Origin of the sequence: Loigolactobacillus jiayinensis (genome assembly GCF_003946445.1) — a bacterium.
GTDB classification, from domain to species: domain Bacteria; phylum Bacillota; class Bacilli; order Lactobacillales; family Lactobacillaceae; genus Loigolactobacillus; species Loigolactobacillus jiayinensis.
Map to the genome: position 1 here is coordinate 1 of NZ_RHOF01000018.1, position 57,671 is coordinate 57,671.

The window sequence follows — 57,671 nt, forward strand, 5'->3', positions numbered from 1 at the left end:
AATAGATTACCACTTTGAGCAATCTATCAACAGGATAAAGTATAGAGCCAAAAGTGCTTAACAGCGACTAATTAAAGTCGTTGCTAAGCACTTTTTTGTTAAAGCTAAGTTAGTGCGTGCCAACCAATGTCTGGTCGATAAGTAAACGCAGCTAGTGGCAATTGCGCCAAAACAGCATTGACTGTTTGTTGCGCCGTAGCCACGTCGTAAGCGCGGGTAGCTAAAAGAAAAACACGCCCGCCAGCACTGACTAACTGGCCCTGCTGCAGCGCCACCCCAGCATAATAAGGCCTAATAGCGGCTGGTAACTGGCTTAGCTCGGGCAAGGCTGACCCCTGCTGATAAGCACCGGGATAACCGGCTGCCGCCACGACGACGCCTAAGTAAATTTGCTGATGCTGCCAAGTTGGTTGCACCGTTTTACCAGCCAGCATGTCCTGCAATAATTGATAAAAATCACTGGTCAATTGCGGCAACACGACCTGCGTTTCCGGATCACCAAAGCGCATGTTGAACTCGATCACTTTGATTCCCGTCGCCGTTAAAATCAAGCCAGCGTACAAAATACCGTTAAAACTGCGCTGCTGTTGTTGCATCCCAGCAACGATCGGCTGTAATACCTGCGCTAAAGCTTGCTGCGCAAGGTCAGCCGGCAAGTGCGGCAACGGGCTATACGCACCCATGCCCCCAGTGTTGGGCCCACTATCGCCGGCACCAAGCGCCTTATGATCTTGAGCCAGTGGCATTGGCACAATTTGGTCGCCAGCGACAAAGGCCATGCAAGAAAATTCCTCACCAACTAAAAATTCCTCAATGATCACGCTGGTGGTATCAAATTGATGCGCCTGTAGCAAGTCCTGCAACACCGTTTGCCCTTGCTCTAAGGTTGTGACAATGGTGACCCCTTTACCAGCCGCCAAGCCATTTGCTTTGATCACTTGCGGCAAGGCTTGTTGCTGCAAATACGCCCAAGCTAACGCGTAATCACTAAACTCGCAGTACGCCGCGGTGGCCACGTGTTGCTTTGCCAGTAACGCTTTGGCAAAACTTTTTGAACTCTCTAGCTCAGCGGCGGCTTGCGTCGGGCCAAAAATCGGCAATTGACGGGCTTGAAAATAATCAACGAGCCCCTGCTGCAACGGAATTTCTGGTCCAACAAAGGTAAGGTCGATCTGCTGCTGTTGGGCAAAAGCCGCTAAGTCCGCAAACGCGGTTAAGGCTACCAATTGAACGCCATCGCCGGCCATACCTGCATTACCCGGCGCACAATAAACCTGCTGCACCTGCGGACTCAACAAAAACTGCCGACACAAGGCGTGTTCGCGGCCGCCACTACCAATCACTAAAACTTTAGCCATAATTTCCTCCTAAATTAATGCCGGAAATGCCGCCGACCACTGAAGACCATCGCCACGCCTAATTTATCGGCCATGGCGATCGAGTCTTTATCCTTAATACTGCCACCAGGTTGCACAATTGCGGTGATACCGTGCTTAGCCGCATAGGCCACTGAATCGTCCATGGGGAAAAAGGCGTCCGACGCCAAAATTGCCGTAGCGTATTCTGGCTTTGATTCGGCTGCTTGAATCGCAATTTCCGCAGAGCCGATGCGATTCATTTGCCCAGCGCCGATGCCCAAAGTTTGTTGGGCTGTGGCCACGACGATCGCGTTACTTTTAACGTGCTTAGCAATAATTTGGCCGAATTCAAGCGCCTTTAATTGCGCTGCGGTTGGTTGCTTTTTAGTGACAACTTCAAAGTCCGCCGCGGTTTCATGAACTTGATCAGCTTCTTGCCGCAAAACGCCGCCGAGTACCGAAACGGTTTCTAACTCAGTTTGTTCTGGTGCGTTTAGATCAAGGGTCAGCAAGCGCAAGTTTTTCTTCTTAGCTAAAATCGCAAACGCATCTGGCGCAAAGCTAGGCGCAATAATGATTTCCAAAAATAATTGGTGCATTTTTGTTGCGGTTGCAGCATCAACTTCACGGTTCAAAACAATGATGCCGCCAAAAATTGAGGTAGAATCAGCGGCAAAAGCACGATCCCACGCCGTTTCGATCTCATCAGCCAAGCCAACGCCACACGGATTCATATGCTTAACCGCCACAACGGCTGGCTGGCTAAATTCACGACTAATACGTAAGGCCGCATCGCAATCTTTAATGTTGTTGTAAGATAGTGCCTTACCGTGCAACTGCTGCGCTTGGGCAATGGAAAATGGCTCTGGAATCGCGGTTTGATAAAAGGCCGCTTTTTGATGGGAATTTTCGCCATAACGTAATTCCTGCTTCTTTTCAAAGGCCAAAGGTAACGTGGCGGGGAATTCTTCGCTGGTCAAATAAGCAGCGATCAACGCATCATAGCTGGCCGTATGCTGGAAAACTTTGGCCGCTAATTGGCGCCGGAACGTCAGATCAACCTTGCCGGCCGCCAACGCCTTAAGCACTGGCTGATAATCAGCAGGATCAACAACTGGTAAAACTGCCGCAAAATTTTTCGCAGCGGAACGCAGCATGCTTGGCCCACCAATGTCGATTTGTTCAACCGCCGCCGCTTCCGTAACTGCAGGCTGCATGATCGTTTGCTTGAATGGGTACAAATTCACGCAGACTAAATCGATGGGGTCAATTTTTTGCTGCGCCAAGGTCGCCATATGTTCCGGGTTGTCCCGTTTAGCTAATAATGCGGCGTGGATCGCGGGGTGCAGTGTTTTAACTCGGCCATCCAACATTTCGGGAAAATGAGTGACCGCCTCAACTGGCGTTACCGCGACATCAGCTGCCGCTAGCACTTTTTGTGTGCCCCCAGTTGATAAAATACGGTAGCCTTGAGCAATTAAACCTTGGGCAAAAGCAACTAAACCTGTTTTATCCGATACACTGAGCAATGCTGTTTTCATTCAATATGCGCCTCTTATTTTTAAATTTAATTACTGATTCGCTAATAATTTTACCAGACTGGCGAGATAAAGCCGATGCTCAGTTTGATGAATGCGTTGGCTCAAGCTAGCCAAGTCGTCGCTGGGCTTAATGGGGACCGTTTGTTGCGCAATAATTGGCCCACTATCAATGCCGGCATCAACGTAATGGATCGTGACGCCAGTTTCTGTGACCCCAGCGGCAAAAGCGTCCTCAATGCCATGGCGCCCAGGAAAATTAGGCAGCAAGGCAGGATGAATATTGATCAGCCGCTGTGGGTAAGCTTGCAAGAGCGTTGGCCCGATAATACGCATATAACCGGCCAATAAAATCAGCTCCACCCCGCGCTGCTGCAATTCAGACAAAATGGCAGTTTCAAATGCCGCTTTATCGCTAAATTGGTTAAACGCTGCCGTCCACACTGGAATAGCTAGCTGCTGCGCGCGCTGCAACACATAAGCTTGCGGCTGATCACACACTAACAACACCACTTGAGCCGCAACCTGTTGCTGCTTGATGCCTTCAACCAAGGCCTGAAAGTTACTGCCGTTGCCGGAAGCAAAAATTGCAATTTTTTTCATCAGCCAGCCTCCACTAGATCAACGGTAGCTGGGCCGGGTTTAATAACGCCGATCCGATAGAAATCCTGTTGCTGCGCCGCTAACTGTTGCTGCGCTGCTTTTAGATCAGCGGGGTGGAGCGCCAGCACCATCCCAAGCCCCATATTAAAGGTGGTATACGCTTCCGTTGTGCTCAAGTGGCCAAGGTCGCACAGCCAGTCAAAAATGGGCTGCTGCGGCCAACTGCCTAAATTGATTTGCGCCTGCAAACCAGCCGGCAACATCCGTGGCACATTTTCCAGCAGGCCGCCACCAGTAATATGGGCGGCGCCGGCGACTAATTTTTGCTGCAATAACGGCAATAACGCTTGTACATAAATTTGCGTCGGCGTCAGCAACGTGTCCAACAAGTTGGCACCGGCTAACGCTGCAGGGTTATCGCTAAACTGATAAGCGTGTTCTTTAAACAATAACTGGCGAACCAAGGAAAAACCGTTGCTGTGTAGCCCACTGGACGGCAAACCAAGCAACACATCCCCCGCTTGAACCCGCTGCGGCCGCAACAACGCGCTTTGCTCGGCCACGCCTAAGGCAAAGCCGGCTAGATCATAATGGCCGGCGGCGTACATATCCGGCATTTCCGCCGTTTCACCGCCAAGTAACGCCATACCACTTTGCTGACAACCAGCGACGATACCTTGCATTAACTCCGCAACCTGGTCTGGCTGCGTTTGCGCCACCGCTAAATAATCTAAGAAGAATAGTGGTTGGGCGCCTTGAGCCACCACATCGTTGACGCACATTGCCACCAAGTCTTGCCCAACCGTCGTCCGTTGCCCACTTTGAATAGCTAACAACAATTTCGTGCCCACGCCATCAGTCCCAGCAACTAAAACTGGCTGCTGCTGCGCTGGTAATTTGTATAAGCCGGCAAAAGCGCCTAGCCCACCGAGGACGTTGCTGCCATTTAACTGCTGTAATTGGGCCTGCAAATTTTTGACCACCGTATCACCAGCGGCAATGTTCACGCCGGCTTTTTCATAAGCATTCATCGGTTTTCTCCTTTTCGTTAAAGTCGTGCCAAAACCCGTGGTGGTTCAAAACTAGCGGCATAATCGTATAGCGGCGTTGGATAATCGCCATTGAAGTAGGCCACACACAAGCCAGAATAAGGCGCCTGACTTTTCAACCCAATCGCCGCAATCAAGCCATCCACGCTTAGGAAGCCTAATGAATCAGCGCCAATTTTGGTTTGCATTTGTGCTAGGGTCAAATTAGCGGCCATTAATTCGCGCGTGTTTTCAATATCGATTCCGTAAAAGCACGGATAACGTAGTGGCGGCGACGCAATTAGCAAATGGACTGCCGTTGCGCCGGCCTCCTTCAATAAGCGGACAATATAATTACTGGTCGTGCCGCGAACTAAGGAATCGTCCACCAGCGCTACTTTTTTGCCCTTGACCACTGCCGCAACCGCGGAAAGCTTCATCCGCACCCCTTGCTCGCGTAGACGCTGGGTTGGCTGAATGAAGGTTCGTTGGCTATATTGATTCTTGATCAAGCCCATTTCATAAGGAATGCCGCTGGCCGCCGCGTACCCATTAGCCGCCGATAACGACGAATTAGGCACCCCGACAACAATATCGGCGTCAACTGGCTGTTCTTGGGCCAAGCGCTGGCCCATCCGTTCGCGCGCCTGATGCACATTGACGCCGTAGATCGTTGAATCAGGCCGAGCGAAGTAGATAAATTCCATGGAACAAACGGCTAATTGCGTCGCCGTGGTGTATTTTTCAACCGCGTAGCCTTGATCGTCAATTTTGATCAGTTCACCTGGTTGGACGTCACGGATAAATTTGGCGTTAACGGTGTCCAAAGCACACGTTTCGCTGGCAACCACGTAAGCGCCCGTGGCCAATTGACCTAACGCCAACGGCCGAAAACCGTTGGAATCTAGCGCGGCGTATAAGGCATCGTTGGTCATGACTAAGTAAGCAAAGCCACCTTTGATCTCGCGCAAGCTGGCCATTAAGCGCTGTTTAAAGGTGGGCGCGCTTTGCCGCTGAATCAGATGCATCAGAACTTCAGTATCTGAATTCGCGTGAAAAATTGCGCCCTGCGCCTCTAATTTAGCCTTCAAGCTCACCGCATTGGTCAAATTGCCATTGTGCGCCAATGCAACTTGTTGCTGGTTAAAGTTGAACAACAGTGGCTGAATATTTTCGATGCCGGCACTACCAGCCGTGGCGTAGCGCACATGGCCAATTGCGGCCGTGCCCGTTAAATGGGCCAATTTTTCCGGTTGATCGAAAACTTCCGTCAATAAGCCTAAGCCTTTTTCACCACTTAAATGGCCAGCTTCATTGGCGACGATCCCAGCACCTTCTTGACCGCGATGCTGCAGGGCGTGCAAACCAAAGTAAGTCAGTTCAGCCGCTTGTGGGTCGCCCCAAACGCCGAAAACACCGCATTCTTCATTGAGACTTTTGACCTCACTTACCATGCTAAAGCTCCTTCCCATTGTTGCTTACTGGCGCGTACAGCTAGCGTTAACGACTCAGTTGTCGTGTTGATCTGCAAGCTCGGAGCAGCAGTTACCACCCCGATCTGTTCAGCCTGCTGCCCAGCCATTTTGGCAAAAGCAGCTGCTTGCGTTGCGGCAACGGTCACGATAAAGCGTGATTGCGTTTCGGCAAATAACCAACTAGCCGGTAGTGCAACGGTTACGTTGGCGCCTAATTCGTTGGCAAAGCAACTTTCCGCCAAACCAACCGCTAAGCCACCTTCCGCCAGATCATGGGCACTACTGAGTAAGCCAGCCCGAATTGCTTGTTGAATCAATTTTTGATTGGCCATTTCGGTGGTCAGATCAAAATCAAAAAGTGCGCCACTAATTTCACCAGTCAATAATTTCTGCACTTCACTACCATTAAAATCAGCACCAGTTTGGCCAACTAAGAAGATCACGTCGCCGGCCTGTTTAAAGCCTTGGGTGGTGATCAAATCAAGGTCTTCAATCAAGCCAACCATGCCCACCATCGGCGTTGGGTAAATCGCCGTACCGTTAGATTCATTGTACAACGAGACATTACCAGAGATCACCGGCGTTGCCAGCGCCTGACACGCTGCGCTCATACCCTTAGTTGCCTGCGCTAATTCGTAAAAACTTTCTGGCTCCTCAGGACTGCCAAAGTTCAAACAATCCGTGATGCCTAATGGTACGCCACCGCTGGCCACAATATTACGCGCCGCCTCACAGACCGCAATTTGACCGCCAATTTCTGGATTTAAATATAAATATCGTCCGTTACCGTCTGTTGTCATCGCTAGGGCTTTACGGCCACCACGAATACGTAAAACCGCGGCATCTGAACCAGGCGCCACAACAGTGTTGGTTTTAACTTGGGTATCGTAATTGCGATAAATAGCTTGCTTTGAGGCAATCGTTGGTTGCTGCAGCAACTGCGCGAACACGGTTTGCGCACTGGCAAAGGTTGGTTGGTACTGTTGCGGCGCGGCAGTCAATAGCCGCAGTGGCGTTTTTTGTGGCCGCTGATAAACAGGTGCCGCATCAACTAACGCAGTGATCGGCACATCCGCAACTTTTTCGCCATGAGCGTACAGTTGATATTGTTTGGCGGTGGTCACTTCACCGATTTGTACGGCATCTAGCTCGTAGCGGGCAAATAATTGTTCCACTACAGCAGCTTGATCCTTGGCCACACACAGCAACATCCGTTCTTGCGACTCAGATAGCATCAATTCATAAGGAATCATACCCGCTTCACGTTGCGGCACTTGATCCAGATCCAGCACCATACCGTAGCCAGCTTTGGCGCCCATTTCAGCTGAAGAAGACACTAGGCCGGCAGCGCCCATATCTTGAATACCAACAACCGCTGCTGGATGCTCGCGAATTAATTCCAAGCAAGCGTCCATTAATTGTTTTTCCATAAAGGGATCGCCGACTTGCACCGCGGAACGATCAGCCTCAACGGCATCATTAAACTCAGCTGAAGCAAAAATTGCGCCTTGAATGCCATCGCGGCCCGTTTTAGCACCAACGTAATAAATCAAGTTACCGGCGCCAGCAGCTTGGCCTTTTTGTTGCATGCTTGTATCCAGCAACCCCACGCACATGGCGTTCATCACCGGATTAGCCGTATAGGCATTGTCAAAGGCCAATTCGCCGCCAACGGTTGGAATTCCGATACAATTCCCGTAACCGGCGATCCCCGCCACGGTTTCCTTTAGCAAAAAGCGGGTATGGGCATCAGTTAACTCACCAAACCGTAAACTATCTAACATGGCGATCGGCTGGGCACCCATGGAGAAAATATCGCGGATAATGCCACCGACGCCAGTTGCAGCACCTTGATAGGGTTCAACCGCCGTTGGGTGATTATGACTTTCCGCCTTAAAAACCACCGCTTGCCCATCGCCAATATCAATGATCCCAGCACCTTCACCGGGGCCTTGCAGAATTCGTTGGCCACTTGTGGGAAATTGTTTTAACAGTGGCTTAGAACTTTTATACGCACAATGCTCACTCCACATTGCCGCAAATAAGCCAGTTTCAGTGAAATTTGGTAGCCGGCCGATCAACTGTTGAATCTGCTCATATTCGGCGGTAGTTAAACCCCATTTTTCGTATAAGGCGCTGGTTTTAATTGCCGTTGCTGTTTGCTCGATCATGCCGTAACCACCTTTTTCGTTAACGTTTGTAACATACTCTGGAAAACACCACCGCCATCGGTACTCCCTAATAACGCCTCCACTGCCCGTTCTGGATGGGGCATCATGCCGAGGACGTTGCCAGCACGATTGGTGATACCGGCGATATTGGCCACACTGCCATTCGGATTATCTTGATAGGTAAAGACGATCTGCTGCTGTGCTTGCAACTCAGCTAAAGTAGCGGCGTCACAGTAATAATTGCCTTCACCATGAGCGATTGGTAACGTAATGCGCTGGTTGGGGGCGTAAGCGTTCGTGAAACTTGTTTGCGCGTTGACCACCGTTAACGCCGCTGGTTGACAGATAAAACTAGCGCTTTTATTTTGTTGCAACACACCAGGCAACAAGCCAGCTTCGGTTAAAATTTGGAACCCATTGCAAATGCCAATAACCAAGCCACCAGCAGCCGCAAAGCGCCGTACCGCCGCCATGATCGGTGCAAAACGTGCAATCGCGCCACCGCGCAAGTAATCGCCGTACGAAAAGCCACCTGGCAGCAACACCGCCGCAAAGGCTGATAAGTCAGTTGCCCGATAATTGATCAATTCTACCTGCTGCTGAAACACATCGCGTAAGGCCGCCACTAGGTCTTGATCGCAATTGGAACCAGGAAATTGTAGCACTGCAAATTTCATCATCGTTTCCCCCCCTTTCTAAGCCGCTATTAATTCGTAACGGTAGCTTTCCATATTAACGTTAGCAAGTAGCTTCTGACACATTTGCTCCACCGCAAGCGCGGCTTTTTCTCTAGTGGTATCCAACACTAATTCAAAATACTTACCACACGTTAATTGGGTCAACTCCGGAAAATCCAGTTGATGCAAGGCTGTCGTAATAGCTTCTGCCTGTGGATCGAGAATCGAATCTTTATAGGTTACATAAACTTTAGCGCGATACATGAGCCACCTCCGAATTTTGTAAACGAGTAAGTACTTCCTGATAAACAGTGGTTAAATCACCGGTCTGCTTGCGGAAAACGTCCTTATCGAGTGATGCCTGCGTTGTTTGATCAACTAAGCGACAAGAATCAGGTGAGATCTCATCAGCCAGCACCAACTGACCAGCTAGATAACCGACTTCAATTTTAAAATCAACTAACGTCAAGTTGGCTTGGGCAAAGCGACTTTGCAGCAATTGATTGATTTTTAAGGCCAATTGCTTAATGGCAGCCAGCTCAGCAGCACTTGCCAGACCTAAAACTTCTACCTGATCATCATTGATAAAGGGGTCGTCAAGTGCATCTGACTTATAAAAAAGCTCAACGATCGGCCGGCTAAGTGGTTGCAAGTAAGTAGTGGCAAACTTACGTTGAAAACTACCAGAAGCCAAGTTACGCACCACGACTTCCAGCGGGATCATTTTTACCGGATGGATCAATTGTTCCGTAGCTGAGACCTGGCGAATAAAATCAGTAGCGATCCCATTTTGAATTAAATAGTTAAACAGCAAACAGTCGATTTGATTATTTAACGCGCCTTTACTGGCAATTTTTTCCTTGCGTTTGCCGTTAAGCGCCGTGGCCTGATCTAAGTATTCGACCCACAAAACCGTGGCATCATCCGTGTTATAAAGCCGTTTTGCCTTGCCTGTTTTCAATTCTTCAAGTTTACGCATTATTGATCCTCCCAAATTTTTTCAGCTTGTAACTGTGCCTGTGTTTGCACTGGGTCATCCGTTAAAATCGTGATGTGACCCATTTTTCGTTGGTAGCGGCTTTCTGCTTTGCCATAATCATGTAAATACCAATCAGGCCGCTGCAACCACCGCGTCCGTGCTGGCTGCAAATGTTGACCTAATAAGTTGACCATCACCGCCGGCCGCACTTGCGTGATCACAGGAATCGGTAAGCCACAAATACTGCGAATATGAGCGGCAAATTGCGAGAGATTGCAGGCCTCGATACTGTAATGGCCCGAATTATGCGGCCGCGGTGCCAACTCATTGACTAACAGGCGCCCATCAGGTAATAAGAAAAATTCGATCCCCAGCACGCCATACAACTGCAAGCCTTGCGCGATTTTAGTCGCAATTTGAACCACTTCAGCCTTCACCGCCGCTGCAACTGTGGCTGGAGCAATGGTTTCATGTAAAATATGCTGATGATGTTTATTTTCGACAACTGGAAAAGTGCGCACATGCTCATTACGATCACGGGTCACCATGATCGCCAATTCCTTAGTAAAAGGTTGGCGCCGCTCTAAAATGCACGCACCAGGCAACAAGTCAGTCGTCAAGTCAGCCAGCGTATTCACGTCGTGTTGCCCGTGACCGTCGTAACCACCAGTCGCCGTTTTTAAAATGCTAGGAACGCCTACTGTGGCACAAGCGGCCTTCAATTCAGCTTGCGTTGTTACCGCCGCAAATTCAGTCACCGGTACGCCAAGGGATTTGAGGAAGTTTTTTTCAGTTAAGCGATTGCGGGTCACCGCCAATAAATGCGTGCCTTGGGGTAAGGCTGCGTACTGGCTGGCTGCTTCTAAGCTAGCCAAATCAACATTTTCAAATTCATAGGTCAAGACATCAGCACGTTGGGCTAATTCAAGCATTGCCTGTTGATCACGATATTCAGCTTGAACTTGAAAATCAGCTACTTGCGCCGCCGGACAATCTGGCGTGGGATCTAATACGCCCACTTTGTAACCCATGCTTTTAGCCGCCAGGGCCATCATTTGGCCTAACTGACCGCCGCCAACAATACCGATCGTGGCGGGTGGCAATAATTGCTTAATCAAGTTGCGCCTCACTTTCGCTGGCTTGCTGCGTCTGGGCAGCCCGATAAGCCACTAACCGCTGCTGGAGCCCAGCATCCTGTAACGCTAAAATACTAGCCGCTTGTAAAGCCGCATTTTTCGCACCAGCGACACCAATCGCCATGGTCGCTACTGGCACCCCTGCTGGCATTTGCACGATCGACAATAAGGAATCCATGCCGTGTAACGCATGACTTTCGATGGGTACACCGATCACCGGCCGCACCGTATTAGCCGCCAACATCCCCGGTAAATGGGCCGCGCCACCGGCACCAGCAATGATCACATCGATTTGTTGAGCCACCGCCTGCTGCGCAAACTGCTGCAGCGTTGCCGGCATCCGGTGCGCTGAAATCACGCGTTTTATAAATGGAATCTGTAACTCAGTCAAAATTGCGGCACTAGCTTGCATCGTTGGCCAATCGGAAACTGAACCCATCACAATTGCAACTTGCATCACGAAGATTACCTCCTTGGATTAAAACGTACATTAATTGTAACAGCAACCACAATCGTTCGTCAATACAGTAAACGCACAATTTAAAATAATCATTCGAAATAGTTCGTCTTTTTAAGATAAATAATTATATCTGTTACTGATTGGTTATAACTTATCGTTAAAAATCAAACAATAACAAAAAGCCTAACCACAATTGCGGTTAGGCCTTAGTTACTACTTATTTTAATGACAATTTTATTGTTTGGGCAACAGTGTTAGAAACCCCGATATCACGTAATTCTGGAATTGTGGCGGCTTTCAACTTTTTCAATGAGCCGAATTGGCGCAACAATTTTGTTCGTGTTTTTGGTCCAACGCCAGGAATCTGATCTAGCTGCGAACTTAACGAATGCTTACCCCGTAATTGGCGGTGGAAGGTAATAGCAAAACGATGGACTTCATCCTGAATCCGTTGTAGCAAATAAAAACCTTCACTTTTCGGATCTAGATCCAACTTTTTATCCTCAGGACCAAACATTAAATCGGCGGTTTTATGGTGATTATTTTTAACCATCCCCGCCACCGGAATGTTCAAACCTAATTCGTCCTCTAACACTTCCTTAGCGGCATGTACTTGAATTTCGCCACCATCCATCAAAATCAGATCCGGCAGTGCTTGTTGCTCCTTTAACAGCCGAATATAGCGGCGGCGGATCACTTCTTGGGTATTAGCCGCTTCATTAGCGCCATCGCCAGATTTAATTTTATATTTCCGATAGTCATTTTTAGCTGGTTCACCGTCAATATAACAAACCATGGCGGAAACTGGGTCTGTCCCTTGAATATTAGAATGATCGAAAGCTTCGATGCGGTGCGCCGAGGTGATGCCCAGCACATCAACTAACTCCTGCACTGCGCCAACAGTGTGCGAATTATCCAGCTCCATCAAACGGAATTTTTCTTCCAGCACCAAGCGACTATTTTTATTGGCCATCAGCATCAGCGCCCGCTTTTCCCCGCGCTGAGGTGTTCGAATCGGCACTTGTAAAATATCCATCAAAACCTGCTGATTGATCCCTTTTGGCACTAAAATTTCCCGCGGCAGCACATTATTTTTACGTTTATAAAACTGGAGAATAAAACTTTCCAACTCTTCTTCTGGCGTATTAACACAAGGAAAAAGCCGCTTCTCGCGTTTGATCAACCGTGCTTGGCGGATAAAGAAGATCTGTACCGATAACCAGCCTTTATCCATATAGTAGCCAAAAATATCCCGCGGTGTGTGATCGTTGGAAATGATTTTCTGTTTCTCCACAGTCGCTTCAATATAGCGTAATTGATCACGTAATTCAGCCGCCCGTTCAAACTGCAGATCAGCCGCTGCTGTTTGCATTTTTGCGCGCAGCTCACGCTTAACATCGCTAACCTGGCCGTTTAAGAAGCGCTTGATTTTAACGATCTGCGCGTCGTATTCACTTTTAGGCACCTCGCGGAAGCACGCGCCCAGACACTGACCCATATGGTAGTATAAACACGGCCGCTTTTGTCGCCCGTTACAACGCCGCAGCGGATAGACTTTCTGCAAAAAATGCAACGTCTCCTCCGCCGCATATACATTAGGGTACGGGCCAAAATAATAGCCGCCATCTTTTTTAACATCGCCGGTGATCAGCATGCGTGGATCACGTTCGTTGGTAATTTTAATATATGGATAGCCGGTGCCTTTTTTTAACTTAATATTGAAATGCGGTTGGTGCTTCTGGATCAACGTGATCTCTAGTAAAAAAGCTTCCTTATCCGTGGACGTAATAATCGTTTCAAAATCACAAATTTCGGACACTAACCGCGCTGTTTTGCCTTCATGGCTACTTTTAAAATACGAGCGCACACGATTTTTTAAATTTTTCGCCTTACCCACATAGATGATCTTGCCGTCACGATTTTTCATCAAATAACAGCCCGGCAGCGGTGGTAACAAGGCTAATTTATGTTCAATATGTTCTGTTGCCACAACTCAACAGCCTTTCTTTTTTAAACTTATTTTCAGCACAATAACAGACGGCTGACGCACGCCTGTTCGCTGTTATATTTTAACGCGTCCCGTAAAAAAAGCAACTACTTAGCTTAGCGCTGGTTACTGAGGTTTGGCTGCTCTCTTAGCACGTAGGCTGAGTTAGTTTGGCGGTGCCAACGAAAAAAAGCTGACCGCAGTCAGCTTTAATTACTATTTCAATTAGGCTTCCAAAATTTTGGCTAAGAAGTCTTGTGTCCGTTCATTTTGTGGATGTTCGAAAATTTGATCTGGGGTTCCTTTTTCAGCGAAGACACCACCATCCATGAACCACACTTCATCAGCAACGTTTTTAGCGAAGCCCATTTCGTGCGTGACCACCACCATGGTCATGCCTTGATTAGCCAGATCCTGCATAACTTTCAGCACTTCACCGACCATTTCTGGATCCAAGGCACTGGTTGGTTCATCAAAAAGCATCACATCTGGGTTCATCGCCAAGGCACGGGCAATCGCTACCCGCTGCTGTTGACCACCAGATAAGCTGGCCGGATACTGATCAGCTTTATCGGCCAAACCGACTTGATCCAGTAATTTAACGGCTAATTTTTGTGCATCATCATTAGCCATTTTTTTAACTTTAATTGGCGCTAACTTCACATTTTCAACCACCGTCATATTCGAGAATAAATTAAAGCTCTGAAACACCATACCCATTTTTTCCCGTAACTGGTTAATTTGGCTTTCATTTAATGCCGTTAATTCAGTTCCTTCAAACGAAATCTTGCCACTAGTTGGTTTTTCCAATAAGTTGAGGCAACGTAGGAACGTACTTTTACCGCCACCAGAAGGGCCAATCACGCAAATAACTTGGCCTTTTTCAACTTTACCGTTTAAATCTTTTAAAACCTCGGTGTCACCGAATTTTTTATTAATATTTTCAACCGCAATCATTTCAGGCATCGTGCTTCATCTTCCTCTCATAGTGATTCAATACTTTCGACAAGCTAAAGGTCAAAACAAAGTAAATGATCATGGCAACGATAATCGGGATAACCCCTTTGTACGTTGCTGTTTGAACGGCCTTTAATTGATAGATCAGATCTGTGACCCCAATAATCGAAACAATTGAACTTTCCTTGATCAACGAAACAAATTCATTACCCAATGCTGGCCAAATATTCTTCAATGCTTGGGGGAAGACAACGCTGACGAATGTTTGTTGTTGGCTCAAACCTAGGCTCCGCGCCGCCTCAGTTTGGCCCTTAGCTACAGAATTGATCCCACCACGAATAATTTCCGCAACATAGGCTGCCGAGTTCAAGGAAACGGCAATAATACCAGCAATCAACGCAGGAATATTAATGAATAAGCCGATCCCAAAGTAAACGAACATGACTTGGATCATTAGTGGCGTGCCCCGAACAAACTCAATGTAGGCAACACCTAAGCCATGGATCAACTTCATCTTGCTTAAACGCATCAAGGCAAAAAGAATCCCCAATAAAATACCGAAGAATACACTGACCACTGTGATCAATAACGTATATTCCACACCTTTAACGAAGTAACCCGCATAATGCCACATACTTGTATTCTTCGTATTTGTTTTCATGAAGGTCCCAGCATGTTTCAAATAAGACTTGGTTAGATTCTTCTGGTTAATTTCATCAACTGATTTATTGACCGCGTTAACCAATGAAGTCGAGCCTTTTTGGAACCCAATGGCCGTGTTATTTTCACCACTACTTAAGCTAAATTTACCATTGATCATGGCTAGATCAGGATCATTGTCCACATAAGCTTGGGCGGATGGTTCTTCCATGATCACCCCTTCAACCTTGTGACTCTTTAAGGCGAGGATCAGATCGCTGATTTTAGCCAACCCTTTAACGGTCGACCCTTTGATTTGATTTTTACCTAAATTATACTGGATACTCCCAGTTTGTGCGCCAACTGCTTTGTTTTGGAAAGAGTTTTTGTTCTTGTATATGCCTTTATCAGCCTTATTGATGATGATCGACTGACCACCTTTATAGTAGACCTTCGAAAAATCAATACTCTTTTTCCGGGCCGCTGTTGGTGACATCCCCGAAATAACCATATCAACTTTATTCGTTTCCAAAGCCACCAACAATGAATCAAAGTCCATTTGCTTGATCACTAATTTAACGCCGAGGTCTTTGGCAATTTTCTTCGCGATATCAACATCCATGCCGACAACACGTTCTTTACCACCACGGTTAACTAGAAATTCATATGGTGGGTAGTCAGGGCTAGTCCCCATCACCAAGGTGCCCTTTTCTTTGACCCGCGCCAGCGAATCATCAGTGACCGCTGTTGCTGCGTAGGTCGGCTGCGCGAAGACGCCTAACAGCGCCACGCTGACCGTGACCACTAACATTAACCAACTCATTAATTTTTTCATGCTCTGCCTGCCTCTATCTACTATAATTTTTGCACCAAACGCTGCCCTAAATACCCCTTAGTTAAACGTCGGCAATATATTCAATAGCTCGATTATACCTGCCACTGATTTTTTATGCAAGTATTTTCGATAAATAAGCAATTATATGCACAAATTAATTTAACTATGCATTTTAAATTTACGTGACTAATCTGAGCAAAAATTGACTATTTCTGCTAAAATAGGAACCAAGCAAGAAAGGATGATGACCATGGGACTTACTATGAAGCAAGATAACACGCTGAACGAATTATTTGATAAATTCGCTTTAGATCCAAAAAAGTCAGTTGAAAAACCTGTTGCGAAGAAACCTAAGGAAACTAAAGTCGAAAAAAAAGATGACCCTAAAAAATAAATGCAGTCAGACTCAAGTCAATTGGCTTGAGTTTTTTTCTGCCAAAATTGCTCATGAGTAATAGAGTTTGTTATACTTAATGCTGCAAGTCTGACAAGTATGCCCTATTTAGCAATTTTAATGGTTCATGCTTGTCAGTGGTGGTTCGTGACTATCCCACCGTAATAAAAAACTAGGAGACGATCTATCATGGAAAAAACACGGCTCAAAACCAGCGCGCTCACTAAAATTGGTGTGATCGCAGCACTGTATATCGTGATCACGTTGCTGGTGGCTCCGTGGAGTTTTGGCGCAGTCCAATTACGCTTTGGCGAGATGCTGAACCATTTAGCAGTTTTCAATAAGCGCTACATTTGGGCGTTAACGATCGGTTGCGCCATTGTTAATTTATTTTCACCGCTAGGAATCATTGATATTATCTTTGGTACCTTGGGCACACTTGTGATGACGACGCTTAGTTACTATTTAAGTCGACGGTTAAAAAGCGTCACCGCTAAACTAGCGACGAGCACGCTCATTTGCACTGTCGCTATGTGGAGTGTTGCCTTAGAATTACATCTAATTAGTAAAGTGCCATTTTGGCCCACCTACCTTAGCGTTGCCCTCGGTGAATTACTATCTTTGGTCATCGGCGCCATTTTATTTTATGTTTTGGCCAAACGAATCGATTTAACTGCTTAAGTATTTAATCTATCTATAAAATAGGAGTGTTTTAATATGTCTTTTAACGAAATTCTACCTTTACTAGCTGCAGGCAAAAAAGTAATTCGCGCCGGCTGGGAAGGCAGCGAGGAATATATTTTCTTAGTTAACGATGCCACTTATCAAGGCGAAGCCGTTAATCCTTATTTCTTGATCAAAACCGACGAAACACCAAGTCTGTCAATGTTCCAACCAACTAGCTGCGACTTATTGGCGACTGATTGGCAGTTAGTCGACTAATGGCAACTTATCCTGAACTAGCTGAGCAGCACGCCCTGATCACCGGGGTGGCCTCAGGAATCGGTTACGCCCAAGCTGCGGCATTTCTGGCCCAAGGCACAACTGTGTTTGGGGTCGACCGCAAACACAACACCAAGGTCGAGCAATTACTGCAGCAGTACTCAAACCAATTTTATTTTGAACAAGTTGATGTGCGTGACCCAGCAGCAATTCAGACTTGCGTCGATCACGCCTTGAGCCATGCTAAGTTTGAATTACTATTGAACACGGCAGGCATTTTAGATGCCTATGCCCCGCTGCTTAAAACCGACCTGGCTAGCTGGCAAAATATTTTGGCCACCAACCTTACCAGCCAATTTTTATTTACCCAAGCACTATTACCGCAAATGCTCAACCAGCAACACGGCGTTATCATCAATATGGCGTCAATTGCTGGTTTAGTCGCTGGCGGCGGTGGTGTTGCCTATACAGCTGCTAAACACGCCATCATCGGCCTCACTAAGCAAATCGATTACGATTACGCGGCGGTTGGCATTCGAGCCAACTGTATCGCACCTGGCGCCATTGATACGCCGATGAACGCGGCGGATTTTCGCGACGGTGCACAAATGGCCCAACAAGTTGCCCAGCAGACGCCTGCACAACGCTGGGCCCAACCAGAAGAAGTTGCGGCGCTCAGCCTATTTTTAGCCAGCCCTGCCGCCGACTACATCCATGGTAGCGTCATCCCCATTGATGGCGGTTGGCTGGAAAAATGAGCCTAAAAAATACGACCCCAGTTGGAGTCGTATTTTTTAAGCTTTTTTTTCGTCGTGTTGTTTGCCGTAGCGCGCATTTAACTTAGTAATATTTTGTTGGGCCACTTCCTCAAAAGGAATATCCGCCCATTCCGCGATCTGGGATAAATACCACATAACATCGCCCATCTCTTTAACCAATTCGGCACGATTCAAATCTTCACCGTTAAACGTATACTTCTTGATCAAATCAATGACCTCGCCGCTTTCGCTGGCTAGGCCCAATGCACAATTGGTTAATACCTGCTCATTGCCTAACAACGTTCGGTTAGCTAACTTTTGATAATCATTAAATTCCACGTGCACGCCTACTTTCTAAAATGGTCAACAACCTTGAACCCAATCACGTTTCACTAATCAGCAAGATGTTCGCTGACCCACTGCCAAATTTGATCGCCACCAAGCCCTGATTGGCTAGAAAAAATGATCAGATCATCAGTTTGATTAAGCTGCAATGCTTTTCTTAACTTGCTTTCGCGTTGATTCCACTTACCTCGTGGTATCTTATCACCTTTAGTTGCCACCACTAACACTGGCATCCCAAAAAACTTAAGGTAATTATACATCGCTAGATCCTCTTTAGTTGGCTCATGGCGGACATCGATCAATGAGATCACGCCACGTAGCGTTTGCCGCTCCTGTAAATAAGTTTCGATCATCTGGCTGAACTTTTCCCGATCCGTCTTAGAGACCTTGGCATAGCCATAACCAGGGACATCAACAAAATAAAAAGCATCATTAAGTTTATAAAAGTTCAGCGTTTGCGTTTTCCCAGGCGTACTTGAAGTCCGCGCCATTTTTTTTCGTTGAATTAATTTATTGATCATCGATGACTTGCCCACATTTGAACGGCCAGTCAGCGCAATCTCAGGTAAACCATCAGTGGGGTATTGCATCGGTGCCACCGCACTGATCACCAGTTCCACGTCCTGAATCTGCATTTATCTTTCCTCCACTTCTGAATCAGAATAAGCTTCTGAATCACTGCTTTCTATTTTAGCATACCTCTAACCAAAAAAGAGAACGACATAAGACGTTTAGTTTCTGAGCGTTAGCCTACTACTCCGCAACTGTAGGCTATGCTGGATACTACGGACGAAACCCCATTTTTGTGGCAAAAACCTTACCGCAAGAAACATGGCAGCTCGCTGAATAAGCCATTTTTGGCGGTCGTAGCCACGCTGAGGAACTAGCTTATGCCCCTTATTAATCGGCAATAAAAACGAGAGTGCGACATAATTTTTATATGTCACACTCTCGCATTATTTCAGTTTAGTTGAAATTTATGATGCTTTCTGATCGTCAGCTAAAACTAATTTCGGTTCACCGCTACCATCAACGGTGTTTTCGGTGATGATCGCCTTAGCAACATCATCACGGCTTGGTAAATCAAACATAATGTCCATCATTACTTCTTCAATGATTGAACGCAAGCCCCGCGCACCAGTGTTACGCTCAATTGCTTCATGGGCAATTGCATGTAACGCACCAGGTTCAAATTCAAGTTCAACATTATCCAAGCTTAATAACTTAGTATATTGCTTAACTAAAGCATTCTTCGGTTCAGTCAAGATCCGTACCAAATCATCCTCAGTTAATTTCTCTAAGGCTGCCATGATCGGAATCCGACCAATAAATTCAGGAATCAAGCCGAATTTCATTAAATCTTCAGGAATGACTTGTTGCATCAAACTCTTCGATTCATCAACCGCCTTCACGTCAGTACCACCAAAGCCGATGACTTTATCGCCTAAACGTTCCTTAACAATGTTTTCGATCCCATCAAAGGCACCACCAACAATGAATAAGATATTCGTCGTATCGATCTGAATGAATTCTTGTTGCGGATGCTTCCGGCCACCCTGCGGCGGAACGTTAGCAATCGTGCCTTCCAAAATCTTCAGTAAGGCTTGTTGTACCCCTTCGCCAGAAACATCACGGGTGATTGAAACATTTTCACTCTTCTTGGCGATTTTATCGATTTCATCGATGTAGATAATGCCTTTTTGGGCCTTTTCTACATCATAATCAGCATTTTGCAATAACTTCAATAGAATGTTTTCAACGTCTTCACCAACGTAGCCAGCTTCGGTTAACGTGGTAGCATCAGCGATGGCAAAAGGAACGTTTAAGATCCGTGCCAAAGTTTGTGCTAAGAACGTTTTACCGGAACCAGTTGGTCCAATTAGCGAAATATTACTCTTTTGTAATTCAGTGTCATTTTCAGTTTGAACTTCCATCTGGTTAACGCGCTTGTAATGATTATAAACGGCAACCGACAAAGCACGTTTGGCTTCGTCTTGACCAATGACATATTGATTTAAAATGTTTAAAATCTCAATTGGTTTTGGCACTTCAAGTAAATCACTGTATGCTTCATCCTGGAATTCTTCATCAATGATTTCTTTACATAAGTCAATGCATTCATTACAGATGTAGACACCTGGACCAGCGACGATTTTTTTCACTTGATCTTGTGACTTTCCGCAAAATGAGCAATTGACAGGGCCCTCAGTTTCCGTATTGTCGAACAATATATCAACCCCTATTAATTTCTTAGTTCAATCTTACCTTAAAACTTCACACTTGCCAACGGATATGCCGATTTCTTTGAACACTGAAAACTGTAGCATACCCAATCAAGAAGGTAAAGCAAACTGATTCTGTCCTCGCTGAATAGACGTCGTTTTAATGCCACAAAAAATGCGGTGTAACAGCCATTGCTTTTAGCTAACCACCTACACTTAATTAGTGCATCCAGTCGTTAATTCTAAAAGTAATCAGACTCTTACCCCGCATTTAATTGCGCGTTAATTATTTAGCGTCATCTTTAGCTGCTGCATCGTCAGTATCAGCTGCTGCAGGCTTAACTTCGGCTGATTCAACTGCTGAATCGGCAACGACTTCAATGGCTTGTTTAACCCCAATATCGTGGCTCAACATATCGTCACTTAAAGCATTACGAACTGCCTTAACTTCCATACCATATTCATCAGCTAAATCTTTAACTTCTTGTTCGATTTGGTCGTCAGATGGTTTGATGTCTTCGGCAGCAACAATTGCTTCCAAGACCAAGTTCGTTTTAACACGTGTTTCAGCGTCACCAGCGAACTGTTTACGTAAATCATCTTCAGATGTACCAGTCAATTGATAATACATCTTAGGGTCGATACCTTGGTTTTGCATGTTACCTAAGTATTGATCCATTTGGCGTTGGACTTCTTCATCGATCATTGCTTGAGGAACGTCTTGAACTGTTGCATTTTCAACGGCAGCTTGGATAGCAGCGTCTTGAATAGCTTCAGTGGCAGCGTCATCCTTACTTTGTTGCAAGTCTTTACGAACCTTTTCCTTCAATTCAGCTAATGTATCAACGTTTTCGTCGATATCTTTAGCAAATTCGTCGTCAAGGTCTGGTAATTCCTTTGACTTAACTTCATGAAGTTTAGTGGTAAAAATAGCATCTTTACCAGCTAAGTCTTTAGCTTGATAATCTTCAGGGAAGGTTACCTTAACTTCAACGTCTTCATCAGCTTTATGACCGATCAATTGGTCTTCGAAGCCAGGAATAAATGAGTTTGAGCCTAAAACTAATGAGTAGTTATCAGCTGAGCCGCCTTCAAAGGCTTCACCATCAACAGTACCTTTGTAGTCGATAACAACTGTGTCGCCAGATTCAGCAGCACCGTCTTCTTTAAGGACTAATTCAGCTTGTTGTTGGCGTTTGCTTTCAAGATCAGCATCAACGTCTTCATCAGTTACAGTACGGTCTTGAACAGGTACTTTCATACCCTTATAGTCGCCTAAAGTAACTTCAGGCTTAACCGTTACTTTAGCCACAATAACCCAAGGTTGATCCTTTTCCATACTATCAACATCGATATGTGGTTGATCAACTGGTTCAATTTTAGTTTCTTCAATTGCTTTTTGATAAGCATCTGGTAAAAGAATGTTCAACGCATCTTCGTACAATGAAGCTTCACCATACATATTGTTAAATACTTGTCGTGAAACTTTACCTTTACGGAAGCCTGGTACATTAAGATTCTTTTTAACGCGGGTAAACGCTTGGTCTAAACCTTTTTTGATTTGTTCTTGTTCAATTTCAAAGGTTAATTCGCCATCAGTAGCGCCTTTTTTTTCCCATTTTGCTGCCATTACTTTCCCTCCGGAATCATAATTTTTCTTAGTTTAATTATCGCATACTTTGTTATTCTAACGTAGTTCAGCGGTCTTGTAAATCAATTCTCACTAAAAAACGTCGTTGTTCCTGCTTTTTGGTATAAAAAAACTCGGAGACAAGCTCCGAGTTTAAAGACAAGTTAAAATTATTCGTCGATTTCGGTTACGACACCGGCACCAACTGTACGGCCGCCTTCACGAACCGTAAACTTAGTTCCTTTTTCGATCGCAACTGGTTCGATCAAATCAACAGAGAATTCAACGTTATCGCCTGGCATAACCATTTCAACGTTTTCTGGTAATTGGATAACACCAGTAACGTCGGTTGTATGGAAGTAGAACTGAGGACGATAGTTAGAGAAGAATGGTGTATGACGGCCACCTTCATCCTTGCTCAAGATATAAACTTGACCCTTGAACTTGTCATGAACTTTGATCGAACCTGGCTTAGCCAAAACTTGACCACGTTCAACTTGGTCGCGGTTGATCCCACGAAGCAAGACACCAACGTTATCGCCGGCTTCACCAAAGTCCAAAGTCTTACGGAACATTTCCAAACCAGTAACAGTTGATTTAGTAGCTTCTGGGTGTAAACCAAGAATTTCAACTTCATCACCGATTTTAACCATACCACGATCGATACGACCTGAAGCAACTGTACCACGACCAGTGATCGTAAATACATCTTCGACAGGCATCAAGAATGGCATGTCATTGTTACGTTCTGGCGTTGGGATGTATTCATCGACAGCGTCCATTAATTCCATGATATGAGCTTCTTCTTCTTTGTCGCCTTCAAGGGCTTTCAAAGCAGAACCGCGGATAAATGGAATATCATCACCAGGATAATCGTATTCTGATAATAATTCACGTGTTTCCATTTCAACTAAGTCGATTAATTCTTCATCATCAACTAAGTCAGTCTTGTTTAAGAAGACAACGATGTATTCAACACCAACCTGGCGAGCTAATAAGATATGTTCGCGAGTTTGTGGCATTGGGCCATCAGTTGCAGCAACAACTAAAATTGCACCGTCCATTTGAGCGGCACCAGTAATCATGTTTTTGATGTAATCAGCATGGCCTGGGGCATCGATATGAGCATAATGGCGCTTTTCAGTTTCGTATTCAACGTGGGCAGTATTGATCGTAATACCACGTTCGCGTTCTTCTGGAGCTGAATCAATTGCAGCGAAGTCAGTCATCTTAGATAAGCCTTTGTCAGCTAAAATCTTTGAAATTGCTGCCGTCGTTGTTGTTTTCCCGTGATCAATATGGCCGATAGTACCGATATTAACATGGGGTTTTGTTCTTTCATAATGTTCTTTTGCCATTAATGAAACCTCCTGTATTTTCGCAAGAATAGTTCGCCATCAAAAATGTTAATGCCGATAATCCTTTACTATTTATTATACAACTTCCACTGTGAAAATCCAAGTCAGACTTGCCTTTACACAAGGAAGAATCCATTTAGATATTATATAGGCTTCCACCTAGTTTGTAAACACCTTTGCTGAATAATTTCATCTTTTTCATCATTTTTTCATTTAATTTGCTAAAATCACTCACTTAAACGCTGTGTTAGCTGATTAAAGCGCTTTTGCCACTGCTGCACGATTGCAACCTCGGCGGCGGAAAAAGCAGTTAAATTTATTTTCTTACCAGTATAAGTAGCTTGATAAACTGCCGCCCAAATTTTGGGTTGCACGATCACTTGATCAGCAAATGGATAAAGATAAGCCGCCTGCAGCGCTAACTCACCAGTGATCGTTTGACTCAGCACTGGATCAGCCGCTAAAACCGTTAATAATTGATCCTGTAATTTTTGCAAACTACTTGCCGCCGTGATTGCACCTAGATCAGCTGGCTCTACCGCTTTAATTGTATCATCTAACCACAAATAATCGACTGCCGTTGTCACACCAAGTTGCCGTAATTCATCCAAAAAATTGGCCCGTAGCAGTGGATGGACGTAACGATCCGTTAGTAAACGACGACTAGCGCGGATGAATTCTGTCAGTGGTAGGTGCTGTGCTTGTTTGACCAAATTCAACTGCTCATAAATTGGCACGGCACTTAATTGGTACAACGCCTTTGCCAACGTAGCAATCTGCTGACTAGCTTGTTGCCGATAACTTTTCTCCGCCTGCTCAATTGCGACTAATTCCTGTGACCAAAAAGTTGCCGCTTGCACCACTGGCTGTGCTTGGCAAATCTTACGGCCACCAATAAAATTATGGGTTTGCCGCAAAACAGTTAAATACAATGCACATTCCGTTGGTGCGGCTAAATAATCATCAACCTTTTCTTGCGCCAACGTAGCGGCTTGCTGATACTGTTCATCCGCTATTAATGCAGTCACTAGCAAAACATTAACCGCAAAAGTTTGCGCCAACGCGTAGGCCGCCTGTAAATGCTCGATTGCTTGCGGCCACTGTTGCTGCTGACTGGCTTGCTGGCCTAACTCAACGAAGCGCGCAAAGTTTTGTGGAAATGGGATCTTTTCCCCCATCGCTGCGTCCCCCTTTCTACTAAAAATGAGCCAAAGAATAGTTGATTTCTTTGCCTCAAATTTAACTTACGCTTTAGTTGCAGTCACGGTATGCCGCCGATTCTGATTAACTTCCATGATCACTGGCAAAATAACGGGCCGGCGTTTAGTTTGTTCAAACAAATAACCACTAAGCGCTTCACGAATATCCTGCTTCAAATGACCCCAATCAAATTCCTTATTATCTAAATTATCTTGTACCGTTTTAGTGACTAAGTTCGCACTTTCATGAATTAGATCACGACTAGTTTTGATGTAAACAAAACCACGTGTGGTGATCTTCGGCTGCGAAACAATGGTCCGCTTTTTCCGATTGATCGTGATCACCGCTACGAAAATACCATCTTCAGATAACACTTTACGATCACGTAAGACAATATTACCAATATCACCAACGCCGATACCATCGATCATGGTGTTGCCAACATCGATTTGATTAGCTAGGTGCATTTGGCCCTTTTGATAATCTAGAACGTCACCCTTACTAGTGATAAAGATATTCTCAAATGGAATACCAGTCTCATGCGCAATATTAGCGTGTGCTGCTAGCAGCCGGTATTCGCCCTGTATAGGGATCAAATAAGTTGGCTTAGTCAAGTTGATCATTAACTGTAAATTATTTTTATTACCATGCCCGGAAACGTGGATCTCATCCCCGATTGATTTGACCTCGCCACCAGCACGATAGATCATATCCTTAGTTTTAGCCACAGTGGTTTCCATCGCGTGCGACGGTGTTGTCGTGATATAAACTAGGTCGCCCGCCTTAATGCGGACCAAGCGATGTCGATTAGTTGCCATCCGTTGCAAGGCCTTAATCGGTTCGCCCATTTTACCAGTTTCCAAAATCACGGTTTTTTCTGGCGCTAACTTAGGTAGATCCTTAGTGGGCACCAAAATATCTGGGCTAGGCAAGTTCAAGCGTTTTAAGCGCATTGCCGTCCGTACGATTTTCTCCAAATCACGGCCAGTTAACACAACTTTACGCCCTGACTTAGCCGCTGCATCGATCACTTGCTGAATCCGCGCAATATTTGAAGCAACAGCGGCAGCAATAATACGGCCGCTATGGTATTGGAACGTATCCAAGATATTGCTGGCAATATCACGTTCACTAGCCATTTCGTAAGGTGATTCGGCATTGGCTGAATCACTTAATAATGCCAAAACATTGCTCTGGCCAATTTCAGCTAACCGGGCAAAATCGCTTTGGTATTCAGGCGTAGCTGATTGATCAAACTTAAAATCACCAGTATAAACAACGTTGCCAGCATCAGTTTCAATCACAATCCCCAGTGAATCAGGAATTGAATGGGTCGTTTTGAAAAATGAAACTGTTGCGTGGCCAAAATCAATTTTGGTATCTTTGTTGATGACATGAAAATCCTTAAAATTCTTAGTTTTCTTGTCAGCATTAACGTTTAATTTAGCCAAAGCAATCGTTAGTTCAGACCCAAAAACTGGCACTGGATGCTGCTTAACGAAATACGGCAAGGCACCAATTGCATCAGCGTGACCATGGGTTAGGAAGATCCCAACAACGCGGTCAATATTCTCTTCTAAGTATGAGAAGTCAGGAATGACAACATCGATCCCTAGTAATTCGTTTTCTGGGTACATTAACCCACAATCTAAAATATAAATTTCATCATCCACTTCGACAACATACATATTCTTACCGTTTTCACGGACGCCGCCTAAAGGCATGATTTTTACATGACTACTCAATTACTTCACCTCGTTTTCTCAAAGATCTAAAATATTTAATAAGCGTTCTTGTTCAACTTTATCTGGTAAAACTAATGGTAACCGCACACCACCAACTGGGACGCCAACATGAGCTAAAGCCACCTTAACTGGTCCTGGTGATGGCTGCGCAAATAGCTGCTGGCTCTTCGGAATCAATTGCCGCATAATTGCCGCTGCAGCGCTGATTTGACCATTAGCCAAATCAGTATACATTTGATTTAGCTCACGCCCATAAAGATGGCTGCTGACGGAGACTACGCCTTGTGCACCAATTGTTTTGGCCGCCAAAGCGTACTCATCTTCACCAGTGAAAACATAAAACTCATGGTCTTGCGTGCCTTCAACCAACGCAGCTAAATTGGTGATGCCAGTACAATCCTTGATTCCAATCACGTTGGGCAACAACGATAACCGCAAAGCTGTAGCAACTGATAACGCTACGCCAGTCCGTGCTGGAATATTATAAATCAAAATGGGTAAGCCACCTTGTTCGCTGACCGCCGCAAAATGGGCGTATAACCCAGCCTGATTTGGCTTATTGTAGTAAGGTACCACGACTAAAGCTGCACTAATACCAGCAATTGCAGCAGCTTGCTTAGTAAATTCAATTGTTGCTGCTGTATTATTACTACCTGTATTGGCGATAATGGGTACTCGCCCAGCCACTAAACGTACCGTTGCTTTAAATAGCGCTAATTTCTCCGTTACCGATAAGGTTGGTCCTTCACCAGTAGTGCCACCAACTAAAATAGCTTGCGTGCCACTTTTTAATAAATGTTCGATCAACCCAGCCAAACGGTCAGTACTTACAGCGCCCTCATCATCAAATGGCGTCACCATTGCCGTGACCAACGATACATCTTTTAACGAATTCATAAAATCCTCCCCGAATCGCTAGCTTGGCCTAAAAAGCGTAAAACTAGCTGTAACCATGCTTATTAAATCGTTCTAGTCTTTAAGAATATTTTCTTCTATGATACCACAAAAAAGCGGCTACGACATTCCGTCGCAGACCGCAGCACTATTTTTTCTGAAAATAAAAAAGATGTTACTAGGCCTTAACCCAGTAACATCCCAACAAAAGCTTAACGACGTAAGCCTAAGCTTTGAATCAAATCACGGTAACGTTGGATGTCAGTTTTACGTAAGTAAGCTAACAAGTTACGACGATGACCGATTTTTTTCATCAAACCACGATATGAATGATAATCCTTTTTATGCACACGGATATGTTCGTTCAATGTGTTGATTTCTTCAGTTAAGACAGCGATTTGGACTTCTGTCGAACCTGTGTCGCCTTCATGACGAGCAAATTTGGTGATGATTTCATTTTTATGTTCTTGGGAAATTGCCATGTTTTCCACACCTTTCACTAATTCAAAATGCCCATAACTGAGTAAAACGTTGGTGATTCGTTAAACCAAGTGCTGGGTTCGTGCTAAGCACGGTATCTACTTTACTAGAAACTTTTTTAAATTGCAAGTTAAATTACCGGCCGCTAACATTGCCACTAATTGACCGCTGGAAACATGCTAGTCAAGTTATTTTACTTTACAACTTTTTATTGCAAATTACACCAGTCTTCTGTATAATTAGCAACGTTGAAAAAATGCAATTAATGTAATTTGCTAACACGGAGGTGACATCTATGCCTAACATTAAATCAGCAATCAAACGTGTACGTACCAACGAAAAAGCGAACGCGCAAAACACTTCACAAATCAGTGCGATGCGTACAACCATCAAACTATTTGAAACTGCCCAAGCCGCTGGTGCTGAAAACACTGAAGCTTTATACCGCGACGCTATTCGTTCAATCGATATGGCCGCTTCTAAAGGTTTAATCCATGCTAATAAAGCTGGCCGTGACAAATCACGCTTAGCTAAGTTATTGGCTAAATAATTAAAATAAAAAAAGCTGACGCATCATGCGTTGGCTTTTTTTATTTACTTAAGCGGCCCCTTGACTGAATTGCAAAATAAATAATTGAAATAACAATTCTGGTGCTTGCTGACTGGTTTTTAATTTATATTCTAAATCGATCAAGCCTAAATAAGCCTGGCGCAACGCCGTCTGTGGAAACTTTTTAGCTTGATTGATCGCTAATTTGATTCGATAAGGATGAACGCGTAATACCTTAGCCAATTCGCCTTGACTATACCCATTACGTTGTAAAATTTTCACTTGTAATAAGAGCCGAAATTGACCGACTAAAATCGCGTTTAATTTTAACGGCTCTTCCTTTTGTAAAACAAGCTGTTGGTATAATGTTGCCCCTCGCGCCACATCCCGCGCCATCACCGCATCAACTAAGGTAAAAACGTTTTGTTCTAAGCTTGGTGTCACTAATTGCTCAACTGCAGCCACCGTGATCTGACGTTCATGCATGGCGTATAGCGTTAATTTAGTTAGTTCCGCCATCATTAACGACAAATTAGCTTCAGTTCGCGCCACCAATAAACGTAGGGCAGCTGGTTCAATGCTAACTTGTTGTTCTTTGAGGTAACTGCGAACATATTGTTGCGCTTGTGCTTCAGATAGCGGTGCCACATCAATTAGCGTACTTTGTTTTTTTAGGGTCTTCGTCACTTTTTTTCGTTCATCCAACTTATCATAAGCCGCAAAAATGACTAGTATTGTTGTTTGCGGCGGATCATTTAAATAAGTTAAAAAGCTCTCAACATCATGTACGATCTTAGCCTGCTTGCTTTCTGCCGTCAGAAAAATTGGGTTCTGCACAAAAACAAGTCGCCGCTCACCAAAAAACGGCGCTGACATGGCATCGTCCAGTGCAGTAGCCAATGGTGTTGTCGCTAAATCATAATTACCAAAATTCATCGTCATTTCATCTGGCGTTAGTAACGCTTGAAATTGCGCCTTAACTTGGTCAATTAAGTAGCCTTCTGTCCCCTTCACCAGATAAATTGAGTGTAACTTTTGTTGCTTTAACTCTTTAAGTAAGGTTGGCACATCCATAAAATTGGTTCCTTTCTGTTAGTGTGTCGCTTAATCCAAAAAATCATGCCACGTGTTATCAAAATTCCAAATAATCATGCCTGAATCAGCAGTATTAGCATACGGAATACCCGCTGCTTTAAAACGCGCCAATGTTTCGCCGTGCGGGTGGCCATAACGATTATCTCGCCCAGCGGAAATAATCACCCGTTGTGGTTGCACCGCCGCTAAGAAGGTTGCGCTGGAGGAGGTTCGACTACCATGATGCCCGGCTTTTAAATAATCAGCTTGCAGCGTTGTATCCGGCACTAAATCGGCTTCCTTAGTTGCTGGTAAATCGCCGGTAAACAACCAGGTTTTACCATTTAGTTGCAACCGTAGCACTAATGAATCTTCGTTGGTACCACTACCTGGCTGGCGTGGCGCCAATACTTGGCAAGCAAAATCAGTGATCGTCGTGGTATCACCACGCAACAACGGCCGCCATTTAGTACACATGCGGTAAGGCCAAATTCGTTGTTGGAAATGTTGATTATGCTCCATCCCCGCTGGAAAATAAACCTCACCAACTTGAATTTGCTTTAAAATTGCCGGTAAATCACCAATATGATCGGCATCTTGATGGCTTAAAAATAAATGATCAATCCGCCGAATACCATGACTTTTAAGATACGGTATCGTTACTTGTTCCGCCCGTGTTTGGCTAGCTTTTTGCTGCCAAGCAGCTTGACCAAAATGTAACTTACCGCCAGTATCAATTAGCGTGACCTCACGATGAAATGGTGTTTCGATCAAAATACTATCGCCTTGCCCAATATCAAAAAAGACAACCCGCCCCTGCAACGGAAAATGTAACCAACAAAAACCAGCTAAATAAATACCACCAAGCAATAGATAATAATAACGGCGATGTTGGCCACACCAGGCAAAAAATAGTATTAAAATACAACAACTCGCCAATAATGGTGGTAAGCGACCATAGGTTAACATCAAACTTGGCCGGGCAAACCAGCTTAACCCAATCTGTAACTTAACAAAGCAAAAATTAATGATTTGCCCAATTACCGGTAATAACCGATAAGTCAAACTACCAATTAAGGTCAATGGTAAAATAGCATAGGAAAAAATCGGCATAATCAATAAATTCAATAGAATCGTCAACCAATGCCATTCATAAACATGGTACAACAACAACGGTAAACTCAATAAATTCAATCGTAAAGCCCGCTGCCATTCATTAGCCTTTTGTAAAAAAAGTAACGCAAACGACAATAAATAAGACAGCTGACCACCTAAACTAAAAAATAAATACGGTCGATAAAGTAAATTAACCAACACGACCACCGCAAAACAGTCTAAAGCCGCTACTTGTAGATGAAAATGCCGGTTAAAAATATGCAACCAACACAATAAAGCCGCACGTAATAAACTAGTGGTGGCCCCAGCAAACAAAGCGTACAGTGGCAACAAGAGCAGTAGCGTTAATTCCACACGCTCTCTAGTCCAGCGTAAGCGCAGTAACAAATGCTGCAATAAATTAGCAAAATAATAAACATGTAGGCCAGATAAACTGAATAAATGAATTAAACCTAACTGCTTAAATAGCGCACCAGTCGATTTAAAATCAGCGTCTTGGAAGCCTAGAATTAAACTACGATAGTATTGGCCTAGTTGCTGTGGCAACACAGCTGAACGTAATATTAATTGTTGCCGCCATTCATGTAATTTAATTAAAAAGGTTGCTGGTTGCAGCTGAATTTTCTCAATCTCATCAATATTTAAACTATAAAAAATACGTTTTTGCTGTCGTAAATAAGTCGCATAATCAAATTCTGCTTCATTAGTTGCTGGCCGCAAAACCTGGTAATCCCCACTGACGGTCAGTTTAACGGCTCGGTGTTGCCGCTGCCAATAATGTTGGGCCTGCTGATCAGGCAAATAATAGTAGGCCTGCACCCGTTGTCTTGTACCGGCAACACTGGCAGTTAACCGCAACTGATCACCGCTGACTGTGCAATCATCAGGATTAATCAATAAGTCATAACTTTGTGGCATAGGCGGCTTAATTTTTTGATAATAATAATCGTACGCCGCAAATAATAGCGCTAGGCAAAGCGTTACACCAATCAAGCGCCACCGCTTCGTGAAAAATAAACGTAACACGATCAGCAACACAAACAGCCACGCCCACCACTGGGTACTCAAAATAGCAAAAGAAAGCAGCATCGCTAAACTGGCAAGAAATATCCAGTTATTTCGCATTAATGCCTAAGCTTGATTAAATAATTGTTTCAAATTGAATTGATCAAAATAAGCAGGATCCAGTTGGATTTGATTTAACGCCACTCCGGATTTTTTTATTAACGCCTGCGCGTACTCATCATCATGGTAATCTTTTAAATAATTAATTGTCTTGATACCAGCCTGAATCAACATTTTAGTACATTGTAAACAAGGAAAATGAGTGACATAAATTTCGGCACCATCAGTAGCAGCACCAAATTTAGCACATTGTAAAATGGCATTCATTTCGGCATGGATGGTCCGTAAACAATGACCATCAACGAGATAACAGCCGACATCGATACAATGATCATCCCCAGAAACTGATCCATTATAACCACTGGCAATTACGCGACGATCGCGCACAATCGCAGCACCAACAGTCGCCCGCGGACAAGTACTCCGCAATGATGATAAAACGGCCTGGGTCATAAAATATTGATCCCATGGCATACGTTTAGTTTGTACACTATCCATATTAAAACCTCACTCGCATGACTAAATTTAACGATATAACACCACTTCATATTAGTGGCCGTATTTAAGTTATGTCCAGCAAGAACATAACACTTATCTGATACAGTATACCAAACTTCTGATTAGACCGTCACACTATCCTTTAAGCTTTCAAAGGTCTTATCACCGATTCCCGATACTTTTTTGAGATCCTCCGGCTGTTTAAAACCGCCTTGCTCCGTTCTAAATTGAATGATGAGTTCTGCTTTTTTTTGACCAATACCAGTTAACTGCTGCAATTCTTCTGCCGTTGCCGTATTTAAATTAATTTGACCGCCATCAGTACTAGTTGGACTTGTCGATGCCGATGCTGATGCTGCTGGCGCGTCCGTTGTTGCCGTCACCGGTGCTGCATATTGTGCTGGGACTTCTTCACCAACCTTAGGAATAAAGACCACTTGTTGATCACTTAATTGTTGGGCTAAGTTAATTTGTTGCTGATCCGCATCTGCAGCCAAGCCACCAGCTAACCGCACCACATCAAATAAACGCGTATTAGCGTTGACTTGATAAATTCCTGGCTTTTTCACTGCCCCCTTTATATCAACAAACCCGCCACTAGCCGTTTCAGTTGGTGGTTCACTCGTAACTGAGGAACGACTCAGCGCCGAACTATTGGCAAAAGCATCCGCTTGTTTTTGCATTGGTGTTGTTGTCCGTAACAGCAGAAAAACAATTATTCCCACGCTAAGTGCTAATAAACCTGCAATCACAAATTGCCAGTAATGCTTTAGCCAATCCAACCACTCTAACATCCCTTCACCTCCATTTTTTACGTACCTTAGATAGCCACTATTATTAATATACGCAAAAAAAAGCCGTTCATTTTTTCTGAACGACTTTTAAACACTTATTTTTGTAAATAATTAACCACATCACTAAATGTTTTGATTGGAACAACTTTAATTTTACTATGAATCCGTTTTGCGGCCGCTTTAGCCACCTGATAATTATTTTGATAATCAGGATCAGCCTTTTTCTCGGCCTTAGTCACCTTATCATTAGGTGCGAAAAAGATTGTGGCGCCTGCACGACTGGCAGCAACGACTTTTTTATCAATACCGCCGATTGCCCCAACCTGTCCCTGCGCATCCATTGTGCCAGTGCCGGCAATTTTGCGACCTTGACGTAATTTACCGCCAGTTAATTGATCGTAAATTTCCAGCGTAAACATGGTGCCAGCAGAGGGACCACCAATCTCACCAACATTGACCTTAACCGGAATATCAGTTTTAACGCGCGTATGATCAACCAATGTAATCCCTAATCCAGGCCGTTTAGTTCCCGGCAATTTCACTAGCGCTTGGGTAACTGTTTTAACCTGCTTATTGTGAGTATAGGTCACAGTCACTTTCTGACCAACCCGCTGCCGTTTTACATAATTAATAAATTGCTGGGCACTTTTAAACCGCTGCCCATCAATTTTAGTCACCGTATCACCGATTGCCAAAGCAGATTTGAACTTTGATTTAGCTAACAGTGACATCACGTAAATACCACGATATTGCTTGTGATAAGTTTGGCCAGCTCGCCGATAAGCTACAGTAATGGCATCGTTGATCGAAGATTGCATGTAATAGGTCTGCATCTGCTCATAAGTTTTACTGCTGGCGTCACCCATCAACGCCTCTTTGCTAACCGTTTCTGCAAAAGGCTGGGTTTTACTCCACAAATAAGTTAATGGCCGCGCCTGCTGTAATGCCACCGTTGTCAACATATAACGACCTTTGTGCTGATCTTTTTTACCATTGACCGTGACAAATTTAGTCAACGACTCCGCAGTGCCCGGTGTTTCCAAATAAAATGGTAACGGTAAAAAGAACCCAATCAATAGTAATAGCACAACAACTAGGGCTGTTATTTTGCGCCGGTGTTGCTTCATACTTAGCCCTCTTTCTAGCGATACTTTTCTTGCAAGGCCTGTGCCACATTGGCAGGTACCAGGGTCGAAATATCGCCACCAAACTTAGCGACTTCCTTGATCAGACTTGAGGAAAGAAAAGCGTAACGATTATGCGCCAATAAGAAGACAGTCTCAATCTCAGTGGCTTGAACCTGATTCATCGCAGCAATATCCCGTTCGTATTCAAAATCTTTAACGCTACGAATACCACGTAAAATATACTGCGCCCCTTGGCTACGAGCAAAATCAATGGTTAGTTCATTGCTTTGGGCAACCGCCCGTACATTACTTAAATCCTTCGTTGCGGTTGTGATCAGCGTCAGCTTTTCAGCTGGTTGAAACAACGCCTGTTTCGAAGTGTTAGTCATTACAGCAATGATCACCTCATCAAATAGGCGACTCGCCCGTTCAACAGTCTCTAAATGACCATTCGTAAAGGGATCAAAGCTCCCAGGAAAAATTGCGATTTTAGCTGTCACTACTGGTCCCTCCATACTGATAAATCGTAATTGCGGTAGTCCCATAAGTTTGCCGCCGCAAATGCGTAAAACCAGCTAAATCCTCTGGTAATACCGTATCACTACTGGTTTCGCAAACAATGGTCGCTGCTGGTGCCAATAACTTTTGTTCAGCAAATGTTGTTAACTCAGCCGCGATCTGCTGTGCACGATACGGTGGATCCAATAAAACTAAATCGAATTGCTGGCCAGTAGCCACAAACTGCTGGATTGCGCGCTCAGCTTGCGCCTTAATAATCTGAAAACGGTCAACCGCTTTCGTGGTTGCCACGTTTTCTTTAATCACTTTAATCGCGGCATATTGCCGATCAACTAAAATCATTGAATCAAGGCCACGGGAGATTGCTTCGATCCCTAAGCCGCCACTGCCAGCAAATAAATCTAACCCGTGGCCGCCATCAAAGTAGGGCCCAATCATATTAAAAATAGCTTCTTTGACTTTATCAGTCGTTGGTCGTGTAGCCTGCCCAGGCACAGCCTTCAGGCGCCGACCACCAAATTCTCCAGAAATAATTCGCATACGTTATGAATCCTTCTTTAATATTTCTTTACTAGTCAACAAAATTCGTGGCCCAGCTGTCTCATGTTCTTCATGCGGTGCCGATTTTTCCAACTGGCCCACGCGATCACCAAAATTCATATCTAGTTCTGGCCGATGTGACACTTCAACGCGGCGCACAAAATGTAACTTTTTAACTTGTTCACTAACTGTTGGAATCAGCGCTTGATCCACGTACAAATAAACGTACTTCAATCGCCGCGAGGTGTAATAGATTGTGCCATAGCGGCGTAGTTGCCGTAGTTGTTTTAAACTATAGACCCAGATCACTAACCCTTGGCGCGGCGTCATGGTAAATGCCATCTACTCACCCCTCTTCACACTACAATGTTTGTGCTGTGTATGGCTGGTTACATAAAATGGATTACCAGTCGTCACTTTAATATCCGGCGAAACACAATCAGCTAAGCGTAGGCCAATTTCGTCAAGCGCAGTTTGCAGATCCATTTCTGCTCGCTTAAATGCCGCCACAGTCGGCCACAACGTAACTTCACGCTTAAGCTGGCGCACTGCACGCCGCTGACGCTGATAGTCAGGTGCATAATGACCATAACTGGCAATCGCTTGAAAATCAGCATTTAGCTCGTTAAGTTCAGTTATTTTCTGCTGGGCCATTTCATCGGCCGCCAACGCTTTTTTTGCCTGTTGATACACTTGAAATAGCGGACTAGCAGCCAAATTAGCGACTAACTGATCAACTTGTTCCAATAGTGCTACCGAATTTTCCGTTATGATCATTAAATATCACCTACTTAATCTTTATCATGGATCTTTTCTGGCTTAATTTCCAATAATAAATCATTAGAATCAACCCGATCGCCCTTTTGAACGTACAAATGATTGATTCGGCCAGTAAATGGTGCCTGAATCGTGGTCTCCATTTTCATAGCTTCCGTAACCAATAATGGTTCACCCTTTTGAACGAGTTGGTCAGTCGTGACTAGAACGCTTAAAACCGTCCCCGTCATGGACGCACCAATTTGTTCTTGGTTGGTTGGTTCAGCTTTTTGCGAAACGGTAACAGATTGTTTCGCACTCTTATCATTGATGACGACCTCACTCCGCTGACCATTAACGGTAAAGTATAGCGTCCGATTACCCTCAATATCAGGTTCACCGACTTCATTTAACGTCAAGATCCAAGTCTTACCTGGGCGAATATCGATTTCGATCTTTTCACCCAGCCGCATTCCTTGGAAGAAAGTTGGTGTATCCAAAGTCGAAATATCACCATAAAGTTCTTTACGCACATGATAATCCAAGAAAACCTTCGGGTACATCAAATAACTTAGCACTTCTTCGTTAGTTGGTTCGTCCTGGATCTTCGCGGCTAGCTCTGCCTTGACCGTTGCAAAATCAACTGGTTTAGCTAAACTACCTGGCCGTACTGTTAGTGGCGTCTTACCCTTTAAAATAATCTTTTGTAATTTTTCTGGGAAACCACCAACTGGTTGACCAAGATCACCCATAAAGAATTTGATCACTGAATCAGGAAAAACAAGTGTATCACCCTTAGCATAAACGTCAGCTTCAGTTAAATCACTTTGAACCATGAACAGTGCCATATCACCAACGACCTTAGATGATGGGGTTACCTTGACAATATCACCAAACATCTTGTTGACGGTTGTGTACATCTGCTTAACTTCTTCCCAACGATCACCTAAGCCAACAGCACTAGCTTGTTGGCGTAAGTTGGAATACTGACCACCAGGCATTTGCGCAATGTAATTCTCCGTCACTGGGGCATCTAAACCGTTAGAAAAATCATCGTAAAATGGCCGAATACCTTCAAAATAATGATTAAGCTGTTCCGCCGCATTAATATCTAAATCAGGTTGGCGTGGATTGTTAGTTAACGCATAATATAGACTTTCCATACTTGGTTGGCTAGTCGTGCCCGATAATGCATTTTGCGCAACATCAACAATATCAACACCAGCAGCAGAAGCACGTTGATAGGTGCTAGCACCATTACCAGTCGTATCGTGGGTATGCAGATGAATTGGTAAGTCAACGGTGTCTTTCAGCGTGGAAACTAGCTCATAGGCAGCCTCTGGCTTGAGTAACCCGGCCATATCTTTGATACCAATAATATGGGCACCCGCAGCTTCCAATTCCTTAGCTAAATCTTGATAGTATTTTAGATCATATTTGCGTTTGGTTGGATCCAAAATATCACCGGTATAACAGATCGCCGCTTCAGCAATTTTACCGGCATCGCGTACGGCCTGAATACTCTTCTCCAACTGTGGTACCCAGTTCAGGCTATCAAAAATTCGGAAAACGTCGATACCGTCAGTAGCAGCTTGCTTAATAAATTCAGCCAGTACGTTATCAGGATAGTTTTGGTACCCGACTGCGTTACTGCCACGGAATAACATTTGGAACAAGGTATGCGGCATTTTCTGGCGCAATTGCTTCAGGCGAATCCACGGATCTTCAACTAAATAGCGGTAAGCAACGTCAAAGGTTGCACCGCCCCACATCTCATAAGAAAATAGATTAGGTAACGCCCGTTGCATGCCGTCAGCAATACCCAACATGTCATGCGTGCGCATGCGCGTCGCAAATAAGCTTTGATGAGCATCACGGAAGGTCGTATCAGTCAGCAATAATTTATCTTGTTGCTTCAACCAAGTATTAACTGCCTCAGGACCATGCGCATCCAAAACTGTTTTGGCTGTTACTAAGTCTTTAGGGAACGGCTTAAAATCAGCCTTAAACTGACCTTCAGGATAATATTTCTTTTCATGCCGATCAAGATCACCGTAACCGTTGACCGTGATATCACCAATGTATTGCATTTTCTGTGTCGTATTATCGATTGCACGCGGGATAGCAAATAGCGCTGGTGTGTTATCAATAAAAGTTGTTTCAGCTTCGCCAGAAATAAATTCGGGATGTTGAATAACCTTTTCCATGAACGCGATATTGGTTTTGACCCCACGAATCTGGAATTCACGGAGTACACGCAACATTTTTTGCGTTGCTTGTTCAAAATTAAAGGCGTGCGTGCAGACCTTAACCAATAAAGAATCAAAATATGGCGTGATTACTGCTCCAGCATACGCATTACCACCATCTAAACGTACCCCGTTACCAGCAGGTGAATGGTAGGTTTCAATCGTTCCAGTATCGGGCATGAAATTATTCAACGGATCTTCAGTCGTGACCCGGCATTGAATTGCGGCACCATGGAACCGTAGATCAGCTTGATGCGGTAACCCAATATCAGTAAAGAGATCTTGTCCTTGCGCAATTTTCAACTGAGCTTGTACAATGTCGATACCCGTAATCATTTCAGTGATCGTATGTTCAACCTGTACCCGTGGGTTAACTTCAATAAAGTAGAATTGATCGTTAGCAGGTTCAAATAAAAATTCAATCGTTGCTGCATTTAAGTAATGGACATGTTGCATAAAGCGTACTGCTGCGCCCGTAACGCGTTCGCGCTGTTCATCCGTTAGCATGACACAAGGGGCCACTTCGATCACTTTTTGATTGCGGCGTTGCACTGAACAATCGCGTTCAAATAAATGGAGCACGTTCCCATGTTGATCAGCGAGAATCTGAACTTCAATATGCTTGGCTGACTTAATGAAACGTTCAACATAGATTTCATCACTACCAAAGGACTGCAACGCTTCACTTTTAGCCCGCTCATAACTATCAGACAATTCTGCCGCACTATGCACAATACGCATACCACGACCACCACCGCCCATGGCTGCTTTGATCATGATTGGATAACCATAAGTTGTTGCGAAGTCCTCAATTTCAGCTAGGTTAGCAACTGGTTCGTCTTTGCCCGGAATTGCTTGCACGCCAGCTTCATGTGCGGCCCGCTTAGCCGCTACCTTATCACCGAACATTTCCAATAATTCAGCAGTTGGCCCAACAAAAGTAAGTCCTTCTTCACGACAACGCCGCGCTAATTGCGCATTTTCTGATAAGAAACCGTAACCAGGATGAATCGCATCAGCACCACTCATTTTAGCAATGCGAATAATATCTTCAATATCAAGATATGCCGCAATCGGCTGTTTGCCAGCACCAACTAAATAAGCTTCATCAGCTTTAAAACGATGGAGCGAGTATTCATCCTCCTTGGCATAAATACCGACTGTTTTTAAGCCTAGTTCCTCACACGCGCGAATGATACGTACCGCAATCTCTCCCCGGTTCGCGATCAGCACTTTCTTCATACTAAATATCACCCTTTCATTAATAGATTAACCTTTCAGCATTTTTTGTTTACGCTTAATACTGCGGCCTTTCTCAGTTGCGCTAACGTTTAGCGCCACCCCAATCGACATCACCAGCACTAGCATAGATGAGCCCCCGTAACTCACAAAGGGAAATGTAACCCCCGTAATTGGCAAAATACCTGAAACACCACCGACATTGATGGTTGTTTGTACCATGATCATTGCACCAATGCCAATGCAAAATAATGCGTTAAAAGAATTATGGGCCCGCATACCAACCAAAATAATGCGTGCCGCTAAGAAATAAACCAACGCTAAAATAATAATAACCGCAATCAAACCTAATTCTTCTGCTGTAATTGAAATAATAAAGTCAGTATATGGTTCTGGTAAATAGCCACGCTTCTGAATACTATTGCCTAGACCAACGCCAAACCAACCACCATTATTGATTGCATAGTAGGAATTGACCAACTGTTTACCATCAGTTCCAGCTAAGGCAAAAGGATGAACAAACGCCATTAAACGCCGATATTGATACCCACTACTAGCATGGATCGGCAACTTTTGTAGATACATAAACCCAGCGCCAACCAAAACAGCTACGATGGCACTAAAACTAAATCCATAAAGAAAACGCGCGCCACCTGTAAAAACTAAAACCAATGTGATGGCAGCTAAAATTGAGGTGCCGCCAATATCCGGTTGCCGAATAGCAAGAAACATGATAAAGCCAACAAGCAACCCTGGTCGAATTAAATTACGGCCTAAACTCTTTAAATTAGCCTGCGCTAAATCATGTTCACGATGGCTAAAGAAATAAGCTAAATACCAAATTAAGATAAACTTAGCAAATTCTACCGGTTGAATATTAAAGAAACCAACATTGATCCAAGCTGAAGCGCCGTTAACAGAATGGCCAGCAAACAATAAATAGCCTAAAGCAATAATTAAAATAATGATACAAATGAATATTTTCTTCATGCTTTTGAGAATATCTAATTTTATTAGATAAAAAGCAGCTACAATAAATAGCCCTAAAACAACAAAAAAGGCCTGTTTGATCAAATAACTAACTGGACTAGCGTCACGCATGATCACATAATCAGAACTAGCGCTAAAAACCATGACGATACCAATTCCAGAAAGCAGTAAATAAGGAACTAAAATATAATAATCTAGATAAGGTAAGTAATCACGGTACTGCAAATTACGCTGTATCCAGCGAAGTAACTTCTGTCGCAATGGAGGAACAGCCTCCTTCTATTTCTGTTTTTGTTTGTCAAAACTATCTGCGTAGATGGCATTTAGCCGCTGTTCTAAGTCGCGCACCAAGTCATGACCCTGCTCCTCAGGAATCAAATTTAAACGCACAGCTAGCATGACCTCTTTTGAATAGCCAAACACTTGCGTATCGACGACTTCTTCAAATGCTGGACACTGACTCAAGCAAAGCGAAACACGTTGCTTATTGACCAACTCTTCAATCTTGTCTGCATCATCTTGCAACACCATATCTGCCGTAATTGCCTGTGGATTATCAGTCATTATCGCGACCTCCTTTTTCAAATTATTGGTTAAGTAGTTAGACATATACTGTAAAATTAATGACCAGTATACACTTGAGAATCTGCTTACCTTTATAAAACAATATTATACCATAGCGAGTTTTGAATACGCACCGAGTTCAATAAAAGTCTATTAAGTCTTTATTTATTATAAAGTAAATTTAGCCTGCCGGCGAACCCCCGCTGCTACTCACAGTAAGTCTAAACTTGATTTTAGTCACTATTAAGCAAGAAAATTATTTTTTCCGCAAAAAAAAGAGTGCGTTAGCGATTCCTAACACACTCTTTAAAATTAATTTTTTTATTTTTTAGAAGCAATCTTGCGACGCTTAGCAACACGTTCACGTTCGCCAGTGTCTAAAATCTTTTTACGTAAACGAATGCTCTTTGGTGTTACTTCACAGTATTCGTCTTCGTTCAAGAATTCAATTGATTCTTCTAGTGACATCTTGCGTGGGACCGCAATTGCTGCGGAATGATCTTTACCAGATGCCCGGGTATTAGTCTGTTTCTTACCTTTAGTAACGTTAACCGAAATATCAGTTTCACGATTACTTTGGCCAACAACTTCACCTTCATAAACAGAAACGGCAGCGCCTAAGAATAATTGACCGCGGCTTTCGATACCTTCCAAGCTGTAAGTAGTCGTCTTACCAGCGTTGATTGAAACCAAAGCGCCATTACGACGACCTGGTTCCCAGTTTTTGATTACTGGCATGTATTTAGAGAACGTATGGTTCATAATACCATAACCAGCAGTTTGGGAAAGGAATTCTGATGAATACCCAATCAAACCACGTGAAGGTGCAATAAAGGTTAAGCGAGTTTGGCCATTGCCTTCGCTTTCCATATTTTGCATTTCACCTTTACGTTGTGACAAGGAATCAATGATCGTCCCTGTATATTGTTCGGGTGTATCAATGACAACAGATTCAAATGGTTCGCTTAAGACGCCATCAACCGTCCGGTAAATAACTTGTGGACGTGATAATTGTAATTCATAGCCTTCACGACGTAATGATTCGACTAAAATTGACAAATGCAATTCGCCACGACCTGAGACTAACCAAGCACTACCTGAATCAGTGTCATCGACCCGTAATGAAACATCAGTATGCAATTGTGTCTTTAAGCGTTCTTCCAACTTACGTGCAGTAACAAATTCGCCTTCTTGACCAGCAAATGGTGAATCATTGGCAACAAAGGTCATCTGCAATGTTGGTTCGTCGATCCGCAAAATTGGTAAAGCGTCTTGATGATCAACTGGTGTCACTGTTTCACCGACGAAAATATCTTCCATCCCAGAAACGGCGATCAAATCCCCAGCTTTAGCTTCGTTGATCTCAACTCGCTTCAAGCCGAAGAAACCAAATAGCTTAGTTACACGGAAATTTTTAGCTGAGCCGTCAAGTTTCAAAACAGAAACCTGATCGCCAACTTTAATTTTACCGCGGAAAATACGACCGATTCCGATACGGCCAACATATTCGTTGTAGTCTAACAAGGCAACTTGGAATTGTAATGGTTCATCAGAATTGTCAATTGGTGCTGGAATTGTTTTGATGATCGTGTCAAACAAAGGATTCATTGTATGTTTTTGCGCAGCTGGATCTGAATCCATGCTTGAAGTACCGTTAATGGCACTGGCATAAACAACTGGGAATTCCAATTGGTCATCATCGGCACCTAATTCAATGAACAAATCAAGTACTTCGTCAACAACTTCTTCAGGACGAGCACCCGGACGATCAATCTTGTTAATAACAACGATTGGTGTCAGATGTTGTTCCAAAGCTTTTTTCAAAACAAAACGAGTTTGCGGCATAGTACCTTCAAACGCATCGACAACTAATAAAACACCATCGACCATTTTCATGATCCGTTCAACTTCGCCACCGAAATCAGCATGTCCTGGTGTATCCAAGATGTTGATTTTCTTACCAGCATAATCAACCGCGGTGTTCTTTGATAAGATCGTGATCCCACGTTCTTTTTCAATTGGGTTTGTATCCATGGCGCGATCCTCTAAATGGATATGTTCATCTAAAGTATCTGATTGTTTCAGCATTTCATTAACTAGGGTCGTCTTACCATGATCGACGTGCGCAATAATTGCGATATTGCGAATATCATCTCTACGATTCACTTTACTCTATCCTTTCAAAATCAAAAATGGTTGTTTATTAACGCTAAGTGCCAATAAACTTCAATGTTTCGACAATCCAATCTAAATTTGTCACAGTTTGACTTAATCTAGGTCAGATTGGGAAGCAAGTTCTTATTTGGTTAAATGCACCAACGACAGATAACTTGCCAATAGTGTTTCTGAAAACAAGCAATATTGCGCGCCTAATCTCGTTTAGCTCAATCAATATCAACGAGCTAAACCTCAATATTACGCCACAAAAATGGCTTGTGATCAAGAATCTCAGGCGAAATTCACACTCAACAGCATATTATACCAGAAAATATCGTTGGTGCGCAGCTTTTTTCAGAAAACATCCGCCCTAACGCCATAAAAAAACTGTGACCTTTGCCACAGTCCTGCGTTATTATTCATAAAAGTACTTTTATGACTGCCTAATTTTTTGAACTTCTGGCAGCGCGCGGTGCGTTGTAACTAATACAACTTGTGATTTTAGCATATTAATAGGGTCGCCGTCAATTGTTGTGACCGATAAACCCGCTGTTTCGGCCAAAATTTTGCCGGCCGCAAAGTCCCACGGCATCAAGCGAGAAATATAACCAACTTGGCGGCCTAACACAACATGTTGAAATTCTAGGCCTGCACTACCTAGAATCCGCGCACCTGAGCTGGCAAAAACAATATCCCGCACCCGCTCACGATTAAGGGCAAACATTGGCCCGTTAACCCCGAATAAGCCAGCCGCCAAGGACGCATTTTCTGGCGCCGTAATGGCTTCTTCATTTAAATGCAGGCCGATACTTGGCCCACCCCACAACAACTTATTGGGCATAACGTCTAGAATATAGCCAAGCACATTGCGACCGTCCTCGTACAGGCCGATCATCATGGCAAAATCATTACGCTGCTTAACAAAATTTAACGTACCATCAATTGGATCAACGAACCAAACACGGCCCTGCATATTCTGAACAGCATCGCCAAAGCCTTCCTCACTAACGATTTGATCGTTAGGAAAACTATGCCGAATTTGATCAACTAAGTAATGTTCCGTTTCTTTATCAAAATTAGTGACCAAGTCATTACGCCCAGATTTTGTTTGCACTTGAAAATGGGTATGTAAATGCTGACGTAAATTTGTCGCGGCGGTGGCCAACCACCGTTGTACATCCGTGTTAACTGCTTTAATTTCTAATAGATCCATACAAACACCTCATCCCATCTGAAATTGTTGCTTTGTTGTTGCTTTTGCTGCTTGCACTGCTCGATAAATTGAATAGCCTGAAACTTGATTAAATTCACGATCTAATCTTTTTTCGTCAGCTTTACCAGGTACAATCTTTTTAAACGCTTGGTAAGCCGTTAAAAATTGGGCGACATTACTTTTTTGTTCATACGCCTGCTCCACTGCACGATAGAAATTAATCACCGTCACTAATTCAGTTTGTGACCAGTCTGCATCTAACGGGTATTGATAATTTTGATTGTTCAAACGCCAAGTCCTCCTTGTTCAATTTGAGTAAGTACATCACGAGTTACCGCTAAGGTTGCCGCCAATTCAGCTTGTTCTTCCTTAGTTAAGGATAATTCAGTTACTTGTCGAGTGCCTGATCCACTGAGATACACCGGCGCACTATACGCCACAAATTGATCATCGTGATAAGGATGCAATGTCGTAAATGTCGATAGCAGACCTGCTTCAAATAACAACGCCTGCAAAACCGTCTGCAAACAAATGGCCTGCAATGCAAATTGCTCAACGCTGCTTTCTTTTTGAACCCGCTGTTCCAATTGCATCATTTTATCAGCATCAAAATCAGTGGTTTCATTGGCGACCAAGGTCAAAACTGGGGCAACACCAATGTACGCGCGACTCCACGCAACAATTGGTTGCTGCGTCGTACCAACAACATAAGCGCGCACGTCATGGCGGCCAACCCGCAGCTGCTTTTGCAACAAACGCTCCAATAATAAAGTTGCTGGAAACGTTCCAAAACCAACGATATCACTTTGTGGCAACCCAGAAAAGCGCCAAGCGAAGTAGGTGAATAGTTCATCATATTTTTGTAACAAACAAATCTTACCCGCAAAACCATTAGCCATCGCACTGGCAATCAATTTACGAAAATCAGGTAAAATGGCCGTTGCATAGTCGCTGGCAGATATTTCACTGGAAATTGTTTGTAAATCTGTGATCAACAGCAAATCGGCAGTTTTAAAAGCTGCCGTGTTCACCTCTTGGACGACAATATGGTTTTGTAGATCAGCCGCGTTGACCAGCTCTTGTAACTGATCCACGCTTAAGCCATCGTCAGCCAATAAATTAATGGTTAATGGAAAATCCACTAATAAGCAGGCCAGTGTTGCCGCATACACACGCTCTGCACTACCGCATATAATAATATTTTTATTCATTAAATCGAGTAAGCCGCCACAACCGCGATTTACTCACTCAACCCCTTTCCCAAAAACCAGGTAGATTCATTTCTATTTTAAGCCAGAATCAGCAAAATTCAAAAAGTTTATTTTTCATTTGATCATAACTTGCTTAAACAGGCTTTTAATTTTATAAATACTTATGCTAAACTATTCTAATGAATGGTAATAAAGCGGAGGTAATGTAGGTTGATTACAATGAAAAATATTATTCGTGAAGGCAATAACACGCTACGCTCGGAAGCAAAGAAAGCAACATTTCCTTTAAGTGACGAGCAACGCCAATTGGCTCATGATATGATGGAATTTTTAGAAAATAGTCAAGATCCCAAAATTGCGGAAAAGTACCAACTACGCGCAGGTGTCGGCTTAGCGGCGCCACAAGTTGACGTCTCTTTACAAATGGCTTCGGTTCTAGTTCCTAGCGCTGATGGTGAAGCCCCATTATTTAAAGATACGATCGTCAATCCGGTGATCATTAGCCACTCAGTTCAAGGTGCTGCACTTTCTGAAGGTGAAGGCTGCCTATCAGTTGATCGTGATGTTCCCGGCTATGTTGTCCGTCACGATCGCATCACACTACGCTACTACGACGTTGATGGGAATCAGCATAAAATTCGCCTCAAGAACTATCCAGCAATCGTTTGCCAACATGAAATTGATCATTTACATGGTGTTTTGTTCTACGATCATATCGATCATGATCATCCCTTCACTATGGAAAACGAAGATTTAGTCATCGATTAGGAAAAATGAGTCGCAATTGCGGCTCATTTTTTTAATTAGTTCCTTTTTCTACGCTTAACTTACGCATATCCGCGACGTAATCAAAAGTTGCCTGGTTACGCATATAAGCAATATCAAAATGTAAATTACCAGTCAATAACCAAATATCTGAAACTGTGAAAACCGGTATATCCGGCTTAAAAGCCGTTAACCCTTGTTGTTTGGCGGCCTGCACTAATGCTTGCTCCAGTTGGTGCGTCAACATGGTTAATTGGGCAGCTGTTAGCTTACCAGCCGTAACTTGATATTCAAATACCAACACACCACGACCCCAAATATCTGCAGCAACTTGTGAAACTAATGGCGCGGTTAATGCTGGCAATAAGTCTTGTTGACTTAATTGATTTAGCGCAGTGGCCGCCGCTGCATCACTAGCTTTTTGACTCGTTAATTGTAATAAGCGTAAGGCGTGATTTCGTCGTAAGCGCTGGATCAGAATTAGGCCTAGGCCTAAAATAATGACGCTTAACGCCACTAAAATAATCAGCAGTGTATTCATTAGTTTGATCCTTCCTTAAAAGTTAATTTTAACCGATAACTTTTCTATTCTTACTGTACCATAGTTGATAGCGTTTCGAAAAGTTGCATTCCTGTCAGCGGTGAACGAACACAGCAACACATCACGTGACCAGTCAGTATACTTATTAAATGTTTTATGCTAAAATTCAGTCATACGTTGTTTTTACAACCACTTGTTCGGAAGAAAACAATCTAATTGCACAATGGAAGCCTCACACTCATATCGTGGGCTTTTTAGTAGTGTAACTATATTAGTCAATATCTTATATTTATTTCAAAGGAGCGATTTATTTCTAATGATTTTTAAAGTACTTTATCAAGAAAACAAAGCGATGTCACCCCGTCGTGAAAGCACAAAGACCCTTTATATGGACGCTACTGACGCAGTGGCAGCTCGGTCAATTATCGAAACGCAAACCCCCTATAACGTTGAATTTATTCAAGAATTGATTGGTAACCATCTCGAATACGAACAAAAAAGCCCAAATTATAAATTAACGGAGTTCAATGATGAAGAAACTGAACGTCAAGAATAATGAAACCGCCGTTTTTGCCATGGGGGGCTTAGGTGAAATCGGTAAAAATATGTATGGTATTCAATTTCAGGATGAAATTATTTTGATCGATTGTGGTATCAAATTTCCTGAAGATGAATTATTAGGTATCGATTACGTTATTCCTGATTATGCTTATGCAGTAGCCAATTTATCTAAAATTAAAGCTTTAGTGATCACTCATGGTCATGAAGATCATATTGGCGGTATTCCCTTCTTACTTCAACAAATCAATGTCCCAATCTATGCTGGTCCCTTAGCACTTGCTTTGATCCGCGGTAAATTAGAAGAACGCGGCCTATTAAAGGATGCTGACCTACATGAGATCGACGAAGACACGGTTTTGAAGTTTCGTAAAACTAGCGTATCGTTTTTCCGAACAACGCACTCTATCCCCGATACGCTAGGTGTTGCTGTTAAAACACCGCAAGGGACGATTGTTGAAACTGGTGATTACAAGTTTGATTTGACTCCAGTCGGCGATCAACCAGCCCCTAACCTTCAAAAAATGGCTCGTTTAGGTGAAGATGGCGTTCTCTGCTTAATGTCTGATAGTACTAACGCTGAAATCCCTAGTTTTACTAAGTCTGAACGTTTTGTTGAGCAATCATTAAAGCACATTATTGATAAAATTGAAGGTCGCATCATTTTTGCAACTTTTGCTTCTAATATTTCACGAATCAAGGAAGCCAGTGACGCGGCACTAAATGCAGGTCGTAAAATTGCTGTTTTCGGTCGCAGTATGCAAAATGCCATCGTTAACGGCACAGAACTTGGCTACCTTAACATTCCAGAAGAAAGTATAGTAGAAGGCAACGAACTTAACCATATTCCTGCCAATAAGATTATGATTCTCTGTACTGGTTCACAAGGCGAACCAATGGCAGCGTTAAGTCGTATTGCCAACGGAACACATCGTCAAATTTCAATTCAACCTGGTGACACCGTGGTCTTCTCCAGTAACCCAATTCCTGGTAATACGACTAGTGTTAATCATGTTATCAATGAATTATCTGAAGCCGGCGCTGAAGTTATTCATGGTAAGGTCAATAATGTGCATACTTCTGGTCATGGTGGCCAAGAAGAACAAAAATTGATGTTACGCTTGATGAAGCCCAAATTCTTCATGCCAATTCATGGTGAGTACCGGATGCTCCAAATCCATACTGAGTTAGCTGAACAGACCCACGTACCTGAGGACAATACCTTTATCATGGAAAATGGCGATGTTTTAGCGTTAACAAATGATTCAGCACGGATCGCTGGTCACTTCACCGCTGGCGACGTTTATGTCGATGGTAGTGGTATTGGTGATATCGGCAATGTTGTTCTCCATGATCGGCAAGTTCTTTCTGAAGAAGGCATTGTGATCGTCGTGGCGACTATTAATCTAAAAACCAAGCAAGTCTTGGCTGGCCCGGATATTCTTTCTCGCGGTTTTGTTTACATGCGTGAATCTGGCGAACTGATCAGCAAGGGACAAAAGCGGATCTACCGGATTATGCGTAATATTTTCAAAGAGAATGAACAAGTGACTGAAGCAATGTTACGCGATGCAATCATTGGTGATCTACAAGAATTCTTATTTGATCAAACTGAACGACACCCAATGATCTTACCAATGTTAGTTACAGTTTAAGTTTTTATCTGTTATGTTACTTTTAACTATATTTGTGGTTAAAAGTTTGACTTGCTACTAAAGAATGGCTCAAAAGGCGTTTAATCACGCGCCTTTTGAGCCATTCTATTTTCAAATTTAGAAGGAAGTGGCTCTGTGTCCTTACAACGTTCTCTTTATGTGATCATCAATAACTTTGCCGGTGGCGGTCGTACTCGCCAAACTTGGTTGCAAATCGCCTCAAAACTCTATCAACACAATATTGATTATACGGCACATTTCACGCAAGCACCTAAACACGCAACTAATCTAGCCTACGATTTAGCTTTAAAATATAGTACCCGCCCCGCTGAGCAAGCACCAATTTTATTAGTACTAGGCGGTGATGGTACGCTGCATGAAGCTTTAAACGGTTTACAACAAGTGCCTAAAAATTTAGTACCTCTAGCCTATATTCCTTGTGGCTCTGGTAATGACTTTGCCCGCGGTGTTGGCATCACAACTGACCCTCAAAAAGCATTGGCGCAAATTTTAAACGCTAAGCAGCCATTAATGTTAGATATTGGGCGTTGTCATGATTTACAACGCCAAACAACGAGCTATTTTAGCAATAATATCGGCATTGGTTTTGACGCCAATGTCGTTCACATCACTAATCGTTCCGTAACCAAAAAATATCTGAACAAATATCACGCCGGCTCATTGGCGTATTTAGCTTCATTAGTCAAAGCCTTTTTTACGCAAAAGGCTTTTCCACTGACTGTAACCGCTGATGATGGCCAACCACAACAATTTGACCGTGGCTTTGTTGTTACGACAACGAACCATCCCTATTTCGGTGGTGGCGTACCGATTTTAGCCAGTGCGTCAGTTTACAGCCATCATTTAGATCTCGTTGTTATGGAACGGGTTAATGCGTTATACTTTATCTTACTTTTTGCTTTTATGTTCCGCCAATGGCACACTAAAATGCCACCAGTGCACCACTTTCACATCAAAAAGTTACGCATTCAAACAACCACACCAGAATTCGGTCAAGCTGACGGTGAAGACCTCGGCCATCGTACTTTTGATTTAGAGTTTAGCGTGGCCCAACAGGCTTTCTGGTTTGTACCAAACAAATAAAGCAGGTTCCCGTGATGGGAGCCTGCTTTATTTGTTAGCCGCGGCAAAATCCTTTGGCTTAAGCCCAGCCATGCCAATCAGTGGATTGATCTGACCTTGTGCTACTAATTGCGGCGTTAACCGATAGTCAGTTGGCGTAGCTTCTGTAGCTTTAGCCTCCGTTACTGGCGGTGTTGTTGCGTTTGTTGTGGCCACTGGTTCAGCAGTCACAACTGCTGCTTCTGGTGTATAGGTGGCTACTTTATCCTCAATCTTAGCTGGTTGTTCATCAGGTTCAAAGGTTGCCTGAATGCGCTGCGTCAGTGTCGTTTTCCGATTGATCGACTCTCGTTGGACACTATCGCTAAAGGCCTGCTTTTCCCCGAGTAAAATCAGCAATTTTTCCGCACGTGTCACTGCCGTATAAAGTAAATTACGTTGTAACATCCGCTGATATTGGTGCACCATCGGTAAAATAACCAGCTTAAACTCGCTACCCTGTGCCTTATGGATCGACGTACAAAATGCTAAGGTAATTTTCGCCCAGTCAGACTTACCGTAAGTCACTTCAGTCGCATCAAAACGAATCGTCATTTGATCTGTGTGATCGACGTTGCCCTTATCCTTAGCCAACTGAATACTGACGATTTCACCAATATCACCATTAAAGACATTCTGCTCTGGACTGTTAACTAAGTGCAGCACCTTATCGCCAATCCGGAACTTTTGATTATGAAATTCAATCGTTTTAGTTTTGGCCGATTTAGGTGGGTTTAGGATTTGCTGCACTTCAACGTTTAAGCGGTCAATACCCGCAGCACCGCGATACATTGGCGCTAAGACCTGGATATCCTGCGCAGTAAAGCCCTTTTTTTGTGCTTTAGTTACCACTTGTGCAATCACCGATTCAACTTGGTAAGCGTTGCAGGCAATAAACGATCGATCAACTTTATTCTCGTTAAAATCAGCTGGTAATTGACCTTCTTTGATAGCATGTGCCAATGGAATAATTGATGACTCACCATCTTGCCGATAAATTTCAGTTAGCTCATGTTGGGGCAGTCCTTTACTCCGTAATAAATCATAGAACACTTGACCAGGCCCAACTGATGGTAATTGATCCTTATCACCAACTAGCACGACTTGCATCGAACTGGGAACGGCCTGAATCAACATTTTAAATAAATACGTATCCACCATCGACATTTCGTCAATAATCAATAAGCCGCCCTCCAACTCCTTAGTTGCCACAGTTGGCGTACTTTCACGGCCAGTTAAGCCTAAGAGCCGGTGAATCGTACTGGCCGGGATGTCAGTTAACTCGCTCATTCGTTTTGCCGCACGCCCAGTTGGTGCCGCCAATAAAACCGGAAAGACTTTATCCTGATCTTTATAATCTTTAGGATCCAATGACAAGCCATTAAGCTCAGCGTATAACGTAACAATGGCATTGATAATGGTCGTTTTACCCGTACCGGGGCCACCAGTTAACAAAAAGACATGGTGGGTCAAGGCCGCCTTGATGGTTGCAACTTGAGAAGCACCATAACCAATATCAAATAGCTTTTCCACACGGCGAATTTCCTTATCCAGATCGCGCTCTGGGTAAGTGATCTCATCCTCTTCATTTTCTAACCGATATAAATGCTCTGCTATCTGCCACTCAGCGCGATAAAGTGATCGTAAATAAATGCGATCCTCATCACCAACTAACTTGCCCTGATTGGCTAATTCAATAAATTGTTGGGCCACTTTATCAGGATCAATTGCCTCATTACGACTTTCTTGAAGCAACCTTAAACTAGCACTTAACAGCGGTTGAGCCGTCGTGTAAGTGTCGCCTTCTGCCTTGGTCAACTCGGTGATCACCTGCAAAATAGCAGCTTGAATCCGTTCTGGTGCATCCGCAGCTGAACCTTGTTGCAACGCAATATTATCAGCCTTTTTAAACCCAACGCCTTGAATATCGTAGACTAGCTGATAGGGATTTTCAGTCAAAACCTTCAGCGTATCTTGTTGATACCGTTCATAGATTGTATAAGCCAATTGGCTACCAAAGCCGTAACCATTAAGGCCAATAATAATTTGATCCAAGCCATTATTGGCCATTAACGTGTCAACCAAAGCTTGGATTTTTGTTGCCGGCAAATCTAACGGTGCCAACACGTTCGAATCCTTTAAAATTTTATCAATGGCGTCAGTGCCCAGCTCGGCCACGATTCTTTCGGCAGTTCGTTTACCAATACCCTTAAAATTATCGCCAGACAAATAAGCGACTAAACCAGCGGCCGTGGTTGGCTTATTTAATTGATAATTAATGGCCTGAAATTGCATGCCGTACTTCGGATGAGTGACTAACTTACCAAAAAACTGATAAGTTTCCTCTTCCTTAAGTTCGCCAAAACTACCAGTCACCACAATTTCATCCTCGTGCCATTCAAAGCTGGTTTCACTAACCTTGATCAATACAACTTGATAAAAATTAGTCGGATTATGAAAAAAGATGGCGCTCACTTTACCAATTAGATAAGGTTGCTGCTCTTCTGTAAATAGTGGTAATTCTTGTTCTGACATACTGGAACCCTCATTTTTGTTGTGCTTTTAAGTAACGTTCGATATCGCTTAAGCGGTGCTTTTCTTGGGCAAAGTAAGCAGCATCCAACTGCTTCGCTTTTTCAAAATAAGCTTCATTGCTCAACCCCTGTGCCAGCCGTGCCAAACCAACTTTAAAATTAGCCGCTGCACTTTTAGGCTCTTGGGTTAAAACCTGACCATAATAAGTTGCCGCATGGCTGAAATCACCTAACGCCAAAAATAAATCGCCGACTAACAAATTAACGTCGGTTCGTTGTGGCTCATGCTGTTGCGCCGTAACGGCAAAGGCTAAGGCGTGCGCATAGTCTTGCTGCGCATAGTAAGTTGATGCTAACATATAAAGTTTATCATTTTCTAATCGTGGAAGCGTAACTTGCTGAAACTGAGTCAATGCCTTAGCGTAGTCGCCAGCAGCATAATAAGTCGTCCCTAGACTGTAAAGGAGATCTTGATTGTCCGGAAAGCGCACCAATGCACTTTGTAACAATTTTTCTGCTTGCTGCGTATCTTTTAACGCATTTAAATAAGCCGCTAATTCTAAATAATTATCCAACTGAGCCGGTGTTTTTTCAATGGCAGCGACCAATACTTTAACCGCGCCTTGCTTGTCACCTTTAGCCCATAAATCTTTACTTGTTTTTTGCAAAATAATCACCTAAATCGTATCAGTTTCGTCCAATTTTTTACTTAGAAAATGGGTATCGTTCCATTTTAATAGTTGGTAAGTAGCCCCTGCATCCTTAGTTTCAACAGTGGTTGCATTGGTGTTCGATAGGCCACCACGCTTACGAATATCAGCTAATGGTGTATCTAGTAACGACTGGATCAGCGCGGTTAAGGCGGCACCATGACTAACAATAATATATTGTCCGTTGCCGCTATCTTGCGCCACGATTTCTTTGATCGCTGGCTGCATTCGTGCAATTAATTGGGGAAAAGATTCGCCGTTGATTGCTGTTGGATCATATTGTGCCGGGGCATGGCGGAAGCTATATAATTCCTGCGGATAACGTTTCGCTACCTCAGTGAACTTCATGCCTTCCATTTTGCCTAAATTAAACTCACGTAAACGTTCATCAATCACCACGGGAATATTGCCCGGTAACCGATCTTCTAGCGCTAAAGCCGTTGTTTTAGCCCGATTTAACGGACTACTATAGATGCGATTAAATTGTAACGGCCGCAAAAATTCAGCCAGATCATCGATTTCACGATAACTTTCAGCTAACAATGGTGAATCACCATTAGCGCCTTGATAACGTCCTTCTAAGTTCCACTTAGTTTTACCATGTCGTACAAAAAATAATTTAGTCACCACAACTGATCCTCTTTCCCATACCTTTGTTACTATTATGCGGAAAAGTCAGCAGAAATTCAAGCGACTACGCCAAACAAAAAAGCTGGCCGCAGCCAACTTTTTTACTTAAACATATTGTAGCACGCGCTCGTCATTATAGGCAGCGTCAATCGTGCCACTACCTAAGCACTCATCACCATCGTATAAAACAACAGCTTGGCCAGGTGTGATCGCCCGAACAGGCTCGTCAAATTCGATAGTCGCATTCTGCCGGTCAGCACTCATGTGTACTGTGACGCCAGTATCTTGCTGACGATAACGGAACTTAGCGGTTACGTGGAAACTATCGCCACGATCCATGTCAGTAGTGAAATTAAACTTGGAAGCCGTTAAATGGGTCGCATATAAATGTTCGTTATGGAAACCTTGACCAACGTACAATGTATTGGTGGTTAAATCCTTACCAATTACAAACCAAGGCTCATTGGATGCCCCATTGCCGCCGATACCCAAGCCCTGACGCTGGCCGATCGTATAATACATCAAACCATCATGGTTGCCCTTAACCTCGCCATCAACCGTCATCATTTTGCCGGGCTGTGCTGGTAAGTATTGGCTTAAGAACTGCTTAAAGTTTTTCTCACCGATAAAGCAGATCCCCATTGAATCTTTCTTCTTCGCAGTGGCTAAGTCATATTTAGCCGCAATCTCACGAACCTCAGGCTTAGTCATGTCACCTAATGGGAACATAACCTTGTTCAATTGGTTCTGCGATAACTGGCTTAAGAAATATGTCTGATCTTTATTGCCATCCACCCCACGTAGCATATGGGCAGTACCATCAGCATCGCGCTGGATCCGCGCATAATGACCAGTGGCAATATAATCAGCGCCTAAATCTAAAGCGTAATCCAAGAAAGCCTTAAACTTAATTTCCTTATTGCACATCACGTCTGGATTAGGCGTCCGGCCATGCTTGTACTCATCTAGGAAATACTCAAAAACGCGGTCCCAATATTCCTTCTCAAAATTAATTGAGTAATACGGAATACCAATTTCATTGGCAATTTTGACCACATCTTTAAAATCTTCGGTGGCGGTACAGACACCCATTTCATCAGTGTCGTCCCAATTCTTCATAAATACGCCGACTACATCGTAACCTTGCTGTTTCAAAAGCAATGCGGCAACGGTGGAGTCGACACCACCAGACAAACCAACGACAACGCGAGTATTGGCGTTCTCATTCATTTGATCACCATCATTTCAAATAGATTCTGAAAATCCACGATTTGAAGGTCGCGTAATTCAGTACTTATCATTATATCAAGCCACTAGCAGAATACAAGTTAACTGACCACTCGCATTTTTTTAAAAAAAGAACTACGCCATAAATTCACGGTTCTCTCTGATATTTGGCTGTCCTATTAGCTCGTAGGCAGAGTTAGTTTGGTTCCATTCCGGCGCTGGCGTATGGAACGCGTGCGACTTGAACTTGGCGGTCTTTGCCGTAGTTCAATCGACAACGGAAAGCACGTTCTACTTAGCAGCTAAGTACTAGTTGCTGATGCTTGTTAAATTTAGTTGTTAAAAACGAGCGACAGTGGCACGTTGGCAAGCTAATTTTCTTTTCCAATTAAAACCCAATCGGAAAAGAAAATGGATCTTGCCAGCCGCGCATGGTACTAGGCGACCACGGTCACCAAGTACCATCGACACAGCTGCGACTTGGACTTGCCGTACTTCGGCAATAGTCCAATCGACAACGGGAAGCACGTTCTATTTGGCGAATAAGTGCTAAATTTAATACTTGCTAAACAGTGTTGGGAAGAACGAGCGACAGTGATAACGCCAGCACCTCCATTCCACCTTTGGCAGCGTTTGAGCATTATTTCGTGAATTAGATTGAACGTTTAGGTGGCTCAATTAGGATCAGCCGGCAGTTATAGTGATTCGTAGTTTTAAAATAGGTTATATGCACATAAAAACACCGATAAAACAGTTTTCTGCCTGTTTTATCGGTGTTTTGTATTCTGATTACCACTAACTTTGCCACTTAAAAGATCAATAGATGAACGTTCATTGCCTACTGGAATGGAAGCTAGCTCTGCTTACAACCAAATTGCCGCAGCTTTAAATAGTCCTAATTTGCAATCCAAGCGACCTCATCATGTTGATAAACCCACTTAAGATCATGATAACTAGTCACCAATAACCAAACCAACTTTTTCATGTTTAACCCACCTTTATTTATTTAAATTTAGTGTAAGCTAAATTCTAATAAATTCAAGTGAATTTACTCATTATTTTTTAATTAAAATTTCACGACTAACTAAGTTTTCAATTAAAAAATCAAATTGTGTGATCTGTTCTGTTTTAGCTGGTTGTTTAAAAATATCGACAGCTTGTAAGCCATTGGCCGTTGTAATCGACATTTTTAAGTTCTTTAAATCTTTAGCGACAGTTACTTTAAGCTTGAACGCTTGGTTATACGGTGAATTGGGATCTAGTGGCCGTTCCAATTGAAAGTTACCGCCCCGTGTTTCAACAAAACCCACATCTTTCAACGTATATTTTTTAACGTTCTGACTTAGCGCAAATGTTGTTGTGCTCCCTTTAACGGTTGCTGTTGCCGCAAATGCCATTTTGACCCACTCCTATCCTTGTACTTAAATTTTAACTGTTTTTTTGACCCGTTTAACAATCGTAGTCAATGCAGCAACAAATTGATCAATATCAGCTGCTGTATTATCTTTACCAAAGCTGATACGAATCGATTCCTCAATCCGTGGGCTATCCTTACCGTACATCGCTGTTAAAACGTGGGAAGGTTCTAAGCTGCCAGCCGTACAAGCTGAACCACCAGAAATAGCGAAACCAGCTAGATCGAGGTTCATTTGTAAAACGTAAGTGGATATCCCTTTAATCCAAATGTTGAGTACATGCTGTAAGTTATTAGCACTTAATTCGCCATTAACCGCAAAGTCAATGCCGTTAGCCGTCAATCCAGCTAACAATTGTTGCTTAAAACCAGCATACCGTTGCTGGCGTGCTTCCTTTTCAGCCGGTGTATCTAATTCAACCGCTTTAGCAAAACCAGCAATAGCGGGAATATTCTCCGTCCCAGCGCGGCGTTTGTCTTCTTGATCGCCACCTTTGATGAAGCTAGGAAAGTTGATACGTTGGCGGCGGTAGAGGAAGCCTAAGAATTTAGGTCCATTTAATTTATGTGCAGAAACGGACAACAAATCAATATGATCACGCTGAACGTCAATGTCCAGTAAGCCATATGCTTGAACGGCATCCGTGTGGAACCAAGCTTGGTGATCTTTTAACAATTCACCAATTTCATGGATCGGCATATGACTGCCAACCTCATTATTACCCATCATGATCGACACTAGAATTGTATCATCACGCAGGGCTGCTTTAAAATCAGCTAACGAAATCAGCCCGTGCTCATCCACTGGCAAATAGGTTACTTCAAAACCTTGCGTTTCCAAAAATTGTAGTGGCTTTAAGACTGCCTCGTGTTCAATCGTTGTCGTAATAATGTGTTTACCTAAGCGCTGCCGCTGCAAGGCTGTCTGCATAATTGCAGTGTTATCACCTTCCGTACCACCGCTAGTAAAGACGATTTCATC

Annotated in this window: 55 protein-coding genes and 1 riboswitch (1 of these 56 running past the window's edge); of the genes, 9 read left to right on the forward strand and 46 right to left on the reverse strand. The window is 43.6% G+C overall.

Annotation, left to right across the window (positions count from 1 at the left end; all coding sequences use genetic code 11):
• Positions 1 to 104: 104 nt before the first annotated feature.
• The 14 genes from purD to EKM80_RS05820 all read right to left on the reverse strand — a co-directional run bounded on the left by purD (position 105) and on the right by EKM80_RS05820 (position 15,843).
• Entirely contained in the window at positions 105 to 1,358 is a 1,254-nt protein-coding gene (gene purD, locus EKM80_RS05755) for a phosphoribosylamine--glycine ligase (RefSeq protein WP_125552162.1), read from the reverse strand.
• Positions 1,359 to 1,372: 14 nt separating this feature from the next.
• Positions 1,373 to 2,899 carry a bifunctional phosphoribosylaminoimidazolecarboxamide formyltransferase/IMP cyclohydrolase gene (purH, locus tag EKM80_RS05760; RefSeq protein WP_125552163.1) on the reverse strand — a complete coding sequence of 509 codons (1,527 nt, stop codon included), beginning with the start codon at positions 2,897 to 2,899 and terminating at the stop codon, positions 1,373 to 1,375.
• A 30-nt stretch (positions 2,900 to 2,929) separates the two neighbouring features.
• A complete protein-coding gene (gene purN / locus EKM80_RS05765) occupies positions 2,930 to 3,499 on the reverse strand; it encodes a phosphoribosylglycinamide formyltransferase (RefSeq protein WP_125552164.1) in 570 nt (189 codons plus the stop codon).
• On the reverse strand, positions 3,499 to 4,530 hold the full coding sequence (purM, locus tag EKM80_RS05770; protein ID WP_125552165.1) for a phosphoribosylformylglycinamidine cyclo-ligase: 1,032 nt from the start codon (positions 4,528 to 4,530) through the stop codon (positions 3,499 to 3,501). The genes purN and purM overlap by 1 nt, the downstream gene beginning before the upstream one ends.
• Before the next feature lie 17 nt (positions 4,531 to 4,547).
• The gene (gene purF, locus EKM80_RS05775) at positions 4,548 to 5,981 is read right to left on the reverse strand and encodes an amidophosphoribosyltransferase (protein WP_125552166.1); all 1,434 of its coding nucleotides are present in this window, start codon (positions 5,979 to 5,981) and stop codon (positions 4,548 to 4,550) included.
• Positions 5,975 to 8,173: a phosphoribosylformylglycinamidine synthase subunit PurL gene (gene purL / locus EKM80_RS05780; RefSeq protein WP_125552167.1), complete on the reverse strand. Its 2,199-nt coding sequence runs from the start codon at positions 8,171 to 8,173 to the stop codon at positions 5,975 to 5,977. The genes purF and purL overlap by 7 nt, the downstream gene beginning before the upstream one ends.
• Entirely contained in the window at positions 8,170 to 8,850 is a 681-nt protein-coding gene (purQ, locus tag EKM80_RS05785; RefSeq protein WP_125552222.1) for a phosphoribosylformylglycinamidine synthase subunit PurQ, read from the reverse strand. The genes purL and purQ overlap by 4 nt, the downstream gene beginning before the upstream one ends.
• Positions 8,851 to 8,868: 18 nt before the next feature.
• Positions 8,869 to 9,114: a phosphoribosylformylglycinamidine synthase subunit PurS gene (gene purS / locus EKM80_RS05790; protein ID WP_125552168.1), complete on the reverse strand. Its 246-nt coding sequence runs from the start codon at positions 9,112 to 9,114 to the stop codon at positions 8,869 to 8,871.
• Positions 9,101 to 9,829, reverse strand: a complete 729-nt coding sequence (gene purC / locus EKM80_RS05795; RefSeq protein ID WP_125552169.1) for a phosphoribosylaminoimidazolesuccinocarboxamide synthase — start codon at positions 9,827 to 9,829, stop codon at positions 9,101 to 9,103. The genes purS and purC overlap by 14 nt, the downstream gene beginning before the upstream one ends.
• A complete protein-coding gene (gene purK / locus EKM80_RS05800) occupies positions 9,829 to 10,959 on the reverse strand; it encodes a 5-(carboxyamino)imidazole ribonucleotide synthase (RefSeq protein WP_386699591.1) in 1,131 nt (376 codons plus the stop codon). The genes purC and purK overlap by 1 nt, the downstream gene beginning before the upstream one ends.
• Complete coding sequence (purE, locus tag EKM80_RS05805) at positions 10,940 to 11,425, reverse strand: 5-(carboxyamino)imidazole ribonucleotide mutase (RefSeq protein WP_125552171.1); 486 nt, start codon at positions 11,423 to 11,425, stop codon at positions 10,940 to 10,942. The genes purK and purE overlap by 20 nt, the downstream gene beginning before the upstream one ends.
• A gap of 217 nt (positions 11,426 to 11,642) precedes the next feature.
• The gene (uvrC, locus tag EKM80_RS05810) at positions 11,643 to 13,415 is read right to left on the reverse strand and encodes an excinuclease ABC subunit UvrC (RefSeq protein ID WP_125552172.1); all 1,773 of its coding nucleotides are present in this window, start codon (positions 13,413 to 13,415) and stop codon (positions 11,643 to 11,645) included.
• Between the two features lie 222 nt (positions 13,416 to 13,637).
• Complete coding sequence (locus EKM80_RS05815) at positions 13,638 to 14,369, reverse strand: amino acid ABC transporter ATP-binding protein (RefSeq protein WP_164509511.1); 732 nt, start codon at positions 14,367 to 14,369, stop codon at positions 13,638 to 13,640.
• A gap of 1 nt (position 14,370) precedes the next feature.
• Positions 14,371 to 15,843, reverse strand: a complete 1,473-nt coding sequence (locus EKM80_RS05820; protein ID WP_125552174.1) for an ABC transporter substrate-binding protein/permease — start codon at positions 15,841 to 15,843, stop codon at positions 14,371 to 14,373.
• A 202-nt stretch (positions 15,844 to 16,045) separates the two neighbouring features.
• Between EKM80_RS05820 and EKM80_RS05825 the strand changes: the two genes are divergently transcribed.
• The 4 genes from EKM80_RS05825 to EKM80_RS05840 all read left to right on the forward strand — a co-directional run bounded on the left by EKM80_RS05825 (position 16,046) and on the right by EKM80_RS05840 (position 17,937).
• Positions 16,046 to 16,237 (forward strand): SPJ_0845 family protein, encoded by a 192-nt coding sequence (locus EKM80_RS05825; protein WP_125552175.1) that lies wholly within the window; start codon positions 16,046 to 16,048, stop codon positions 16,235 to 16,237.
• A 134-nt stretch (positions 16,238 to 16,371) separates the two neighbouring features.
• Positions 16,372 to 16,419, forward strand: a riboswitch (PreQ1 riboswitch).
• A gap of 7 nt (positions 16,420 to 16,426) precedes the next feature.
• Positions 16,427 to 16,918, forward strand: a complete 492-nt coding sequence (locus EKM80_RS05830) for a QueT transporter family protein (protein ID WP_125552176.1) — start codon at positions 16,427 to 16,429, stop codon at positions 16,916 to 16,918.
• A gap of 36 nt (positions 16,919 to 16,954) precedes the next feature.
• Positions 16,955 to 17,179 carry a DUF2829 domain-containing protein gene (locus EKM80_RS05835; protein WP_125552177.1) on the forward strand — a complete coding sequence of 75 codons (225 nt, stop codon included), beginning with the start codon at positions 16,955 to 16,957 and terminating at the stop codon, positions 17,177 to 17,179.
• A complete protein-coding gene (locus tag EKM80_RS05840; RefSeq protein ID WP_125552178.1) occupies positions 17,179 to 17,937 on the forward strand; it encodes a 3-oxoacyl-ACP reductase in 759 nt (252 codons plus the stop codon). Before EKM80_RS05835 ends, EKM80_RS05840 begins: the two co-directional genes overlap by 1 nt.
• A 36-nt stretch (positions 17,938 to 17,973) precedes the next feature.
• Here the strand turns inward: EKM80_RS05840 and EKM80_RS05845 are convergent, their stop codons facing one another.
• The 9 genes from EKM80_RS05845 to rpsO all read right to left on the reverse strand — a co-directional run bounded on the left by EKM80_RS05845 (position 17,974) and on the right by rpsO (position 27,813).
• Entirely contained in the window at positions 17,974 to 18,276 is a 303-nt protein-coding gene (locus tag EKM80_RS05845) for a nucleoside triphosphate pyrophosphohydrolase family protein (RefSeq protein ID WP_125552179.1), read from the reverse strand.
• Positions 18,277 to 18,329: 53 nt separating this feature from the next.
• Complete coding sequence (yihA, locus tag EKM80_RS05850; RefSeq protein WP_125552180.1) at positions 18,330 to 18,917, reverse strand: ribosome biogenesis GTP-binding protein YihA/YsxC; 588 nt, start codon at positions 18,915 to 18,917, stop codon at positions 18,330 to 18,332.
• Positions 18,918 to 19,259: 342 nt separating this feature from the next.
• On the reverse strand, positions 19,260 to 20,510 hold the full coding sequence (gene clpX, locus EKM80_RS05855; RefSeq protein WP_125552181.1) for an ATP-dependent Clp protease ATP-binding subunit ClpX: 1,251 nt from the start codon (positions 20,508 to 20,510) through the stop codon (positions 19,260 to 19,262).
• Positions 20,511 to 20,790: 280 nt separating this feature from the next.
• Positions 20,791 to 22,134 (reverse strand): trigger factor, encoded by a 1,344-nt coding sequence (gene tig, locus EKM80_RS05860; protein ID WP_125552182.1) that lies wholly within the window; start codon positions 22,132 to 22,134, stop codon positions 20,791 to 20,793.
• A gap of 170 nt (positions 22,135 to 22,304) precedes the next feature.
• Positions 22,305 to 23,492, reverse strand: coding sequence for an elongation factor Tu (gene tuf, locus EKM80_RS05865; RefSeq protein ID WP_125552183.1), 1,188 nt, complete (start codon positions 23,490 to 23,492; stop codon positions 22,305 to 22,307).
• Between the two features lie 227 nt (positions 23,493 to 23,719).
• Positions 23,720 to 24,670 (reverse strand): hypothetical protein, encoded by a 951-nt coding sequence (locus EKM80_RS05870; protein WP_125552184.1) that lies wholly within the window; start codon positions 24,668 to 24,670, stop codon positions 23,720 to 23,722.
• Positions 24,671 to 24,736: 66 nt separating this feature from the next.
• Positions 24,737 to 26,416: a ribonuclease J gene (locus tag EKM80_RS05875; RefSeq protein WP_191985935.1), complete on the reverse strand. Its 1,680-nt coding sequence runs from the start codon at positions 26,414 to 26,416 to the stop codon at positions 24,737 to 24,739.
• Between the two features lie 39 nt (positions 26,417 to 26,455).
• Positions 26,456 to 27,334, reverse strand: coding sequence for a 4-hydroxy-tetrahydrodipicolinate synthase (gene dapA / locus EKM80_RS05880; RefSeq protein WP_125552186.1), 879 nt, complete (start codon positions 27,332 to 27,334; stop codon positions 26,456 to 26,458).
• A gap of 209 nt (positions 27,335 to 27,543) precedes the next feature.
• Entirely contained in the window at positions 27,544 to 27,813 is a 270-nt protein-coding gene (gene rpsO / locus EKM80_RS05885) for a 30S ribosomal protein S15 (protein ID WP_125552187.1), read from the reverse strand.
• A 293-nt stretch (positions 27,814 to 28,106) separates the two neighbouring features.
• On the opposite strand from rpsO, the gene rpsT reads away from it, so the two are divergent.
• Positions 28,107 to 28,361: a 30S ribosomal protein S20 gene (rpsT, locus tag EKM80_RS05890; RefSeq protein ID WP_125552188.1), complete on the forward strand. Its 255-nt coding sequence runs from the start codon at positions 28,107 to 28,109 to the stop codon at positions 28,359 to 28,361.
• Positions 28,362 to 28,409: 48 nt separating this feature from the next.
• Here the strand turns inward: rpsT and holA are convergent, their stop codons facing one another.
• From holA to EKM80_RS05970, 16 genes are all read right to left on the reverse strand, one after another.
• On the reverse strand, positions 28,410 to 29,435 hold the full coding sequence (gene holA, locus EKM80_RS05895; protein ID WP_125552189.1) for a DNA polymerase III subunit delta: 1,026 nt from the start codon (positions 29,433 to 29,435) through the stop codon (positions 28,410 to 28,412).
• Positions 29,436 to 29,465: 30 nt separating this feature from the next.
• Positions 29,466 to 31,676, reverse strand: coding sequence for a DNA internalization-related competence protein ComEC/Rec2 (locus tag EKM80_RS05900; protein ID WP_125552190.1), 2,211 nt, complete (start codon positions 31,674 to 31,676; stop codon positions 29,466 to 29,468).
• 6 nt (positions 31,677 to 31,682) lie between these two features.
• Entirely contained in the window at positions 31,683 to 32,174 is a 492-nt protein-coding gene (locus tag EKM80_RS05905) for a ComE operon protein 2 (protein WP_125552191.1), read from the reverse strand.
• A 122-nt stretch (positions 32,175 to 32,296) separates the two neighbouring features.
• Positions 32,297 to 32,968, reverse strand: a complete 672-nt coding sequence (locus EKM80_RS05910) for a helix-hairpin-helix domain-containing protein (protein ID WP_125552192.1) — start codon at positions 32,966 to 32,968, stop codon at positions 32,297 to 32,299.
• 95 nt (positions 32,969 to 33,063) lie between these two features.
• The gene (locus tag EKM80_RS05915) at positions 33,064 to 34,095 is read right to left on the reverse strand and encodes a SepM family pheromone-processing serine protease (RefSeq protein ID WP_125552193.1); all 1,032 of its coding nucleotides are present in this window, start codon (positions 34,093 to 34,095) and stop codon (positions 33,064 to 33,066) included.
• Between the two features lie 14 nt (positions 34,096 to 34,109).
• Positions 34,110 to 34,595: a pantetheine-phosphate adenylyltransferase gene (coaD, locus tag EKM80_RS05920; protein ID WP_125552194.1), complete on the reverse strand. Its 486-nt coding sequence runs from the start codon at positions 34,593 to 34,595 to the stop codon at positions 34,110 to 34,112.
• The gene (gene rsmD / locus EKM80_RS05925; protein WP_125552195.1) at positions 34,585 to 35,154 is read right to left on the reverse strand and encodes a 16S rRNA (guanine(966)-N(2))-methyltransferase RsmD; all 570 of its coding nucleotides are present in this window, start codon (positions 35,152 to 35,154) and stop codon (positions 34,585 to 34,587) included. Before rsmD ends, coaD begins: the two co-directional genes overlap by 11 nt.
• A 3-nt stretch (positions 35,155 to 35,157) precedes the next feature.
• Positions 35,158 to 35,496 carry a YlbG family protein gene (locus tag EKM80_RS05930; protein WP_125552196.1) on the reverse strand — a complete coding sequence of 113 codons (339 nt, stop codon included), beginning with the start codon at positions 35,494 to 35,496 and terminating at the stop codon, positions 35,158 to 35,160.
• The gene (locus tag EKM80_RS05935; protein WP_125552197.1) at positions 35,497 to 35,931 is read right to left on the reverse strand and encodes a YlbF family regulator; all 435 of its coding nucleotides are present in this window, start codon (positions 35,929 to 35,931) and stop codon (positions 35,497 to 35,499) included.
• 14 nt (positions 35,932 to 35,945) lie between these two features.
• On the reverse strand, positions 35,946 to 39,401 hold the full coding sequence (locus EKM80_RS05940; protein WP_125552198.1) for a pyruvate carboxylase: 3,456 nt from the start codon (positions 39,399 to 39,401) through the stop codon (positions 35,946 to 35,948).
• A gap of 27 nt (positions 39,402 to 39,428) precedes the next feature.
• Positions 39,429 to 40,649 (reverse strand): FtsW/RodA/SpoVE family cell cycle protein, encoded by a 1,221-nt coding sequence (locus EKM80_RS05945; protein ID WP_125552199.1) that lies wholly within the window; start codon positions 40,647 to 40,649, stop codon positions 39,429 to 39,431.
• 18 nt (positions 40,650 to 40,667) lie between these two features.
• Entirely contained in the window at positions 40,668 to 40,952 is a 285-nt protein-coding gene (locus EKM80_RS05950) for a DUF1507 family protein (protein ID WP_225418822.1), read from the reverse strand.
• A 321-nt stretch (positions 40,953 to 41,273) separates the two neighbouring features.
• Entirely contained in the window at positions 41,274 to 43,118 is a 1,845-nt protein-coding gene (gene typA / locus EKM80_RS05955; RefSeq protein WP_125552201.1) for a translational GTPase TypA, read from the reverse strand.
• 424 nt (positions 43,119 to 43,542) lie between these two features.
• Positions 43,543 to 44,322, reverse strand: a complete 780-nt coding sequence (locus tag EKM80_RS05960) for an inositol monophosphatase family protein (RefSeq protein WP_125552202.1) — start codon at positions 44,320 to 44,322, stop codon at positions 43,543 to 43,545.
• 9 nt (positions 44,323 to 44,331) lie between these two features.
• A complete protein-coding gene (locus EKM80_RS05965; protein ID WP_125552203.1) occupies positions 44,332 to 44,610 on the reverse strand; it encodes a UPF0223 family protein in 279 nt (92 codons plus the stop codon).
• The gene (locus EKM80_RS05970; protein ID WP_125552204.1) at positions 44,607 to 45,533 is read right to left on the reverse strand and encodes a Rossmann-fold NAD(P)-binding domain-containing protein; all 927 of its coding nucleotides are present in this window, start codon (positions 45,531 to 45,533) and stop codon (positions 44,607 to 44,609) included. Before EKM80_RS05970 ends, EKM80_RS05965 begins: the two co-directional genes overlap by 4 nt.
• A gap of 210 nt (positions 45,534 to 45,743) precedes the next feature.
• Between EKM80_RS05970 and def the strand changes: the two genes are divergently transcribed.
• Positions 45,744 to 46,301: a peptide deformylase gene (gene def / locus EKM80_RS05975; RefSeq protein WP_125552205.1), complete on the forward strand. Its 558-nt coding sequence runs from the start codon at positions 45,744 to 45,746 to the stop codon at positions 46,299 to 46,301.
• Positions 46,302 to 46,332: 31 nt separating this feature from the next.
• On the opposite strand, the gene EKM80_RS05980 is transcribed toward def, so the two are convergent.
• Positions 46,333 to 46,839 carry a hypothetical protein gene (locus EKM80_RS05980; RefSeq protein ID WP_125552206.1) on the reverse strand — a complete coding sequence of 169 codons (507 nt, stop codon included), beginning with the start codon at positions 46,837 to 46,839 and terminating at the stop codon, positions 46,333 to 46,335.
• A gap of 316 nt (positions 46,840 to 47,155) precedes the next feature.
• On the opposite strand from EKM80_RS05980, the gene EKM80_RS05985 reads away from it, so the two are divergent.
• The 3 genes from EKM80_RS05985 to EKM80_RS05995 all read left to right on the forward strand — a co-directional run bounded on the left by EKM80_RS05985 (position 47,156) and on the right by EKM80_RS05995 (position 50,156).
• Positions 47,156 to 47,395, forward strand: a complete 240-nt coding sequence (locus EKM80_RS05985; RefSeq protein ID WP_125552207.1) for a DNA-directed RNA polymerase subunit epsilon — start codon at positions 47,156 to 47,158, stop codon at positions 47,393 to 47,395.
• Positions 47,370 to 49,052, forward strand: coding sequence for a ribonuclease J1 (gene rnjA / locus EKM80_RS05990; RefSeq protein WP_125552208.1), 1,683 nt, complete (start codon positions 47,370 to 47,372; stop codon positions 49,050 to 49,052). The genes EKM80_RS05985 and rnjA overlap by 26 nt, the downstream gene beginning before the upstream one ends.
• 135 nt (positions 49,053 to 49,187) lie before the next feature.
• Entirely contained in the window at positions 49,188 to 50,156 is a 969-nt protein-coding gene (locus EKM80_RS05995; RefSeq protein ID WP_125552209.1) for a diacylglycerol/lipid kinase family protein, read from the forward strand.
• Positions 50,157 to 50,183: 27 nt separating this feature from the next.
• On the opposite strand, the gene recD2 is transcribed toward EKM80_RS05995, so the two are convergent.
• The 6 genes from recD2 to EKM80_RS06025 form a co-directional block, all read right to left on the reverse strand.
• On the reverse strand, positions 50,184 to 52,709 hold the full coding sequence (gene recD2, locus EKM80_RS06000) for an SF1B family DNA helicase RecD2 (protein WP_125552210.1): 2,526 nt from the start codon (positions 52,707 to 52,709) through the stop codon (positions 50,184 to 50,186).
• A gap of 10 nt (positions 52,710 to 52,719) precedes the next feature.
• On the reverse strand, positions 52,720 to 53,376 hold the full coding sequence (locus EKM80_RS06005; protein WP_125552211.1) for a tetratricopeptide repeat protein: 657 nt from the start codon (positions 53,374 to 53,376) through the stop codon (positions 52,720 to 52,722).
• A gap of 9 nt (positions 53,377 to 53,385) precedes the next feature.
• The gene (locus EKM80_RS06010) at positions 53,386 to 54,045 is read right to left on the reverse strand and encodes a histidine phosphatase family protein (RefSeq protein WP_125552223.1); all 660 of its coding nucleotides are present in this window, start codon (positions 54,043 to 54,045) and stop codon (positions 53,386 to 53,388) included.
• 108 nt (positions 54,046 to 54,153) lie between these two features.
• Positions 54,154 to 55,278 (reverse strand): tRNA 2-thiouridine(34) synthase MnmA, encoded by a 1,125-nt coding sequence (gene mnmA, locus EKM80_RS06015; RefSeq protein ID WP_125552212.1) that lies wholly within the window; start codon positions 55,276 to 55,278, stop codon positions 54,154 to 54,156.
• 1,052 nt (positions 55,279 to 56,330) lie between these two features.
• Positions 56,331 to 56,672, reverse strand: a complete 342-nt coding sequence (locus EKM80_RS06020) for a DUF1831 domain-containing protein (RefSeq protein ID WP_125552213.1) — start codon at positions 56,670 to 56,672, stop codon at positions 56,331 to 56,333.
• A 24-nt stretch (positions 56,673 to 56,696) separates the two neighbouring features.
• On the reverse strand, positions 56,697 to 57,671 hold the 3' portion of the coding sequence (locus tag EKM80_RS06025; RefSeq protein WP_125552214.1) for a cysteine desulfurase family protein. Its footprint extends 186 nt past the window's final position; the window shows 975 of its 1,161 coding nt (coding positions 187–1,161); its start codon lies beyond the right edge, outside the window; the stop codon is at positions 56,697 to 56,699.

Bases quoted from the DNA above. Each gene is read 5' to 3' on its own strand.
- purD (WP_125552162.1), bottom strand. From the start codon at position 1,358: ATGGCTAAAGTTTTAGTGATTGGTAGTGGCGGCCGCGAACACGCCTTG.
- purC (WP_125552169.1), bottom strand. From the start codon at position 9,829: ATGCGTAAACTTGAAGAATTGAAAACAGGCAAGGCAAAACGGCTTTAT.
- EKM80_RS05985 (WP_125552207.1), top strand. From the start codon at position 47,156: ATGATTTTTAAAGTACTTTATCAAGAAAACAAAGCGATGTCACCCCGT.
- rpsO (WP_125552187.1), bottom strand. From the start codon at position 27,813: ATGGCAATTTCCCAAGAACATAAAAATGAAATCATCACCAAATTTGCT.
- purL (WP_125552167.1), bottom strand. From the start codon at position 8,173: ATGATCGAGCAAACAGCAACGGCAATTAAAACCAGCGCCTTATACGAA.
- purH (WP_125552163.1), bottom strand. From the start codon at position 2,899: ATGAAAACAGCATTGCTCAGTGTATCGGATAAAACAGGTTTAGTTGCT.
- EKM80_RS05915 (WP_125552193.1), bottom strand. From the start codon at position 34,095: ATGAAGCAACACCGGCGCAAAATAACAGCCCTAGTTGTTGTGCTATTA.
- rnjA (WP_125552208.1), top strand. From the start codon at position 47,370: ATGAAGAAACTGAACGTCAAGAATAATGAAACCGCCGTTTTTGCCATG.
- EKM80_RS05820 (WP_125552174.1), bottom strand. From the start codon at position 15,843: ATGAAAAAATTAATGAGTTGGTTAATGTTAGTGGTCACGGTCAGCGTG.
- rpsT (WP_125552188.1), top strand. From the start codon at position 28,107: ATGCCTAACATTAAATCAGCAATCAAACGTGTACGTACCAACGAAAAA.
- dapA (WP_125552186.1), bottom strand. From the start codon at position 27,334: ATGAATTCGTTAAAAGATGTATCGTTGGTCACGGCAATGGTGACGCCA.
- EKM80_RS05830 (WP_125552176.1), top strand. From the start codon at position 16,427: ATGGAAAAAACACGGCTCAAAACCAGCGCGCTCACTAAAATTGGTGTG.
- recD2 (WP_125552210.1), bottom strand. From the start codon at position 52,709: ATGTCAGAACAAGAATTACCACTATTTACAGAAGAGCAGCAACCTTAT.
- tig (WP_125552182.1), bottom strand. From the start codon at position 22,134: ATGGCAGCAAAATGGGAAAAAAAAGGCGCTACTGATGGCGAATTAACC.
- EKM80_RS05980 (WP_125552206.1), bottom strand. From the start codon at position 46,839: ATGAATACACTGCTGATTATTTTAGTGGCGTTAAGCGTCATTATTTTA.
- purF (WP_125552166.1), bottom strand. From the start codon at position 5,981: ATGGTAAGTGAGGTCAAAAGTCTCAATGAAGAATGCGGTGTTTTCGGC.
- EKM80_RS05875 (WP_191985935.1), bottom strand. From the start codon at position 26,416: ATGCCTTTAGGCGGCGTCCGTGAAAACGGTAAGAATATGTATGTTGTC.
- EKM80_RS06020 (WP_125552213.1), bottom strand. From the start codon at position 56,672: ATGGCATTTGCGGCAACAGCAACCGTTAAAGGGAGCACAACAACATTT.
- purS (WP_125552168.1), bottom strand. From the start codon at position 9,114: ATGTATCGCGCTAAAGTTTATGTAACCTATAAAGATTCGATTCTCGAT.
- yihA (WP_125552180.1), bottom strand. From the start codon at position 18,917: ATGCAGATTCAGGACGTGGAACTGGTGATCAGTGCGGTGGCACCGATG.
- EKM80_RS05940 (WP_125552198.1), bottom strand. From the start codon at position 39,401: ATGAAGAAAGTGCTGATCGCGAACCGGGGAGAGATTGCGGTACGTATC.
- rsmD (WP_125552195.1), bottom strand. From the start codon at position 35,154: ATGCGAATTATTTCTGGAGAATTTGGTGGTCGGCGCCTGAAGGCTGTG.
- EKM80_RS05935 (WP_125552197.1), bottom strand. From the start codon at position 35,931: ATGATCATAACGGAAAATTCGGTAGCACTATTGGAACAAGTTGATCAG.
- EKM80_RS05870 (WP_125552184.1), bottom strand. From the start codon at position 24,670: ATGGGGGAAAAGATCCCATTTCCACAAAACTTTGCGCGCTTCGTTGAG.
- EKM80_RS05960 (WP_125552202.1), bottom strand. From the start codon at position 44,322: ATGGATCTATTAGAAATTAAAGCAGTTAACACGGATGTACAACGGTGG.
- EKM80_RS05930 (WP_125552196.1), bottom strand. From the start codon at position 35,496: ATGGCATTTACCATGACGCCGCGCCAAGGGTTAGTGATCTGGGTCTAT.
- EKM80_RS05815 (WP_164509511.1), bottom strand. From the start codon at position 14,369: ATGATTGCGGTTGAAAATATTAATAAAAAATTCGGTGACACCGAGGTT.
- tuf (WP_125552183.1), bottom strand. From the start codon at position 23,492: ATGGCAAAAGAACATTATGAAAGAACAAAACCCCATGTTAATATCGGT.
- EKM80_RS05835 (WP_125552177.1), top strand. From the start codon at position 16,955: ATGTCTTTTAACGAAATTCTACCTTTACTAGCTGCAGGCAAAAAAGTA.
- purN (WP_125552164.1), bottom strand. From the start codon at position 3,499: ATGAAAAAAATTGCAATTTTTGCTTCCGGCAACGGCAGTAACTTTCAG.
- EKM80_RS05840 (WP_125552178.1), top strand. From the start codon at position 17,179: ATGGCAACTTATCCTGAACTAGCTGAGCAGCACGCCCTGATCACCGGG.
- EKM80_RS05950 (WP_225418822.1), bottom strand. From the start codon at position 40,952: ATGACTGATAATCCACAGGCAATTACGGCAGATATGGTGTTGCAAGAT.
- EKM80_RS05910 (WP_125552192.1), bottom strand. From the start codon at position 32,968: ATGTTAGAGTGGTTGGATTGGCTAAAGCATTACTGGCAATTTGTGATT.
- purM (WP_125552165.1), bottom strand. From the start codon at position 4,530: ATGAATGCTTATGAAAAAGCCGGCGTGAACATTGCCGCTGGTGATACG.
- EKM80_RS05905 (WP_125552191.1), bottom strand. From the start codon at position 32,174: ATGGATAGTGTACAAACTAAACGTATGCCATGGGATCAATATTTTATG.
- mnmA (WP_125552212.1), bottom strand. From the start codon at position 55,278: ATGAATGAGAACGCCAATACTCGCGTTGTCGTTGGTTTGTCTGGTGGT.
- EKM80_RS05970 (WP_125552204.1), bottom strand. From the start codon at position 45,533: ATGAATAAAAATATTATTATATGCGGTAGTGCAGAGCGTGTGTATGCG.
- EKM80_RS05900 (WP_125552190.1), bottom strand. From the start codon at position 31,676: ATGCGAAATAACTGGATATTTCTTGCCAGTTTAGCGATGCTGCTTTCT.
- holA (WP_125552189.1), bottom strand. From the start codon at position 29,435: ATGGATGTGCCAACCTTACTTAAAGAGTTAAAGCAACAAAAGTTACAC.
- purQ (WP_125552222.1), bottom strand. From the start codon at position 8,850: ATGAAATTTGCAGTGCTACAATTTCCTGGTTCCAATTGCGATCAAGAC.